Annotated in this window: 58 protein-coding genes, 1 tRNA gene, 1 pseudogene and 1 riboswitch (2 of these 61 running past the window's edge); of the genes and pseudogenes, 11 read left to right on the forward strand and 49 right to left on the reverse strand. The window is 55.4% G+C overall.

Going from position 1 to position 57671, the window contains the following annotated elements:
• Positions 1-211, forward strand: partial view of a glycerol-3-phosphate 1-O-acyltransferase PlsY gene (gene plsY, locus GYMC52_RS08740; protein ID WP_011231258.1) — the end only. It extends 383 nt beyond the left edge of the window; 211 of the gene's 594 nt are visible here — the last part of the coding sequence; its start codon lies off the left edge, out of view; it ends in the stop codon at positions 209-211.
• A 28-nt stretch (positions 212-239) separates the two neighbouring features.
• Positions 240-1604 (forward strand): RsmF rRNA methyltransferase first C-terminal domain-containing protein, encoded by a 1365-nt coding sequence (locus GYMC52_RS08745; RefSeq protein WP_013523790.1) that lies wholly within the window; start codon positions 240-242, stop codon positions 1602-1604.
• 90 nt (positions 1605-1694) lie between these two features.
• On the opposite strand, the gene GYMC52_RS08750 is transcribed toward GYMC52_RS08745, so the two are convergent.
• From GYMC52_RS08750 to GYMC52_RS08810, 14 genes are all read right to left on the reverse strand, one after another.
• Positions 1695-2270, reverse strand: a complete 576-nt coding sequence (locus tag GYMC52_RS08750; protein ID WP_013523791.1) for a YpmS family protein — start codon at positions 2268-2270, stop codon at positions 1695-1697.
• Entirely contained in the window at positions 2267-3049 is a 783-nt protein-coding gene (locus tag GYMC52_RS08755) for an SGNH/GDSL hydrolase family protein (RefSeq protein WP_015731708.1), read from the reverse strand. Before GYMC52_RS08755 ends, GYMC52_RS08750 begins: the two co-directional genes overlap by 4 nt.
• Positions 3050-3123: 74 nt before the next feature.
• Positions 3124-3696 (reverse strand): SCO family protein, encoded by a 573-nt coding sequence (locus GYMC52_RS08760; protein WP_013523793.1) that lies wholly within the window; start codon positions 3694-3696, stop codon positions 3124-3126.
• A gap of 54 nt (positions 3697-3750) precedes the next feature.
• Positions 3751-3960, reverse strand: a complete 210-nt coding sequence (locus GYMC52_RS08765; protein WP_013145300.1) for a DegV family protein — start codon at positions 3958-3960, stop codon at positions 3751-3753.
• A 179-nt stretch (positions 3961-4139) separates the two neighbouring features.
• Complete coding sequence (locus GYMC52_RS08770; RefSeq protein ID WP_011231264.1) at positions 4140-4391, reverse strand: YpmP family protein; 252 nt, start codon at positions 4389-4391, stop codon at positions 4140-4142.
• 96 nt (positions 4392-4487) lie between these two features.
• On the reverse strand, positions 4488-5759 hold the full coding sequence (ilvA, locus tag GYMC52_RS08775) for a threonine ammonia-lyase IlvA (RefSeq protein WP_013145299.1): 1272 nt from the start codon (positions 5757-5759) through the stop codon (positions 4488-4490).
• A gap of 565 nt (positions 5760-6324) precedes the next feature.
• Positions 6325-6768 (reverse strand): YndM family protein, encoded by a 444-nt coding sequence (locus GYMC52_RS08780; RefSeq protein ID WP_013523794.1) that lies wholly within the window; start codon positions 6766-6768, stop codon positions 6325-6327.
• A 180-nt stretch (positions 6769-6948) separates the two neighbouring features.
• A complete protein-coding gene (locus GYMC52_RS08785) occupies positions 6949-7443 on the reverse strand; it encodes a dihydrofolate reductase (RefSeq protein ID WP_013523796.1) in 495 nt (164 codons plus the stop codon).
• Between the two features lie 13 nt (positions 7444-7456).
• A complete protein-coding gene (thyA, locus tag GYMC52_RS08790) occupies positions 7457-8251 on the reverse strand; it encodes a thymidylate synthase (protein ID WP_011231268.1) in 795 nt (264 codons plus the stop codon).
• Between the two features lie 74 nt (positions 8252-8325).
• Complete coding sequence (locus GYMC52_RS08795; RefSeq protein WP_013145295.1) at positions 8326-9030, reverse strand: anthrax toxin lethal factor-related metalloendopeptidase; 705 nt, start codon at positions 9028-9030, stop codon at positions 8326-8328.
• Between the two features lie 91 nt (positions 9031-9121).
• Positions 9122-9700, reverse strand: coding sequence for a YpjP family protein (locus GYMC52_RS08800; RefSeq protein ID WP_173346448.1), 579 nt, complete (start codon positions 9698-9700; stop codon positions 9122-9124).
• A gap of 21 nt (positions 9701-9721) precedes the next feature.
• Positions 9722-10906 (reverse strand): LL-diaminopimelate aminotransferase, encoded by a 1185-nt coding sequence (locus tag GYMC52_RS08805; protein WP_013523797.1) that lies wholly within the window; start codon positions 10904-10906, stop codon positions 9722-9724.
• Between the two features lie 647 nt (positions 10907-11553).
• The gene (locus GYMC52_RS18630) at positions 11554-11685 is read right to left on the reverse strand and encodes a YuzL family protein (RefSeq protein ID WP_011231272.1); all 132 of its coding nucleotides are present in this window, start codon (positions 11683-11685) and stop codon (positions 11554-11556) included.
• Positions 11686-11769: 84 nt separating this feature from the next.
• Positions 11770-12207 (reverse strand): BrxA/BrxB family bacilliredoxin, encoded by a 438-nt coding sequence (locus GYMC52_RS08810; RefSeq protein ID WP_013523798.1) that lies wholly within the window; start codon positions 12205-12207, stop codon positions 11770-11772.
• A gap of 277 nt (positions 12208-12484) precedes the next feature.
• Between GYMC52_RS08810 and GYMC52_RS08815 the strand changes: the two genes are divergently transcribed.
• Positions 12485-12931 carry an NUDIX hydrolase gene (locus GYMC52_RS08815; RefSeq protein ID WP_013523799.1) on the forward strand — a complete coding sequence of 149 codons (447 nt, stop codon included), beginning with the start codon at positions 12485-12487 and terminating at the stop codon, positions 12929-12931.
• On the opposite strand, the gene GYMC52_RS08820 is transcribed toward GYMC52_RS08815, so the two are convergent.
• Genes GYMC52_RS08820 through GYMC52_RS08835 form a run of 4 tightly spaced genes read right to left on the reverse strand, consistent with a single transcriptional unit; the run spans position 12916 to position 15372 of the window.
• Positions 12916-13122 (reverse strand): hypothetical protein, encoded by a 207-nt coding sequence (locus GYMC52_RS08820; protein WP_041469460.1) that lies wholly within the window; start codon positions 13120-13122, stop codon positions 12916-12918. The genes GYMC52_RS08815 and GYMC52_RS08820 overlap by 16 nt on opposite strands.
• 33 nt (positions 13123-13155) lie before the next feature.
• Positions 13156-14301, reverse strand: a complete 1146-nt coding sequence (locus tag GYMC52_RS08825; RefSeq protein ID WP_013523800.1) for a conserved virulence factor C family protein — start codon at positions 14299-14301, stop codon at positions 13156-13158.
• 18 nt (positions 14302-14319) lie between these two features.
• Entirely contained in the window at positions 14320-14796 is a 477-nt protein-coding gene (locus tag GYMC52_RS08830; protein ID WP_013145288.1) for a glutathione peroxidase, read from the reverse strand.
• A 60-nt stretch (positions 14797-14856) separates the two neighbouring features.
• Complete coding sequence (locus GYMC52_RS08835; protein ID WP_013145287.1) at positions 14857-15372, reverse strand: hypothetical protein; 516 nt, start codon at positions 15370-15372, stop codon at positions 14857-14859.
• A 119-nt stretch (positions 15373-15491) separates the two neighbouring features.
• On the opposite strand from GYMC52_RS08835, the gene metA reads away from it, so the two are divergent.
• From metA to GYMC52_RS19760, 3 genes are all read left to right on the forward strand, one after another.
• Positions 15492-16400 (forward strand): homoserine O-acetyltransferase MetA, encoded by a 909-nt coding sequence (metA, locus tag GYMC52_RS08840; protein ID WP_013523801.1) that lies wholly within the window; start codon positions 15492-15494, stop codon positions 16398-16400.
• Between the two features lie 141 nt (positions 16401-16541).
• Positions 16542-16637, forward strand: a complete 96-nt coding sequence (locus GYMC52_RS18635) for a YjcZ family sporulation protein (RefSeq protein ID WP_013523802.1) — start codon at positions 16542-16544, stop codon at positions 16635-16637.
• A 184-nt stretch (positions 16638-16821) separates the two neighbouring features.
• A complete protein-coding gene (locus GYMC52_RS19760; RefSeq protein WP_013523803.1) occupies positions 16822-16971 on the forward strand; it encodes a hypothetical protein in 150 nt (49 codons plus the stop codon).
• A gap of 140 nt (positions 16972-17111) precedes the next feature.
• Here the strand turns inward: GYMC52_RS19760 and cobO are convergent, their stop codons facing one another.
• The 22 genes and pseudogenes from cobO to GYMC52_RS08950 all read right to left on the reverse strand — a co-directional run bounded on the left by cobO (position 17112) and on the right by GYMC52_RS08950 (position 36960).
• On the reverse strand, positions 17112-17657 hold the full coding sequence (gene cobO / locus GYMC52_RS08845; RefSeq protein WP_013523804.1) for a cob(I)yrinic acid a,c-diamide adenosyltransferase: 546 nt from the start codon (positions 17655-17657) through the stop codon (positions 17112-17114).
• Positions 17638-18408: a uroporphyrinogen-III C-methyltransferase gene (cobA, locus tag GYMC52_RS08850; RefSeq protein ID WP_013523805.1), complete on the reverse strand. Its 771-nt coding sequence runs from the start codon at positions 18406-18408 to the stop codon at positions 17638-17640. Before cobA ends, cobO begins: the two co-directional genes overlap by 20 nt.
• On the reverse strand, positions 18405-19463 hold the full coding sequence (gene cobT, locus GYMC52_RS08855; RefSeq protein ID WP_013523806.1) for a nicotinate-nucleotide--dimethylbenzimidazole phosphoribosyltransferase: 1059 nt from the start codon (positions 19461-19463) through the stop codon (positions 18405-18407). Before cobT ends, cobA begins: the two co-directional genes overlap by 4 nt.
• A 187-nt stretch (positions 19464-19650) precedes the next feature.
• Positions 19651-20408, reverse strand: a pseudogene (locus GYMC52_RS08860) (RNA-guided endonuclease TnpB family protein); the annotation flags it as partial.
• Complete coding sequence (locus tag GYMC52_RS08865; RefSeq protein WP_013523807.1) at positions 20386-21897, reverse strand: cobyric acid synthase; 1512 nt, start codon at positions 21895-21897, stop codon at positions 20386-20388. The pseudogene GYMC52_RS08860 and the gene GYMC52_RS08865, both read right to left, overlap by 23 nt.
• Positions 21890-23254, reverse strand: coding sequence for a cobyrinate a,c-diamide synthase (locus tag GYMC52_RS08870; RefSeq protein WP_013523808.1), 1365 nt, complete (start codon positions 23252-23254; stop codon positions 21890-21892). The genes GYMC52_RS08865 and GYMC52_RS08870 overlap by 8 nt, the downstream gene beginning before the upstream one ends.
• Positions 23200-24399, reverse strand: coding sequence for a cobalt-precorrin 5A hydrolase (locus GYMC52_RS08875; RefSeq protein ID WP_013523809.1), 1200 nt, complete (start codon positions 24397-24399; stop codon positions 23200-23202). The genes GYMC52_RS08870 and GYMC52_RS08875 overlap by 55 nt, the downstream gene beginning before the upstream one ends.
• A gap of 1 nt (position 24400) precedes the next feature.
• On the reverse strand, positions 24401-25174 hold the full coding sequence (cobM, locus tag GYMC52_RS08880; RefSeq protein ID WP_013523810.1) for a precorrin-4 C(11)-methyltransferase: 774 nt from the start codon (positions 25172-25174) through the stop codon (positions 24401-24403).
• Entirely contained in the window at positions 25171-25872 is a 702-nt protein-coding gene (gene cobI / locus GYMC52_RS08885; RefSeq protein ID WP_013523811.1) for a precorrin-2 C(20)-methyltransferase, read from the reverse strand. Before cobI ends, cobM begins: the two co-directional genes overlap by 4 nt.
• A complete protein-coding gene (locus GYMC52_RS08890; RefSeq protein WP_013523812.1) occupies positions 25869-27074 on the reverse strand; it encodes a bifunctional cobalt-precorrin-7 (C(5))-methyltransferase/cobalt-precorrin-6B (C(15))-methyltransferase in 1206 nt (401 codons plus the stop codon). The genes cobI and GYMC52_RS08890 overlap by 4 nt, the downstream gene beginning before the upstream one ends.
• A complete protein-coding gene (locus GYMC52_RS08895) occupies positions 27040-28158 on the reverse strand; it encodes a cobalt-precorrin-5B (C(1))-methyltransferase (protein ID WP_013523813.1) in 1119 nt (372 codons plus the stop codon). The genes GYMC52_RS08890 and GYMC52_RS08895 overlap by 35 nt, the downstream gene beginning before the upstream one ends.
• A 6-nt stretch (positions 28159-28164) precedes the next feature.
• Entirely contained in the window at positions 28165-28812 is a 648-nt protein-coding gene (locus GYMC52_RS08900; protein WP_013523814.1) for a precorrin-8X methylmutase, read from the reverse strand.
• Between the two features lie 162 nt (positions 28813-28974).
• On the reverse strand, positions 28975-29751 hold the full coding sequence (gene cobK, locus GYMC52_RS08905; RefSeq protein ID WP_013523815.1) for a precorrin-6A reductase: 777 nt from the start codon (positions 29749-29751) through the stop codon (positions 28975-28977).
• A gap of 15 nt (positions 29752-29766) precedes the next feature.
• Positions 29767-30594 carry a sirohydrochlorin chelatase gene (locus tag GYMC52_RS08910; RefSeq protein WP_013523816.1) on the reverse strand — a complete coding sequence of 276 codons (828 nt, stop codon included), beginning with the start codon at positions 30592-30594 and terminating at the stop codon, positions 29767-29769.
• 39 nt (positions 30595-30633) lie between these two features.
• Positions 30634-32421, reverse strand: coding sequence for a precorrin-3B C(17)-methyltransferase (cobJ, locus tag GYMC52_RS08915; RefSeq protein ID WP_230982755.1), 1788 nt, complete (start codon positions 32419-32421; stop codon positions 30634-30636).
• A gap of 106 nt (positions 32422-32527) precedes the next feature.
• On the reverse strand, positions 32528-33316 hold the full coding sequence (locus tag GYMC52_RS08920) for an energy-coupling factor ABC transporter ATP-binding protein (protein WP_013523818.1): 789 nt from the start codon (positions 33314-33316) through the stop codon (positions 32528-32530).
• A 7-nt stretch (positions 33317-33323) separates the two neighbouring features.
• Positions 33324-34052: an energy-coupling factor transporter transmembrane component T family protein gene (locus tag GYMC52_RS08925; RefSeq protein WP_013523819.1), complete on the reverse strand. Its 729-nt coding sequence runs from the start codon at positions 34050-34052 to the stop codon at positions 33324-33326.
• The gene (locus GYMC52_RS08930) at positions 34036-34329 is read right to left on the reverse strand and encodes an energy-coupling factor ABC transporter substrate-binding protein (protein ID WP_013523820.1); all 294 of its coding nucleotides are present in this window, start codon (positions 34327-34329) and stop codon (positions 34036-34038) included. The genes GYMC52_RS08925 and GYMC52_RS08930 overlap by 17 nt, the downstream gene beginning before the upstream one ends.
• A 4-nt stretch (positions 34330-34333) precedes the next feature.
• Positions 34334-35077 (reverse strand): energy-coupling factor ABC transporter permease, encoded by a 744-nt coding sequence (locus tag GYMC52_RS08935; RefSeq protein ID WP_013523821.1) that lies wholly within the window; start codon positions 35075-35077, stop codon positions 34334-34336.
• Positions 35078-35476 (reverse strand): (2Fe-2S) ferredoxin domain-containing protein, encoded by a 399-nt coding sequence (locus GYMC52_RS08940; RefSeq protein WP_013523822.1) that lies wholly within the window; start codon positions 35474-35476, stop codon positions 35078-35080.
• 181 nt (positions 35477-35657) lie between these two features.
• Positions 35658-35851: riboswitch (cobalamin riboswitch) on the reverse strand.
• Between the two features lie 58 nt (positions 35852-35909).
• The gene (rraA, locus tag GYMC52_RS08945) at positions 35910-36395 is read right to left on the reverse strand and encodes a ribonuclease E activity regulator RraA (RefSeq protein ID WP_013523823.1); all 486 of its coding nucleotides are present in this window, start codon (positions 36393-36395) and stop codon (positions 35910-35912) included.
• Positions 36396-36892: 497 nt separating this feature from the next.
• A tRNA-Gln gene (locus tag GYMC52_RS08950) sits at positions 36893-36960 on the reverse strand.
• Positions 36961-37140: 180 nt separating this feature from the next.
• On the opposite strand from GYMC52_RS08950, the gene GYMC52_RS08955 reads away from it, so the two are divergent.
• Positions 37141-38022, forward strand: coding sequence for a glycerophosphodiester phosphodiesterase family protein (locus GYMC52_RS08955; RefSeq protein WP_013523824.1), 882 nt, complete (start codon positions 37141-37143; stop codon positions 38020-38022).
• A 184-nt stretch (positions 38023-38206) separates the two neighbouring features.
• On the opposite strand, the gene GYMC52_RS08960 is transcribed toward GYMC52_RS08955, so the two are convergent.
• Both GYMC52_RS08960 and GYMC52_RS08965 read right to left on the reverse strand, forming a co-directional pair.
• On the reverse strand, positions 38207-40363 hold the full coding sequence (locus GYMC52_RS08960; protein ID WP_013523825.1) for a DNA topoisomerase III: 2157 nt from the start codon (positions 40361-40363) through the stop codon (positions 38207-38209).
• Positions 40364-40375: 12 nt separating this feature from the next.
• Positions 40376-41266: an aldo/keto reductase gene (locus GYMC52_RS08965; protein ID WP_013145262.1), complete on the reverse strand. Its 891-nt coding sequence runs from the start codon at positions 41264-41266 to the stop codon at positions 40376-40378.
• Between the two features lie 93 nt (positions 41267-41359).
• On the opposite strand from GYMC52_RS08965, the gene pepF reads away from it, so the two are divergent.
• Entirely contained in the window at positions 41360-43216 is a 1857-nt protein-coding gene (gene pepF / locus GYMC52_RS08970; RefSeq protein ID WP_013523826.1) for an oligoendopeptidase F, read from the forward strand.
• A 143-nt stretch (positions 43217-43359) separates the two neighbouring features.
• Here the strand turns inward: pepF and GYMC52_RS08975 are convergent, their stop codons facing one another.
• The 7 genes from GYMC52_RS08975 to GYMC52_RS09005 all read right to left on the reverse strand — a co-directional run bounded on the left by GYMC52_RS08975 (position 43360) and on the right by GYMC52_RS09005 (position 52434).
• Positions 43360-44829, reverse strand: coding sequence for a nicotinate phosphoribosyltransferase (locus GYMC52_RS08975; protein WP_013523827.1), 1470 nt, complete (start codon positions 44827-44829; stop codon positions 43360-43362).
• Positions 44830-44915: 86 nt separating this feature from the next.
• Positions 44916-45467 (reverse strand): cysteine hydrolase family protein, encoded by a 552-nt coding sequence (locus GYMC52_RS08980; protein WP_013145259.1) that lies wholly within the window; start codon positions 45465-45467, stop codon positions 44916-44918.
• 176 nt (positions 45468-45643) lie between these two features.
• Entirely contained in the window at positions 45644-46393 is a 750-nt protein-coding gene (gene yidC / locus GYMC52_RS08985) for a membrane protein insertase YidC (RefSeq protein ID WP_013145258.1), read from the reverse strand.
• A 45-nt stretch (positions 46394-46438) separates the two neighbouring features.
• Positions 46439-46705, reverse strand: coding sequence for a hypothetical protein (locus GYMC52_RS08990; protein WP_011231313.1), 267 nt, complete (start codon positions 46703-46705; stop codon positions 46439-46441).
• An 84-nt stretch (positions 46706-46789) separates the two neighbouring features.
• On the reverse strand, positions 46790-50947 hold the full coding sequence (locus GYMC52_RS08995; RefSeq protein WP_013523828.1) for a bacteriocin-processing peptidase family protein: 4158 nt from the start codon (positions 50945-50947) through the stop codon (positions 46790-46792).
• A gap of 144 nt (positions 50948-51091) precedes the next feature.
• Positions 51092-51844, reverse strand: coding sequence for an alpha/beta hydrolase (locus GYMC52_RS09000; RefSeq protein ID WP_013523829.1), 753 nt, complete (start codon positions 51842-51844; stop codon positions 51092-51094).
• A gap of 86 nt (positions 51845-51930) precedes the next feature.
• Complete coding sequence (locus GYMC52_RS09005; protein ID WP_013145254.1) at positions 51931-52434, reverse strand: metal-dependent hydrolase; 504 nt, start codon at positions 52432-52434, stop codon at positions 51931-51933.
• Positions 52435-52605: 171 nt separating this feature from the next.
• Here GYMC52_RS09005 and GYMC52_RS09010 point away from each other — a divergent pair, with 171 nt between their 5' ends.
• The 3 genes in view from GYMC52_RS09010 to narJ are tightly spaced (at most 52 nt apart) and all read left to right on the forward strand, a layout consistent with a single transcriptional unit that may run on beyond the window.
• Positions 52606-55854, forward strand: coding sequence for a nitrate reductase subunit alpha (locus GYMC52_RS09010; RefSeq protein WP_013523830.1), 3249 nt, complete (start codon positions 52606-52608; stop codon positions 55852-55854).
• The gene (gene narH / locus GYMC52_RS09015; RefSeq protein ID WP_013523831.1) at positions 55844-57313 is read left to right on the forward strand and encodes a nitrate reductase subunit beta; all 1470 of its coding nucleotides are present in this window, start codon (positions 55844-55846) and stop codon (positions 57311-57313) included. Before GYMC52_RS09010 ends, narH begins: the two co-directional genes overlap by 11 nt.
• Positions 57314-57365: 52 nt before the next feature.
• Positions 57366-57671: the 5' portion of a nitrate reductase molybdenum cofactor assembly chaperone gene (gene narJ, locus GYMC52_RS09020; RefSeq protein WP_013523832.1), read on the forward strand. Its footprint extends 270 nt past the window's final position; the window shows 306 of its 576 coding nt (coding positions 1-306); the start codon lies at positions 57366-57368; the stop codon falls past the right edge of the window.

The following is a 57671-nucleotide window of genomic DNA, read 5'->3' on the forward strand; positions in this document are numbered from 1 at the left end:
CGTCTTGGCTGTTTCACGCTACGTCTCCCTGTCATCGATGGCCGCGGCGCTGTATGCGGTCGTGTACACCGTCTTTTTCACTGACGACATTCCATTGACGGTGGCAGTGTTGTTGCTGGCTTCGTTTATCTTTTATCGTCATCGCGCCAACATTCAACGCATCTTGAACAAAACGGAGCCAAAAGTGAAATGGCCAGGCAAACGCTCATGACGACGGACGGAGAAAGGAGTTTGTTGCGTTGAGATTGCCGGAAGCATTTGTCGCGAAAATGAAGAAGCTGCTTGATGAAGAAGCAGACGAGTTTTTCGCTGTTTATGAAAACGAAAAAATCAACGGCTTGCGCGTCAATCCGTTGAAAACCGACCCGGGCGCATGGGCAAAAACGGCGCCCTTTTCCCTTTCCCCGGTGCCGTTTTGCCCGACCGGGTTTTATTATGAGCCGGACGAACAGCCGGGAAAGCATCCGTACCATGCGGCCGGCCTGTATTACATTCAAGAACCGAGCGCGATGGCGGTCGCCGAAGCGCTGCGTCCCGCCCCTGGGGAGACAGTGCTCGACTTGTGCGCCGCCCCTGGCGGGAAAACGACCCAGCTTGGAGCGATGATGGAAAACAAAGGGCTGCTTGTCGCCAACGAAATCCACCCGAAACGGGTCAAAGCGCTCGCAGAGAACGTCGAACGGTTCGGCTTGACGAACACCGTTGTCGTCAATGAAACTCCCGAGGCGCTTGCCGAGCGGTTTCCGGGCTTTTTTGACAAAATTTTAGTCGACGCCCCCTGTTCCGGCGAAGGCATGTTTCGCAAGGATGAAGAGGCCGCTTCGTTTTGGAGCCCGGCTTATGTGGAAGAATGTGCGGCCAGACAGCGGCGCATTTTGGAAAGCGCCTATGCGATGCTGAAAGAAGGCGGCATTCTCGTCTATTCCACGTGCACGTTCTCTCCGGAGGAAAACGAGCAAACGATTGAATGGCTGCTTGAGGCGCACGATGACTTGCGGCTGTTGCCGATCGCCAAAGCGGGAGGGCTTGAGCCAGGGCAGCCGGAATGGACGAAAACCAATCGATCCGATCTCATACACGCCGCCCGCCTTTGGCCGCACCGTCTGAAAGGGGAAGGGCATTTTGTCGCCAAACTGCAAAAACAGCGGCCCACCTCACCTTGGCGGGGGCGGTGGGCGAAATCGAGCGCGCCAAAAGCCGCTATCCGCCTGTATCGCCGGTTTGAACAAGAGGCATTGTGGACAGAGCGAGACGGCACGTTCGTGTCATTTGGAGCCCATTTGACTGTGTTGCCCGAGCGTTGCCCGGATTTGTCCGGTTTGAAAATCGTCCGCGCCGGGTTGCACTTAGGGGATGTGAAAAAAGAGCGGTTTGAGCCGAACCATGCCCTTGCCTTGGCGCTGCGGACAGAGGAAGCGAAACATGTGCTTGACCTATCGAGCGCGAGCCGCGAAATCGTCCAATATTGGCGCGGCGAGACGCTTTCCACCGGCGGCGACCGCGGTTGGCTGCTTGTGGCCGTGGATGGATTTCCGTTCGCCTGGGGGAAAGAAGTGAAAGGAACGGTGAAAAACTTTTATCCAAAAGGGCTGCGCCTCGTCTAAAACGTCGGAAAAGCAGATGGCAAAGGAGCTCCCAATCGCAAAAAAAGGGGCTGACCCAAAACGCGGGTGCGTTTTAGGTCAGCCCTTTTTTTACTGGTGCTGCTTCGTCGGAATTGTTAAGGTAAACACGATCTCATCGGCGGCCAAATCGATTTTTTTTGCCGCCACTTGATAGCCGTTGCCAAAGCGAATGTCCGTGAGCGCGACGTAGACGCGGGTGTGCTCCGGGTCAATCGCCACTTCATCCGGCAGCGGGGCGTGCTTTTGCAAGTAGCGAAGCACATACGTCACCGGCAGCTTCCAGTCGCCGAGCGAAATCGTCGGCTCCGTGAGCTCGACATTCCCTCCTTTGACTACTTTTGGCACAAACGAGACGACGAGTTCGACCGGACGGCCTAAAATAGGGATTTCGCTTGAAACATAAACGCGATCAGCGAGCCAAACGCGGTATTGCAGCGGATGGCCTTTCGTTTTTTTCACCAAATAATCGTTAATGACGGCGTTCAAATGCGCTTTCTTCGAGTAAACAGTAAATGAGGCTCCTTCGACATCCGGGTGCGCCGGCCGTTTCACCGGCGGAGACGGCTTAAGCAGCCAGGCGGCGGCTAAAACAATGACCGCCGCGTTGACAGCCGCCAACATCCAAAACGCTCGTTTCCAATTCATTGCAGCAAGCTCCCTATCCACCATTCTTTTCGTTCCTTTAACGCTTCATACACCCGCATGGCCATCTGTTCGTATCCTGCGGCATTCGGATGAAATTCGTCGCGATGAAGCAATTCGTCGCGGTCGATGAAGATGTCTTGAATATCAACGAAGATCGTCCGATCATACCGTGAAAGCACTGCCCGGCTGGCGCTGTTCCACTCAGCGATGACATCATCGATTTCCGGAATGTTCGGCAACGTGCTGGAAAACGGATTGTATAGACCCACAAGCACAATGACCGCATCCGGATTGATCGTGCGCAGCGAGATCAATAGATGATCCAGTCGGTCGGCAAATATTTCCGTGGCTTGCTGAAACCGCTGGCGCGACAAGTCTAAAAAGTGCGAGCGGACGACATTCATCACATCGTTGCCGCCAATGGTGATCAAGATCATATCAGCCCGCCCGAGCTCCGCTTGATGGGCGTGAATGACCGGTTCCAATTCAGCGATGCGCCGGCCGCGTTTTCCTAAATTCGTCACGGTGACCGTCCGCACTCCGTCTTCTGCCGAAAGGAGCGGGACAAGGCGGCCAACATAGCCTCCTTTCCCTTCGCCGTCCCCGACTCCTTCCGTCAACGAATCGCCTAAAGCGACCAAATGTATATCTTTCGGAAGCGGCTTTGCTTCCGTCTGCTTGACGGCGGCTTCATGCGGGCGCTCCGGCTTTCCGCCCGCCGAAAGCGACACGCATCCGGCGAGCAGCCAGCAGCACAACAACCATCCCCACCGTCTCATTGTTTGACACCTGCCTTTTGCCGCAACAAGGGGAAAGACGAAAAGAAGGCAAAAAGGCGGTAGCCGTTTTTGCCTCATTGCGACGACTGCACGATTTTGATATGCTCTAAAATTGTTTCGTATGGCACATCTTGCACGCCGCTGTACGTCTGAACCACTTTTCCGTCTGGCCCGACCAAATAAAAACTGGTGCCATGCACGACTTGGTCGTCATTGGCCGGCTTTTGCACGATCGTTTTAAAGCTTTTTTGCGCCAGCTCGCTGATCTCGGCCGGGCTGTATCCGGTAAGCAAATGCCAGTTTGATAGGTCATCTGTAAATTGTTTCGCATACGCCGCCAGTTTTTCCGGCGTGTCGACTTCCGGATCAACGCTGAAGGAGACAAACTCGACATCCAGTCCTTCTTTCTTTGCCATTTGCTTTAGCTTGGCCATATGGGCCGTCATCGGCGGACAAACCGTTTCGCAATTTGTAAAAATAAAATCGGCGACCCACACTTTTCCTTTTAAGTCGCGAAGTCCAAACGACTGACCAGACTGATCGACAAACGTAAAGTCCTCAACCGGCCAGTTTTTGGCGTCCGGAATCGTTTTTCCGCACGCCGCCAGCAAAAGAACAACGAGAAAAAGCGCGATTCGTTTCCACATCGATGGATCCATCCTTTTCGACCAAAATATGTTGATGCCGCACAACAACGGCGTTTATTCATCAAGCGCCGCTTCCTCCATTTTCGGCAGTTCGCGCGCCGCTTTCATTTTCGCCATAAATTGTTCCGGGGTGATCGTCACCCGGTCGATAAACGCCTCCCCATCCACTGTCAAATGAAGCGGAACGACTTCAACGCCGTGCTCGGCAAGCACCGAAAACGGCACATCGACCGTTGAGTCGGTTACAATTTTGATTGGTTTCATTCGTTCACTCCTAATACTGATGATCTCGTTTCCATTATATAATGAAACCGGCGAAAATCCTACCTAAAAACGTCCATGAGCAAGCTCGGCTCATCCCCAAGCAGGAACATCGCCCATTATGAACGGACTATACCGGCAGAAAAAAAGTTGTTTTGCCGCCAAGGGCAAAACAACAACAGTCATGCATTATGCTTTAACGCCGTTTCTTTAAAGATCTGCTCATATACCGGCCATTTCAGCACTTTCTTCAAATGTTCGCGGAACGAGTAAACGGAACGGTTTGTTCTCGACCGATACACTTTTGCAATAAACGCCTCCAAGCGCAGTTGGACCATGAATCGGTACGTATTCTCTTCCTCCAATACTGGAATTTCGATAATCTTGACCTTCTGCCCATACGCGTTTTGAAACTCGAGGCTTTTGAATAGCAAAATATCAATCCTCTTTTTCACCGATTTACTTTTATTATACACCAATCCGGTGAAAAAGTATGTCGGAATGCGGCGAATTTGTTCCGACTTTTTTCGTCAAATCAATAGATGGAACAAGTTCGGGTCTTTGTTGACCTCTTGGAACGGGAAGCCTTTTTTCTTCATCCGCTCGATGAGCGGCGCGTAGTCTTCGCGCCGTTTCAGCTCGATGCCCACAAGCGCCGGTCCGCTTTCTTTGTTGTTTTTCTTCGTGTATTCAAACCGGGTAATGTCATCGGTCGGCCCAAGCACTTCATCCAAAAACTCACGCAACGCCCCAGCCCGCTGCGGGAAGTTGACGATGAAATAGTGCTGCAGTCCTTCGTAAATCATCGAGCGCTCTTTGATTTCCTGCATCCGGTCGATGTCGTTGTTGCCGCCGCTTATGACACAGACGACTGTTTTGCCTCGGATTTGTTCCTTGTAAAAATCAAGTGCGGCGATCGGCAGCGCCCCTGCCGGTTCAGCGACAATGGCGTTTTCGTTGTACAGCTCCAAAATCGTCGTGCATACTTTTCCTTCCGGAACGACGACGATGTCATCAAGCACCCCGCGGCATAAGGCGAATGTCTTTTCCCCGACCGTCTTGACGGCAGCGCCGTCAACGAACTTGTCGATTTCATCGAGCGTCACCACATGTCCGTGCTCGAGCGCCGCTTTCATCGATGGGGCGCCAGCCGGCTCGACCCCGATGACTTTGGTGGACGGAGAAATGCTTTTCACATACGTCCCTAGTCCGGCCATCAATCCCCCGCCGCCGATGCTGGCGAACAAAAAGTCGATCGGTTCATCGCAGTCGTTGAGCACCTCGACGCCAATCGTCCCCTGTCCGGCGATGACGTATTCATCATCAAACGGATGGATGAACGTCCGCCCTTCCGCCTCGGCGCACTTCACCGCTTCGTTGTATGAATCGTCAAACGTGTCGCCGACAAGGACGATCTCGACCATGTCTTTGCCAAACAGCTGCACTTGCGACACTTTTTGCCGAGGCGTGGTCGCGGGCATGTAAATTTTCCCATGCACGCCAAGCGCCCGGCATGAATAGGCCACCCCTTGGGCATGGTTGCCGGCGCTGGCGCATACCACCCCGTTTCTCCGCTCCTCATCGGTTAAATGCTTCATCCGGTTGTACGCCCCGCGCAGCTTAAACGAACGCACGACTTGCAAATCCTCGCGCTTTAAGTAGACATTGCACTCGTAGCGCTCGGATAACAGCGGATTTTTTTGCAGCGGCGTATGGAAAACAACATCCTTCAGCGTATGATACGCGATCAAAATGTCCTCGACGTATACTGCCCCTTGCTTCCGTTTCAGCTGTTGTTCCATGTTCTCGTTCCCTTTCTTTTCTAAGTTGTCTTTGATTTGTAGATTATATCACAAATTCGCAAAAAGAAAAGGGAATTTTCGAAAAGTTTTATGAGGATGAAGGGAAGCGGGCTCGTGAACATCGCGATGGCCCCGCTTTACCGGATACTGGACGCTTCCGCCGGCCAGATTCGCGCTTTTGGCCTGACGCCATCCGATGAGCGCCATCCTTCCTGCTCGAAACCTCTCCCTAGCCGTCCTGCCAGACGGCAACACGGCGAATTGTGCAGCATATGTACGGCGAACGATATAGATGCAACGAAGAAGTTTCACATATTCTTGACGGAAAAGCGGTTTATCCACTTGCGACTGTCGAAGGCAAGCCTGTGGCTTGCCTCCGTCACGCCAAGGCGTGACAGAAGACCGAACAAACGCCTGCTTCACAGACCCATATATGGGTCTGGAAGCGGCGTTGTTCGGTCGCCCGACAGTCGATCCAATACTCGGTAAAAGCCGCAAATGGTAAATCTTCAAATTGCATCTATATACTTCTTCATGCGCAAGCGGCCAGAAAAAACGACCGGCGCTACGCCCGGTCGTCCTCTTTTTTGAACTCTTCTTCCTCGGCAAATTCCATCGCCCATCTTCCTTCATCATACCAGCGGTGCGCTTCTTCCCGTCTTGCTTCTTCGTGCACATGGTTTTCCATATACAAATGGAAAAACGCTTCAACCGCCCCGATCGCCAAGGCGCTGAAAAACGCGCCGTATGCCATGTTGACGGACGGGGCAATGAGGGCAAAGCTGACCGGCCAAATAAGCAAAAAGGAAAGCGGCACGTCAAGAGCGGCAGCGACAAAATGGCCGACGCGCGGCAACACGAACAGATCGCCGATCATATAAGAAACAAGCGCCGTCACGATCGTCATGAGTGAAATCAAGGAAAGCGGGGCATCGAAGATCGTAAACATCGAAAACAAGACGACGCTCCAAGCAGCGAGCTTGACGACAAACGGAACGATATGTTTCATCGTCTTCCTCCATTTCCATTGTGGTTCTATTGATTATCGTTCCTTTTTCGCCCCGCTTCTATGCAGAAACACGTTTTCAAAATGTTCGGATCTCAAACAAAAAGACGCCCCGTTTTTGGGGTCGTCTTCGCAAACGTTTCGTACGCCAACGACAAACGCATGTCCATGCCCGTGTCCCATCTATTTCGCCTTTTTCCGCTCATAAATGATAAAGGCGTGTTCATACGGATTCTTTTCATCTTTCCCTCCTGGCGTATAGGAAACGATTTCCCATTCATCGTCAGAAATGGGCGGATAAAACGTATCGCCGGGGAAGGAAGCAAAAATTTTTGTCACATACAGCCGGTCGACAATCGGCATCGTCGCCCGAAACAGTTCGGCCCCGCCGATGATAAACACTTCATCAGCGCGCGATGCGATCCATTGCTTGACTTCCTCGAGCGAATGAAGCACAAGGCAGCCTTCCGGGCGAAACGAGCGGTTGCCCGTGACAACGACGTTATCGCGGCCGGGAAGCGGCCGGCCGATCGCTTCAAACGTTTTGCGCCCCATCACGATGGCATGGCCCATTGTCACCCGTTTAAAATACGCCAAATCGGCCGGCAAATGCCAAGGCAAGCGGTTGTCTTTGCCGATCACCCGGTTTTCATCCATTGCCACAATGTGCGAAATCATCGCGTCCTCTCCTTTACACAGCCACCGGTGCTTTAATCGTCGGATGCGGGTTGTAGCCGACAATTTCAAAATCGTCGTATTCGTAATCGAAAATGGACGGCGGCTTCCGTTTGATCACGAGCTTCGGCAGCGGGCGCGGCTCGCGCGTCAGCTGCAGTTTCGCCTGTTCGAGATGGTTTTTGTACAAATGGACATCACCGCCGGTGAAAATGAGTTCGCCGACATCGAGGTCGCATTGCTGGGCGATCATATGCGTCAACAGCGCGTAGCTGGCAATGTTAAACGGCAGCCCTAAAAACGTATCAACGGAGCGCTGCTGCCACATGCACGACAACCGACCGTTCGCAACATAAAACTGAAAGGCATAATGGCACGGCGGCAGCTTCATCTCGTCCAATTCCGCTACGTTCCAAGCGCTCACAAGCAGCCGGCGTGAATTCGGATTTCGTTTGATCTCCTCGACGACCCACGCGATCTGGTCGATTGTTTTCCCGTCCGCCCCTTTCCATGAGCGCCATTGCGCGCCGTAAATCGGGCCGAGATCGCCGTTTTCGTCCGCCCACTCGTCCCAAATCGTCACGCCATTCTCCTGCAAATAGCGGACGTTCGTATCGCCTTTTAAAAACCAAAGCAGTTCATAAATGATGGAGCGGATATGCAATTTTTTCGTTGTCACGAGCGGAAATCCATCTTGCAAGTTGAAGCGGAGCTGGCGGCCGAACACCGACAGCGTGCCGACGCCCGTGCGGTCTTCTTTTTCGACGCCGTTTTCCAAAATATCCTCCAAAAGCTGCAAATATTGCCGCAATGTTCTCACCTCACGCTCTATCATACCATAAAGCAACGCATGGTGAACCACTTGTCCATAAAAAAACGAGCCTTTTACGAGGCCCGTTCCGCCAATCCGCGGATCAACGCATATGTTCTCGGCGCTGCCGCCCGCAACGTTTGCCGCGTCTTGTCGCTTGCATAATAATAGGCAAACGACTCGGCAAAATACTCTTCCGGATAAGTCAAAAAATAATATTCGCCAGGAAAGAGCCGCGGCGCCTCCTCCCGCCAAATCGCTTGAAATTCGTCCGTTTCATGAATGCGGTCAAATACGATGTAATCGAGCGAATGAGCAAACTCATGCAGCTCCAAATTGACCGAGCCATGCCCTTTTCCTTTTTCGCTATGGCCGAGGCGGACAAGCACTAAATGCGACCCACCGATGCCCGGCACGTCATCCCATGTTTTCGAACCCGGCATATAACCGCGCGGCGTTTTTCCCCGCAAATGGCGGGCCGTCGGCTCATCGGTGATCGGGCCGGTCAACAGTTGGATGTAAATATGGTGGTCCGCCGCCTGCTCTAAAATCGTGCGATCAATGCGGGCGAGCGTCCGGATCATTTCATTCGCTTCAGAGGCGGAAAACTCCGTCTCCGGCACGATGATGATGCGGCCAAGCACATCATGAGACGGAACACCCCTAAGGCCAAGGCTGCTTTCTTCAAGCAGCACGCCATGGGCAGCCGGATACGGCGAGAACGACAGAAGCGGAATGGCGAACAGCGCCGCCAACAAACTAGTGAACAGCCGTTTCATCGTGGTTCCCCCGCTTCTTTCAATCTATGAAAATCATATCATAGAACGAAGCGGGAAAAAACGCGCAAAATCAGGAAAGAACCGTAGGCGATTATGTACGCCAGTTCGGCGGCGTATTTTTTGACCAGTAGATTTTCCCGAGTTCATGATGGGCTTGAAACCCATCATCGCATGTATGATAGTGAAACTGAAACCAATATCCGTCTTGCGGCGGATGCTCGCGGCGGACGTGAAAGCGGATCAAATCCTCTCCCGTATCCGCCCGATACAAATGAAAAATGCGCTCCCCTTGCCCGCCGGACGGATTTTCCGAAACAGCCAAATAGCGGAGCTCCTCTTCCGGATAACGATCGGCAAGCTCGGCGATCACTTCTTCCATGCGCGGCAAAATGACGGCGCGAAACTCATCTTCAATGACCGGAGCGATTTTGCGGCCGAATTTTTCATGGGACTGGGCAACGGCCTTTTCCATCGTCCGCTCAATGAATTGAGCTCGCGTCAACGAAACCGCTTCCTCGGCACGACTTGTTGGACTGTGCTGCCAGTCGGAAGACGATGCATCATCTGACGGCGGCTCTTTGGCCGCGAGCAGCGAAGCGGGCGGTGTGACGAGTCCAAACGTGCAGACGGTAATGGCGGCAACAAGCGTTTTTCGAAGCCAAGACGGCAGCTTCATCGCCTTCACCTCCCGCTACCGCCGATCAGCGGCCAAAGACGCGAACAAGCCGGTCGCTTTTAATTTGGCGACCGCCCGGCGCAACACTTCTTCCGGCTGGACAAGGGCGATGCGCACATACCCTTCGCCGCTCGGCCCAAACGCGTGCCCAGGCGTCACAACGACGCCGGCTTGGTCGATGAGCGCCTTCGCGAACGAAAGCGATGTAAAGCCGTCCGGAATTTTCGCCCACACGAACATGCCGGCTTGCGGACGGTCAACCGTCCAACCGATGTCAGCGAGTCCATCCACGAGCACATCGCGGCGCGCTTGATACATCATGCGGCTCTGGGCACAAAAGCCGGCGCCATGGCGGAGCACTTCCGCGGCCGCTTTTTGCAGCGGCCAAAAAATTCCGTAATCCAAATTGGACTTGAACTCGGCAAACGCACGAATCACCTCGGCATTTCCGCACAAGTAGCCGACCCGGCAGCCGGCCATGTTGTAGCTTTTTGACAACGAATTGATCTCCACGCCAACGTCCTTTGCGCCTGGAACAGAAAGAAAACTCACCGGTTTGTTTCCGTCATAATACAGCTCGCCGTAAGCAAAATCGGAAACAACGAGGATATCGTACCGCTTCGCAAACTCGACCACTTCGCGATAAAATGATTCTGTCGCTACGGCTGGAACCGGATTTCCAGGAAAGTTGATAAACATGATCGTCGTCCGTTTGGCGATGTCCTCCGGGATCGCACGCAAATCCGGCAAAAAGCTGTTTTCCTCCCTCAGCGGCAGAAAATACGGCATCGCTTCCGCCATCGCCACTCCCGCCGCATACGCCGGATACCCGGGATCCGGCAATAAAATGACATCCCCCGGGTCGGCGAACACCATCGGCAAATGCACGAGCCCGTCCTGTGATCCGATGACGTACGTCACTTCCGTCTCCGGATCGAGCACGACGCCATGCGCCGTCCGATAATAATCGGCGACCGCTTCATGAAACTCGCGAATGCCCCTTAATGTGTAGCCGTACGCATTCGGCTCGTTGGCGTAGCGGGCGATCGCCTCACGCACAAACGGCGCCGGCGGCAAATCCGGGCTGCCAACGCTCAAGTCGATCCACTCATCATGAAGGTGGCGCTGCTTTTGACGATACGCCGTCAACTCGGCGAAAATCGATGCCGAAAACGCGTTCATTCGTTTCGCTTTTTTCATTTCGTCTTCCTCTCCCTTGACAAGACAAAAACTGCATTTTCTTTTTGCTTCTGTTGGTATATACTTTTATCATAGTTCCGAAAGAAGACACCCGCTTCAACCGCGTGAAGGTCGCAGCCCAGCGATCAGCGGCAAATGGATGTCGGTTGGCGTCAGCCAAAACACATGATAAAATCAAGGTATATCATGTTCTTTGTGAACTGGATATAGGGGGTTGCATGGAGAATATCCAATGCGAAAACCAAGCAAAGCCTTCCATGCGTAAAATATCCAAGGCGCGAAAGAACTCCGAATCGTCGGATGCCTAGGGTTGGGACGACCCGAAGTCACGCTCAGGGAGACGAAAGAATGCTTTCGTCGTGGAACTGAGAAGCTCCCACTTCAAGCAAAGCGAAGTGGGGGTAGTTCACATGAATAGTGTATCATAGATTCTCAGCGAAAATATAGACAGAAAGGCGGGAAAAATGAAACATGAACACGATCTTTTTTGCGGCCAGCCTCATTACATTGCTTTACTTTATTTATAGTTGTATCGCCAACGCCTAAACGCTCTTGGCGATCCATCCAGCTCCCTTGGCATTCTGTTGGATGCGAAGGGAGTTTGCGCATGAAAACGACAAAAGGAGCCCCGCATCGGGAGCTCCTTTTTAATCGATTTTTGTTTTTTTGCGGGCAGAGTCAAGCTCGAAGGCGCCTGTCTCCGTCTCCGTCGTGCCTTGCCCTCGAACATCTGGGGCGCTGACGCCCGTTTTCGAACGATCTTTTTTCCGCTTCGGCACGCCCGATCACCTCCGCCCTTATCGTTCCCGCCAACGCGCCGTTGTATGCGGAACAAAAGCAGTTTGCTCCTCGCTCGCACCGCATCAGCCGCAATATTGGTCAAACGCAGCCAAAATATTTTCCATCACGTCCTCCATCGAGTGAAACTCGATGTCTTCGCGCGGAATGAAGTGAACGACTTCTTTCCCCTTTAAGAGTGCCATCGACGGCGAAGACGGCGGATAACCGACAAAGTACTCGCGCATTTTCGCTGTCGCTTCCTTATCCTGGCCAGCGAATACCGTCACCAAATGGTCCGGCTTTTTCTCGCTCCGCAGCACCGCCTGCGTCGCCGCCGGGCGCGCCAATCCAGCGGCGCAGCCGCACACTGAGTTGACAAAGACAAACGTCGTTCCTTCCACTTGTTCCATAAACTGCTCGACTTCTTCGCTCGTGCGCAATTCGCGGAAGCCGGCGCGGACGAGTTCATCCCGCATCGGCTGCACGAGCTGGCGCATATAGTCTTCGTAAGCCATTGACATTGCCCTCATTCCTCCATATGATCATCGTTGTGCTATCAGCATACTATACTTCGAACAAAAAAATCAACGAAGACGCTGCCGGCGGCAAGTGAAGAGCGATGGATGGGGGAAGACGCCCCTCCAAAGCAGCATCGGCTGGAAAGCAGCCGCAAACCGCGAAATTCCTTGCCAACGTCGCCCTTTTCTTTTCCATTTCTAGTAACTGCCGCGGCCATCGGCTGCCATTCGACATATACTGAATCGTGAATGGCACGAGGAAGCGAAAGGAGCGCAGTCGATGGGGTACATTGAAGAGTTGCGTAAAATCGTCGGAACCCGGCCGCTCATTTTAGCCGGTGTCGGCGTCGCCGTCATCGATGACTATGGGCGGATTTTGCTGCAAAAGCGCCGCGACGGGCTGTGGGGAGTCCCCGGCGGCTTGCTGGAGCTCGGCGAGTCAACCGAAGAAGCGGCGCGGCGGGAAGTGTTGGAAGAAACGGGGCTGGAGATCGGTGAACTTGAACTCATCGATGTGTTTTCCGGCCAAAAATACTTTGTTCGGCTGCCAAACGGCGACCAATACTACCCGGTCACGATCGTCTACCGCACCCGCGATATTCGCGGCGGGGAACTGGGAGAGGACGGGAAAGAATCGCTCGAGGTAAAATTTTTCTTTCTTCATGAATTGCCAAACGAGCTTTCTCCACTCTTTCAAGATCTTGTTGAGCATTATTTTGGCAGCTGACGGACAAAGCCTTGGAGAATCAACCCCAAGGCTTTGTTGCGGTCAGTGACTGCTGCGCAGAACATTTCGAAGTCGATTTTCATTGTAATAAATTGGAGAATAATCGGCGCTCCGTTCGGCGGCGGTTCGGCTGCTTTCAATGTCAGCTTCCCCTTTTCCACCTCGTACAGCTTCGCTCCGACCTCGAGCACAACCGTGACGACTTAACAAGAATCGCTTTTTTTTTATTTCTCCGGCTTGTTCTCTTTTTTTCGGCTCTCCGTCATTTGCTTCCACACAGACCCTTTCGCTTCTTCGCCGCCTTCGATCCGTTCAATGGCCATTTTCACTTGCAAGCTCACTTCAAACTCCGGATCGTTTTCCGCCGCTTTTAACGCCGGCAGCGCCGATTCGTCGCCGACTTCGTACAAAAACATGGCCGCGCGCCAACGGACGAGCTTGCTTTCGTCCTTTAGCGCTTCGATCATGGCCGGAATGGCCTCCGGATCGCCGATGTCGGACAAACAGTCGCCGGCGGTGCGGCGGACAGCGACAGCAGGATCTTTTAACGCTTCATACAAATACGGAAGCACCTTTTTGCCGCCGATCATGCCGAGATACGCTGTTGCCAGGCGGCGGATGGCCATTTTTTCATCCTTGAGCGCCTTGGCCAACACCGGGATATCGTCCTCGGTCGGCTCGGCCATCTGCTCGAGCGCGGCATACCGTTTGCGCCAATCCGGGTCATCGAGCATCTCGCTCGTCACTTTGAGGCTTGGACGCTTTTGCACCGTTTTTTCCTGCTCACCGCGGCGGAACATGTTGACGATCCGCTCCAGCCGCTCGGGCGGATAGGCTGCCGACAGCTCATCGACCATTTCGCGGCCGATTTCCTCAAACGTGCCGTAGCGCACTCCTTTTTCGACCCATTTGCGCTCAAGCACAACATTTCCTGCGTATTTTTGCGCCTCAATGACCGCGTCCATAAACGGTTTCGGCAGCCCGACGCGGTGTTCGCGCTCCCCATCGACAAGCTTCACTTGCATCGGCAGACCGTACAGCATTTGCACGAACACTTTCACTTCGCCGAAATGTTCGTTTCCTTTCGGCTTTGCCTCGGCGCCGTCATCCGCTTTCTCGCCGAACACTTCGCGCACTTTCGCCAAAATGTCGCGCCAGTCGTATTTCGGATGGCGTTCAATAGCCAAAAAATCAGCGACATGGTAAATGCCTTTCACTCCGTCAATGCGCATCAATGCTTGAATAAGCGGCGGCGCTTCGCCAATGTTGTCCGGTTTGTAGTTATGGCGCGTGCCGGAAGGCAATTCTTCATCAAGCAATATTTTCATCGTGTTCGGGCTTGGCGTCGGCTCAATCGCTTGAATGCGCAAGCGTTACCCCTCCTTGCCTTACAGCAGCTTTTCAATTTCCTTTCTCAGCTCGCTTGGCTTTGTTTGCGGTGCGAAACGAGCGACAACCTTGCCGTTGCGGTCGACCAAAAACTTCGTGAAATTCCATTTGATCGCCTTTGTTCCCAATGCCCCCGGCGCCTCTTCTTTCAAATATTGAAACAGCGGATGGGCGTTATCGCCATTCACATCCACTTTCGCAAACAGCGGGAACGTCACACCGTAATTCAACTGGCAAAATTGCTCAATTTCCTCTTCCGTCCCCGGCTCTTGGCCGCCGAACTGGTTGCACGGAAAGCCGAGCACAACAAACCCGCGATCGCGATATTCGTCATACAGCTCCTGCAGTTCTTTATACTGCGGGGTGAAGCCGCAACGGCTCGCCGTGTTGACAATCAACAGCACGTTGCCTCGATAGACGGAAAGCGGTTGTTCCTCTCCGCGAATGGTTTTGGCGCTGAATTCATATACACTCATGATTTTTCACCTCATCCCTATCATAGCGGATTTCACCGTTTGTTTCCACTTTTTGCGCCACTACTGCCCGGCGAACAGCTGCAATTGCTCAAGTGATGAAACCATATACGGCACCATCTCCGGCAAATCGGCGGCGTTTTCCTCATAAATGAGGCGTGCAAATTCGACCACGGCTTCATTTTCATACGGGCCGCGTTCATGCGGAAACGTAAAGCGGAGCGTTTGCCGGATGATTCGCTCCTCCCCCCAAATCGTCCGCAGCGTTCCTTCAATGAGCGCACAAACGGACGAGCGGCGAACCGGAAGGGTAAACAGAAGAGCGAGCCGGCAGCCGGCCCGGCCGTGATAGAGCCGCTCGTTGACCAGCTCAGCAAAATCAAGCGAAAGCCGCGCGGTGCAGACGACGAGCGGATCGGGCGCATCATTCAGCCGAAATGAAATGGCGTACTCCCGGAACAAACGAGCCAAATCGACAAGGTCGCGGCGATCGACCACGGCAATGCGCCCTTGCAAGTCCGCGTCATATATCGCTCCTTCCAACACCGTTTTTAAATTGTCAAAGGCGGTCGGATCCAATCGGGATTCCCCCTTTTTGTTCACAAGCTGTTTTAAGGTCAAAAAATAAATTGAAGAATGTTGACAAAGTTTTTATAATTAAGGTATTTAGTAACGAGACAGAAACGGAGGGGACACCATTGCCAATCAACATTCCAAAAGACTTGCCGGCGAAAGAAATACTCGAACAAGAAAACATTTTCGTGATGGACGAAGAACGGGCTTACTCCCAAGACATCCGTCCGCTCAACATCATCATTTTAAACTTGATGCCCGAAAAAGAAAAAGCAGAGACACAGTTGCTGCGGCTGCTCGGCAACTCGCCGCTGCAAGTGAACGTCACCTTTTTGCGCCCGGCGACCCATGAGCCGAAAACGACAAGCAAACATCATTTAGAACAATTTTACACGATTTTCCCGCACATTCGCCATCGCAAGTTCGACGGGATGATCATCACCGGAGCGCCGGTCGAGCAAATGCCGTTTGAAGAGGTCAACTATTGGGGAGAATTGACGGAAATTATGGAATGGACGAAAACGAACGTCACGTCAACGTTGCACATTTGTTGGGGGGCACAAGCTGGCTTATACTATCACTACGGCATTCCGAAATACCCATTGCCGGAAAAATGCTTCGGTGTGTTCAACCATACGGTGGAAGTGAAAAACGTAAAACTATTGCGCGGTTTTGACGATGTGTTCCGCATGCCGCACTCCCGCCATACAGACGTCAAGCGCGAAGACATCGAAAAAGTGCCGGATCTCACCATTTTGTCCATGTCTGACAAAGCCGGCGTTTGCCTCGTCGCATCGAACGACGGGCGCCGCATTTTCTTAACGGGCCATCCAGAATATGATGCGACAACGCTCAAAGAAGAATATGAACGCGACTTGGCGAAAGGGCTGCCGATTCGCATCCCGGAATCATACTTTCCCAATGATGACCCAAGCCAGCCACCGCTGAACACATGGCGCTCGCATGCCAATTTACTGTTTGTCAACTGGCTGAACTATTACGTGTATCAAGAAACACCTTACGTTTGGGAGTGAAGAGGAATCCTTTCGGGCAAAACCGCCTTGCCAAAACGGCAAAGGCGGTTTTCTTAATTTTTACATATTTCGACAATTGTCCTATTCCTCTCTCTCCCTAACCGCATACTCTATAGTAGATTTAGCAGGGAGGTGAACGGGATGGGCGCTTGGCATGGCCATGGCTTTGCGTTGCTCGTTGTCTTGTTTATTTTGCTCATTATTGTCGGAGCTGCGTTCGGCGGCTACGTTTACTAAACAGTAATCCCTTTCTTCGGCCGCCGTGTTTGCCAGCATCCGGCCGGCTTGCGTGTGGGAGGGCGCCGTAAAAGCGCTCCCCATTTTTTGTTGCATTCGCTTGAACGCTCTCCCACTTATGATAAAGATATGTGAACAGCCTATACTAATGATGTGGTGATAGTGCCTAAAGGAGGTGGAAATCGTGACGAAGCAGCCAAATAAAGGAAGCCGGAATCAAAACGAGCCGACGCAGGATACAATGGCATTGCTCGACGGTCCAGTTTCCGGCGACAACAGCAAAGGGCGGCGGCAAAACAAAACCCAAAATGACAAAACCGATGAAAATGCCTAACCCACAAAAAGAAGGTGTCCCAAAAGGATCGGGACACCTTTGCTTATTACTGTATATATACGCGCAAAATGCTGTCCGAAAACCATATATTGTACTTTATCGAAAGAAAACCAACCTTTTGAGACAGCCTCTTTTTGCTTCTAAAATTCAATCCCTTTCATCGCGGTTCTTCCTTGTTCATAGTCATGCTTGATGAGCTTCATTTCCGTCACGATATCGGCAGCCGCCATCAGCTCCGGGCGCGCCGCGCGCCCCGTGATGACAAGATGGAGCGACGGCGGGCGCGTGCGGATCAGCTCGAGCACCTCGCTGACTGATACGATATCTTCAACGGGAAAGCGGTCAATGGCCAACACATTGTTCAGTTCATCGAGCACAATCATATCATACCGTCCGGAATACACATATTCTTTGGCCACCGCCCAGGCACGCTTCAATGCTTCCCGGTGGATGTCCGGCGTTTTCGTCCATGTGAAGCCGGCGCCGAGCTGACGGACGTCGACGCCAAGACGCTCTAGGGCCAACTGCTCGCCGTATGTCCGTTCCGGCGATTTCACAAACTGCAAAACCGCGACGTTCATTCCCCGGCCGACGGCACGCAGGGCAAGCCCCAATGCGGCCGTCGTTTTTCCTTTTCCGTCGCCCGTATAAACGATGACACGCCCGCTATGACGAGGCGTCGGCATCGACCACGCCCCCTTGCCGCTCCGGAAACCATTGGAGCGTCTCACGCAGACGAACGACATCGCCGATGATGATGATGGCCGGATGGGAAATGCCCGCCTGTTCCGCCTCGTCTGACAGCGTCGAAAGCGTCGCCGCCACCGTGCGCTGCCGCTCGGTCGTCCCCCATTCAATGATGGCCGCTGGCGTATCCGACGGCTTTCCGGCCGCCATCAACCGGCCGCAAATATCCGGCAAATTGGCCGCTCCCATGTAGACAATGATCGTATCGCATCCTCGAGTCAGCGCCTCCCAATCGATCCGCTCACTCCGATGCCCGCTGACCATCGCCACCGAGGCGGCGTAATCACGGTGGGTGACCGGAATGCCGGCGTACGCCGGCACAGCAATGCCGGATGTCACCCCTGGAACGATTTCAAACGGAATTCCGGCTTTCACCAACACTTCCGCCTCTTCACCAACGCGGCCAAAAATGCACGGATCGCCGCCTTTTAAGCGGACGACCGTTTTTCCTTGTTGCGCATGCCAAACGAGCAGCTCATGAATTTGTTCTTGAACCGTGTCATGTTTTCCCGGCTCTTTGCCGCAGTAAAGAAGCTCAGCGTCCGGCTTCGCGTAGCGCAGCAGCTTACGGTTGATGAGCCGGTCGTAAATAATGACATCCGCCCGTTCTAGGCATTCGCGGCCGTAAACCGTGATGAGCTTTTCATCACCCGGCCCAGCGCCGACTAAATACACTTTGCCGACGGTCATCGCCCCTTCTCCCCTTTCGCATTGGCCGTGGAAATGCCCGCCGAGGCGAACGTCGCCATTTCGTTCACCATCGCCGTTGCTGAAATCAAGAGCGGAAACGCTACCGCCGCGCCGCTTCCTTCGCCAAGGCGCATGCCGAGATCCAAAAGCGGCTCCTTCTCCAGCAAACGAAGGGCTATACTGTGCCCCGGCTCTTGCGAACGATGGCCGGCAATCATATAGTCTGTGACGTTCACGGCAAACTGGCGGGCCACAAGGGCAGCCACCGTGCAAATAAAACCGTCAAGCAAAATCGGGATGCGCCGTTCGGCGGCTGCCAGCATCGCCCCGGCCATAGCAGCGATCTCCAACCCGCCGATTTTCGAAAGCCATTCAAGCGGCTTCGCCGGATCCGGTCGATGAAGCAAGAGCGCCCGTCGGATCACGTCCTGTTTATGGGCAAGCATTTCCTCCTTAATGCCGCTTCCTTTGCCAACGATGCGCTCAAGCGGCTCATCGGTCAACGTGGCCAATAAGGCGCTCGCGGCGGTCGTATTGCCGATGCCCATTTCGCCGACAATGAGCGTGCGGGCGCCTTGTTCAATGATGGACGCCGCCTGTTCGTAACCGACATGAAGCGCCTGTTCAGCCTCGGACGGCGTCATCGCTTCCGTTTCCGCGAAATTGTTCGTTCCCGGGCGCACCTTTTTCTGAATGACGCGCTCATCAGCAATCGGCACGGCGACACCGACATCAATCACCTGAAGCAACGCGCCGATTTGCCGGCTGAAGGCGTTGATCGCCGCTCCGCCGTTGGCAAAGTTGTACACCATTTGCGCCGTCACTTCGGCCGGATAGGCAGACACCCCTTCTTCCGTGACGCCATGGTCGGCCGCAAACACGAGCACTCCGGGCGGAGTGACGCGTGGAAGCAGCTCCCCGGTCATGCCGGCAAGCGTTGCCGCCACTTCTTCAAGACGGCCGAGGCTGCCGGGCGGTTTGGTCAATTGATCGATATAGGCACGCGCTTGTTCAACCATTTCACGGTGGATCAGTGGGATGGAAACATTCATCATGGGCGCACAATATCCCCCATCAAGCGGGAATATGCGCTTCCTCCTTTCTCGTCTATGATTGAGGGAACGAAAAAGCAGCTTTCCTTCGCCACGCCTTAGCGCGACGGGAGGCCGAACACCACCTGCTTTACACTTTGGGATTCACAACCCAACAACCGAGCCAATCATTCGTTGACACTCCACACGCCTAAAGGGCGTGGGATTCTTGGGTCGTTTGCGCCCTCATCCATTTCTGGTTCAGACAACGCAAAAGCTTCAGGGGTGTGTCATCACCCCGTCCCATCGGGTTAGGATGTACCCCAATGGGCGGCGCACCTGTGACCAGTGCGCTAGGTTCGGCGGCGAAGCCCGAAATCGCTTTGGCGATGTTGATCGCGCCATTCAGATCGGCATGAATCGCATATCCGCACTTTTGGCATCGGAAGCGGATGCCGTTTCGGTTCGCTTTCTCTCGATGCCCGCATCGGCATGTTTGGCTCGTGTAGGTCGGCTTCACCCACTCCACCCGAATGCCCGCCATTTCCGCTTTATAGGCAATCATCGTTTGCAGTTGGTGGAACGCCCAAGCATGAAGGCTTCGCCCCGCTTCTTTGGCCGATGTTGCCCGCTTGCGAATCCCCGTCAACGCTTCCATCCGAATCACGCCAACACCGTTGGCGAGGGCAAAACGGACGAGTTGACGGCTCGGCTGATTTTATGGTTTCGATCCTTCATCCAGCGGGACTCTTTACGGCCGATTTTGCGAATCATATGGAGTTTCTTGGCTTTGCCCAACGTTCGCCGCAAAGCCGCATATCGTCGGCGAATGAAAGCGCATTGGCTGCCCTTGAAAAACAACGATTTCGTTCCAATGCTGACAACGGCGATATAACGAAGTCCCAAATCAACGCCCATTGCCTTGGTGTCTTCCCGTTGTTGGACTTCAACTGTGATCGCGACAGCCAAATTGACGCATCATCTGTTCGATCCGCTCGACCGCCACGTGCTGGCGGACATGAGCGGCAAGCCGGTCGAACGCCTTTTCTTTGAGCGAGCGAAAGGGTCGGACGCCAGAAGGGGCGATTCCTTTTTGGCGGCGAATGCTGTTGAAAAACGCGGTGCGGAACGCATCGTTATGAAACAAATCGTGCATGTACGTGCCCAGCACCCGCTCATCACTGTGCTTCGCCCCTTCATGGCGGCCGTCCGCCTCAATAAGCGGCGCATAGCCAGGAAGCGGCGCCGAGCGGCCCATATGAATCTCGTATCCTTGCACCGAAAACCGCTCGCCCGCCCACGTAAGCATCCCTTCCGTACGGATCGTGATTTTCGTCCGCTCAAGCGTCGTTTCAATCGGCAGCAAACCAAGCCCTTTTACTTCCGGGAGCGGCGTCTCGACTCCATACGGATCGCGGATGACGGCGCCAAGCATTTGGTAGCCGCCGCATAAGCCGACGACTCTCGCTTTTCCTTTATTGACAAGCGACACAATGCGGGAAGCGAGTCCTCTTTTCTTCATATAAATCAAGTCTTCGATCGTGTTTTTGCTGCCGGGAAGCACGATCACATCCGGCGCGCCAAGCTCATCGGCGTGCGTGACCAACCGGACGCGGCAGTCCGGTTCGGCCAAAAGCGGGTCGATGTCGGTGAAATTGGCGATTTTCGGACAGCGGATGACCGCGACATCAATCGCTTCCTCTCCCCCGACAGATGAAGCAAACCGCTCAAGCGACAGCGAATCTTCAGCATCGATCGCCAAATCAGGCAAATAGGGAACGACGCCAAGCACCGGCACGCCGGTGTGCTGCTCAAACCAATCAAGCCCCGGCTTAAGCAGCGCCACATCGCCGCGAAACTTGTTAATGATGACCCCAATGACCCGCTTTCGGTCCTCAGGCTCAAGCAACGACAGCGTTCCAACGAGGCTCGCGAACACCCCGCCCCGCTCAATATCGCCGATCAACACGACCGGGGCGTTGGCGAGACGGGCGATGCGCATGTTGACGAGCTCGCGGTCGTTTAAGTTTACTTCCGCCGGGCTTCCCGCTCCTTCAATGACAATCCGGTCATACTCGTTCATCAACGTTTCGAGCGACTGACGGATGACGGCCAGCCCTTGGTGGAAAAACTCGTTCCGGTAAGCGAACGCCTGCATATTGCCGTACGGTTTGCCAAGCACAACGATTTGCGATTCATGCTCGCGGCTTGGCTTAATCAAAATCGGATTCATCTCGGCGCGCGCCGCCACTCCGGCCGCTTCGGCCTGAATTCCTTGCGCCCGCCCGATTTCGTTTCCGTCCGGCGTCACGTAGGAGTTTAACGACATGTTTTGCGACTTGAACGGCGCCGTCTTCCAGCCGTCCTGGGCGAACATGCGGCAAAACGCGGTGGCGATGACGCTTTTGCCGGCATCAGAATGGGTGCCTTGAAACATAATCGGCAGCGCCTTAGCCATTGATGGTCACCTTCTCGCATTCGGCGAGCCACCGCTCAACCATCGCCGGGGCGGACGCGAAATGAAAATGGACATAGCCGGCGACAAGCCGGTGCGCCAAATAACCGTCAGGCTTCGTTCCTTTCCGGCCGCTCGTTTCGTAGGCAAACGGCGCCTCGCCCCGCGGTTCGTACACGGAATAGTGAAATTCATGCCCGCGCGCTGTTTCTCCTTCCGGCAATAGAAAATTTCCATTTCGACCGCGCACTTCGCGGTAGCCAAGCGCCGCGAGCTTCGTCTTCATCACGACCTTCCCCGGGATGACGCCCGCCATCTCATAGGCCGCACCGTCCGTCGCAACAAGCTGTTCGGTGAGAAACATAAACCCGCCGCATTCGGCCAACGTCGGCAACCCGTGTTCGATGGCGGCGCGGATCGACTGTTTGACCGCGGCTTGCCTGGCGAGCTCGGCGGCAAACTCTTCCGGAAACCCGCCGCCGATATACAATCCGTTCACCCCATCCGGAAGCGGCTCGCCGGCGAGCGGAGAAAAGTAGACAAGCTCCGCGCCGCAGGCAGCAAGCATCTCCAGATTCTCCGGATAGTAAAAATGAAAGGCGGCATCTTTGGCAACCGCCACGCGCACGCGATACGGCCGCGAAGGGCGAATGAGCGGCGCCGGAGAACAAAGGGCTGGCGCTTCTGCAATCGAAAGGAGCGTCTCCCAATCGATCGTGCGCGCCACCTTTCTCCCCAGTTCGGCAAAAAACGAATCCAGCTCGCCGCGCTCCACCGACGGCACAAGTCCTAAATGGCGCTCCGGCAGCGCCAACGCGTCGTCTTGTGTAAGAAACCCGATGACCGGCACCCCGCACGTTTGCTCGACCGCCGCTTTGACAAGCCGAAAATGCCCCTCGCTGCCGACGCGGTTGGCAAATACGCCGGCGAGGCGCACATCGGGGCGAAACGTTTGAAACCCATGGACGATGGCGGCGGCGCTGCGGGCCATGCCGGAACAATCGACGACAAGCAGCACCGGGCTTTCGGTCAACACGGCGATTTCAGCCGTCGACCCCTCGTCAGAAAGCGGCTGTTTCCCGTCAAACAGCCCCATCACCCCCTCGATGATGGCGATATCAGCCCCTTGACAACCGTTGGCGAGCACCGTTTTGACCGCTTCGCTTCCCATCATCCAACTGTCCAAGTTGCGCGCCGGCCGGCCGGTCACAGCCGTATGGTAAGTCGGGTCGATGTAGTCCGGACCGCATTTAAACCCTTGCACCGTATATCCTTGCTGCCTCATGGCCGCCATCAACCCAAGCGTCACGGTCGTTTTGCCGGCGCCGCTTCCCGGTGCGGCGATGACAAGCCGTCGCATGCCTCTTTCCCCTTTCCCTGCATGGTCGCTTTCTTTTGATGATCGATGAGCGCCACGGAAATCGTCACATTGCCGGACTTCTTTTTCACCAGCGCCAGCCGATCGGCCCCGCTGTACAATTTCGCCGCGGGCTCGCTCACCCCATACGCGCCGGTGTAGCGGTACACCGTTTCCGACGGCGCTTCGATCGGCACCGTGTTCAGCTCTTCTGGCGTATACGCAACCAATTCCCATCTATATTTGTTGACTACCTCCAAAAGTCCTTGTTCATCCTTTTTCAAATCAATGGTGCACACCGCTTTGACACTTTTCATCGAAAAGCGCAGCTCATTGAGCGTCTCATGGATGACCGCTTCGATTTCGTCAGCCGATGTGCCGCGGTTGCAGCCGATGCCAAGCGCGATTACTTTCGGGCGATACAAAACGCCGTTTTGCAAAATGGCCTCTTCTTCCGGTGCAAGCAGGCGATGAGTGACCACAAGCGCGGCCGCCGGGCGGGCAGCGAGCGCTTCCGCGATCGAGTCGTACACAGCAATGTTTTTGGGCAACGGCCGCCCTTCCGGCCACCAGCCGGTTTCCCCCGACTCTTGCACGATCGCGACCGGCTCTTCGTTCACGACCGCGGCGCTCACCGGTGTCAGCTTGTCAGCTGATTCCCATTCCCAGCCGAACTGGCGACCGAACAGATCGACGGCGATTGTCTGCTGCACGTCAGAAGCGGTCGTAATGACCGGGCGGGCGCTTAAAATGGCTGCAACGCGCCGCGTCAGTTCGTTCGCTCCGCCCAAATGGCCGGAAAGAACACTGATCACATGTTCAGCCTTATCATCGATCACCACGACCGCAGGATCGGTCTTTTTGTCTTTTAACAGCGGAGCGATCATCCGCACGACAGCGCCGAGCGAAATGATGCAAATGAGTCCGTCATAGCGGGCGAACAACTCCGGCAACAGCGCTCTGACGTTGCCGGAAAACAAGCGGATCCCGTGCTTGGCTTCATCGCCGCGGGCGAATTTATCCGTATAATAAACGTCCGCTCCCGCAAGAGCGCCTCCAAGGCGTCGGGCGATCTCGACCCCGTGTTTCGTAATGGCCACGACAGCATAGGCGCCATGTCTTTCGTTGTTCGCGGCAGCAGCCCCCACCTTACTTCTCCCCCTTTCGATATCCGTGCGTAAACGTGCGGTCGTACAGCTTCGAACGGTAGCCGCGCTCATGAATATGGGGATCGAGCGCCCAACCGGCCAACATGATCGCGTGTTTCGTCACACCATGGCGCCGCATATCGTCAGCCATTGTGGCAACGGTGGAACGAATCACGACTTCATCCGGCCATGTCGCCTTATAGACGATCGCGACAGGCGTATCACCGCTCCAGCCCGCTTCAAGGAGCGCCGCGCTTACTTTTTTGGCAAGCGTCGCGCTTAAAAAAAGAACGAGCGTGCAATGATGCTGCGCCAGCTCCTGCAATTTCTCAAGCGGCGGCATCGGCGTCCGCCCCTCGGCGCGGGTGAAAATGACCGTCTGCGTCAATTCCGGAACGGTGAGCTCCGCCTGCACGGCGGCCGCGGCGGCAAACGCCGAACTGACGCCGGGGACGATTTCCACTTCAATTCCTTCTTCTTTCAACAAGGCGATTTGCTCAAGCGTCGCCCCGTAAATCGATGGATCACCGGTATGGACGCGCACGACAAGCCGTCCTTGTTTCACTTGCTCCGCCATTGCCGCGACCATTTCTTCTAAATGCATGCCGGCAGTATGGAAAACGTCAGCATCCGGCTTCCGGTAGCGCTCGATCAATTCCGCGCTCACTAGCGAGTCTGTGTAAAAAATGGCGTCGGCAGCAGCGAGAAGCTCGGCGCCGCGAACCGTGATCAAATCCGGCGCTCCCGGCCCCGCTCCTACGATATACAGCTTCACTTTCTCACCACCATCAATGTCAAATATTCGAGCTCCGCTCCGTCGAGCTCCTCGACCTTCCACACGACTTCCTCGCCGGACGTCACTTTCGTCACAACAGCGGCGCGATGAAGCAAATCGAGTTCCCGCAACAGACGAACCAGCAAATCGATCACTTTCGCCACTTTAAAAAAGACAACGCAATCGTGACGAAGAAGCACTGCTTTCATCGCCTCAACATCGTCGCGGGCGGGCACGATCGCCACAGTTTCATCACCATCCGCCAGCGGCAGACGGAGCCTAGCGGCAGCAGCGTTGGCCGAACTGACGCCGGGGACGACTTCAATCGGCGCTTCCGGATAGCGGTTCTCCATCACGTGCATCAAATGAATGAACGTGCTGTACAACAGCGGATCGCCTTCGGTCACAAACGCGACATCGCGCCCGGCCGACAGCTCCGCCCAAATGGCGTCCGCCGCCTCGTTCCACTTCGGCTCAAGCACGGCTCGGTCTTTTGTCATCGGAAAATGCAGGCCGAGCCGCCGTTTTTCCTCTGGCGCAAAATACGCATCAATAATTTGTTCCGCATAGCTTTTGCTTTGCCGCCCTTTTTTTGGATAGGCGATGACATCCGCTTCTTTTAGGCGGCGGTATGCTTTCACCGTCATGAGCTCCGGATCGCCCGGGCCAACACCGATGCCGTACAACGTGCCGGTCATTCGTCTCCCTCCCGCTTGGCTGTCATGATATACACCGGATTGAGCGCCTCAAAGCGCGTCAACTCTAAAATGGGCTTGCTTCGCGACACTTGCGCGAGCGTGATGTCCACATGAAACCCGCGTTCGCCGAGCTCGCGGCCCGCTTCAGCAAGCGTCTCAACCGTTGCCGCGTTGATCACGATGCGTCCATTTTTCTTCAGCCGTTTCGCACAGACGTCCAACAACGGCGACATCGCGCCTGACGTGCCGCCGATAAAGATGGCATCCGGGTCGGCAAACTCATCGAGACGATCGGGCGCCCTGCCGTGCACAAGCGTGATGTCAACGCGGAATTTGCGCAAGTTTTGCCGGCAAATCTCAAGGTCGCATTCATTTTTTTCAATCGCAAACACCGCCCCGTCGCGGGCGATTTTCGCCGCTTCAATCGCGACCGAACCGGTGCACGTCCCAATGTCCCAGACGACGCTGTCCGGGCGCAAGCGCAAGGCGCTTACGCTTAAGACGCGAATTTCTTTCTTTGTAATCAGCCCTTTGTCCGGCTTGCGTTGGAAAAATTCATCATCGTCAATGCCGAGCGGCCAAACCGGACCGGGAGCGGTTTGCCGCAAAATGACTATATTTAATGGAAGAAACTCGGTTTCTGCCATTTCTTCTAGCTTGAAAAACCGGCATCGCTCGTTCGGCCCGCCGAGCTCCTCGCCGACAAACGCCTCATATTCCGTCATGCCGTACTCGAGCAAATAGCGGGCGATGGCGGCCGGCGAGTTCGTCTCATCGGTTAAGATGGCGACTTTGCGCCGCCCGTCGATCCGCTGAGCCAAGCCGGTGAGCGGCCGGCCATGGACGCTGACAAACGCCGCGTCTTGCCAGGACTCGCCCATTTTCGCAAACGCCCATTGCACCGAGCTGACGGCGGGATACACGTCGATCGGCAATTTGCCGGCCAAATAGCTGCCGATGCCGTAAAAGAGCGGATCGCCGGAAGCAAGCACGACCGTGTTGCGCGTCTCATGGCGGAGCCGCTCCACCAGCTCCGCCAGTCCGCGGCGGATGACCATCGTTTCTCCTTTGTATTCAGGAAACATCGCCAGCTGCCGTTCGCCGCCGACAAGCAGCTCGCTTTCATCAATCCAGCGTCGATACAGCTCCGGAAGACTTGCTTGCCCATCAGCACCGACACCGATCAACTTCATCGTCCCCATCGGTCTGCACCGCCTTTCCTAATCGTTGTCCGTTCATTGTGTAAATGGACGTCGCCACCGTCAGACCGCCTCCCACTTCGTGAAGCGCCGCCTGGCAGCACGCTTCGCACAACAGCTCGAAAAACTTCGTGCAACCAGCCTCTTGCATCATGTCGCCCACTTGCGCCGCCGTATTCGCGCCGCGCACCGCAGCCACCAGTTCTGGACAAGCACCTGCCTGCTCGGCGATGGCAGCCAAAAAGCCAAAGTCGACCGGGGCGCTTTTCGAGTGCACCATCATCACTCCTTGAGCGACTTTCGAAAATTTCCCCATCATCCCGACCATCGACACCATCTTGATGCCAAGCCGTTTGCATTGTTTCAGCGTAAAGCCGACAAAATCGCCCATTTCGATAAACGCTTCTTCCGGCAAATGCGGATATTCTTGCATGGCGTATTTCTCGCTCCGCCCCCCGGTCGTGATGACAACATGGCGGCAGCCGTTCGCTTTCGCCACTTGAAGCGCCTGCACGATGCTCGCCCGGTAGGCGGCGGTGGAGAACGGAACGACGATACCGCGCGTCCCCAAAATCGAAATGCCGCCAATGATGCCTAGTCTCGGGTTCAACGTTTTTTTGGCGATTTCCTCGCCGCCGGGCACAGAAATGACGACCTTCACCCCGCGATGTAGACCGTATTGCGCCAGCACTTCGTTGACTGCTTCGCGGATCATTTGCCGCGGCACTGGATTGATCGCCGCTTCCCCGACCGGCACCGGCAGCCCCGGTTTCGTGACGCGTCCGACCCCTTCACCGCCGTCGATATGAACGCCCGGCGACGAGGCCCACGAGACAGTGGAAACGATGAGCGCGCCGTGCGTCGCATCTGGGTCATCGCCGCCATCCTTCACGACCGAGGCCGTCGCCGTTTCGCCATCGAACGAACAAGAGGCGAGCGAAAATGTCACCACCCGCCCGATCGGAAGCCGGATCGTCGCCTCCGCCTGCACTTGTCCAGTGATGAGCGCCGTGAGCGCGGCTTTCGTGGCCGCTGTCGCGCACGATCCGGTCGTATACCCTTCACGCAGCGTTTTTTTCGTTTCCATCGTTCGTCACGCTCGCTCGGCGAGCAGCGATAAAGCATTCAAGGCGGCGACAGTCACGGTGCTTCCTCCTTTGCGGCCGCGGTTGGTGATGAACGGCACATCGAGCTTCGCCAATTCTTCTTTCGATTCCGCCGCCGAGACGAATCCGACCGGCAAGCCGATCACCAATCCCGGCCGCGCCTCTCCTTCTTTGATGAGGCGAATGAGCTCCAATAACGCTGTCGGAGCGTTGCCGATGGCAAAAATGCCGCCTTCCGCTTCTTTCACCGCTTTGCGCATCGCCACAATCGCCCTCGTCGTATTCAACCGTTTCGCTTCAGCGATCACGTCTTCATCAGAAATATAGACCCGCACCGCGCTGCCGAACTTCGCAAGCCGCGCTTGATTGACGCCGGCTTGCACCATTTGCACATCGACGACGACGAGCTTGCCGCTGCGAATGGCGTCAATGCCTGAGCGGATCGCATCCGGGTGGAAAATGAGGCTTTTGCCCAGCTCAAAATCAGCCGATGCATGGATGACGCGCTGAACAATTCGATATTGTTCTTCCGTAAATGAATGTTCCCCAATTTCCTCATCAATGATTTGAAAGCTGCGCGCTTCAATTTGTTCCGGCTGCACCGTCGCCGGACGAAATGTTGTATGGAAGTCCATTCCAATTCTCTCCTTTCTTCCTTTGATCGCTTGCATGAGCGGCCGCTAGAAGCCCATTCCTTCCATCCGTGCGCTTCGCTTCCCGCATGAAGGCAACAAGCTCAGACGCATGGGACGCCATTGGCGCGAAAAACGTTTTGCTGTTTTTTCTGAAAACACGTTTTACACGGTTGGAAGTGGCGCATGTTGCTTCAACGCATCGAGCACGCCGGCAAAATCGTGATGCACGATGCCGTATGACAACCGTGGGCGGCGGATGACGATGACATCGATGCCGAGCTCCTCGGCGGCAGCGATTTTCTCATCGACAAACCCGACCTTGCCGCTTTCTTTCGTGACGACGACCGTGACGCCGAAATGGCGGTATAGCGCCCGATCGAGCTCTTTCGTAAACGGCCCTTGCATCATGACGATCTGCTCTTGGGAAAACCCAAGCCGCTCGCATTTGTCGAGATTGTCTTTCCGCGGCAGCATCCGCGCAATCACCTTGACGTCCGGGCGCCCGAGCAGCTTGGCGGCGAAAATGTCGATCGTTTTGCTGCCGGTCGTCAGCATCACGACGCCGCCTTTTTCCGCCGCCAAGTCAGCCGCTTCTTCATAGCTGTCGACAAATGTCACCTTCTCGGATGAAAACGAAGACGCCTGCCGCTCGTAGCGAATGTAGGGCAACCCGGCGTCTGCTGCCGCTTGCATGGCGTTTTTTGACGCCTCTTCAGCAAATGGATGGCTCGCGTCCACAATCGCTTTGGCCCCCTCGGCTTTGGCCAGATCGGCAAGCTGGGACGCATCCAAGCGGCCGACATAGGCGCGAATGCCGGCCGATCGGAGCTGTTCGGCCGCGTGATCGGTGACGACCGTCGCGGTTACGTTATAGCCGGCTTGTTGGATCATCACCGCCAATTCGCGGGCATCGCTTGTTCCAGCTAACAATAAAATCATCGGACGCTTCCTCCTTCAATGATGGTGATGATGATGGTGATGATGGGCGGCGTGCAGCCGATATTGACAGATGTCGCAATTCATCGCCACCGTTTGGCCGAGCACCTCGTTGAGGCGGTCAAGCACGATCTCCTCAAGCTTCGGATGAAATCCAAAATAGCCGGCAAGCGCAAACGAGATATGCGAGTGCTCAGCTTGGTATTGCGCCACTTGCTGCTCAAGCCGCTTAATCAGGATGCCGGTGAATAAAAAATACGGAAGAACAACGATCCTCCTAGCTCCGAGCATGAGACAGCGGCGGACAGCGTCATCAAGCGACGGCGTCGTCACGCCCATAAACGCCGGCTCGATGAGCGCATAGCCGGTCTGTTCCCAAAAGAGACGGGCGATTTTATACAAGTCGCTGTTCGCATCCGGATCGCTCCCGCCACGGCCAAGCAAAATGACCGCTGTTCCGTCGTCGGGCTGCTCCGGCCGCTCGCCGATTTCTTGCAATCGTTCGCGCAAAATAGCAAATGTCTGCTCATGGACGCCGATGGGGCGGCCGTAGCGGAACACCATATGCGGATAGCGCGCTTTGGCCTCATCGATTTCCGCCGGGATATGCAGCTTCGAATGCCCGGCCGGCAATAAAATAAGCGGAATGACCGCCACTTCCATTGCCCCGGCTTCGGCGCAGCGTTCGATTCCTTCGCTGATCGACGGACGGCCAAATTCTAAAAAACTTGTTTCAATATGAAACGAATCGCGCAAACGCGGCCGCAGGCGGTCGACAAACTGCCGCACTTGCTCGTTCCCTTCCGGGTCGCGGCTGCCATGGCCGACAAACAAAATGGATCTCATGTTCGTTCTCCCTCTCTTTCGTGTCGCTCAATCTGACGGTTACTCGCCGCATGCCGGCGTTTCGATCATCGCCGCCGTCTTGGCTTCTTCATGCGAAAAACGGCCGATTTGTTTCACGCGGGCAAAAAATTTATGAAACCGTTCGTTCGGATGAGCGTGTTCTTTGTACTGCGCGATGATGTCCGCCACAACCGCCACAATCTCTTCCGGCGGAATGCCTTCCGCTACGAGCCGGCCGGGATGGGCGTTGCGGCCGACCGTTTTCCCGCCCAAAAACAAGTCAAACTTCCCTTTCCGGTACACAAGCCCAATGTCTTCGCGCACCGCGCCGTAGCACGCCATCCCGCAGCCGTTGATGCCAAGCTTCAACTTTTTTGGCAGCGCCATGCCCCCAAATCGCCGCGCCAATTCCTCTGCATATGGAATAGCGTCTTTTTTCTCCCCATCGCAAAAATCACATGCCTTCACCGTCAGCACATCACCGACCGGCATCACGATCAGCCCGGCGTCAACGAGACGCGCCACAAGCCCATCTGGGTCCTCTGTCAACCGTTCGATTTTCATATAATGATCCGGTGTGTAGGTCATTTTTCCATCCATCCCTACCACTTCCGCAAGCACGATGAGCTGTTCCGGGGTGAACTGTTTATTGGCCACGCCCGGGCTCACCGCCGCTTCCAACAACACGGCCGCCGTCTTTCTTGTTTTCCGTCTCTCTAAAGCGGCCAGCGCGTCTTCAGCTGTTTCTTTCACCCGTTTTGGCGCGGCGGTCGGCTGCCGTTCCGCTGTTTTTGCCAGCGGCGCGGCAAGCGTCGGCAAAACGGCAGCCGGCGGCGTTGGCTCGGCCTCCTTCGTGGCCGCGGCAACAGACGACGGTCGAACCGCGGTGGCCAAGGCGGTGAAAGCACGATCCTTCTGGTTGTCCCCGGCGAGGACAGCCGCTTCGGACGTCCCTGATGCCCCCGTGCTTCCTTCGTCCTCATCTTCCAGCGGTTTCGTCTGGTCAAGCGCCCACGGCTCCGCTTCTTTGCGCAGCCGTTCATGCGGTTTAAGCGGCTGGACGGCGGCTGCTAGTTGATACTTGCGCTGGTAGCCTCGCGGCGTGATCATCACGCCGTCATGGACGAATGTCGTTGAGTTGCCGATAATCACCGTCGTCAACATGCCGATCTCATGGTCAAGCATATGCGCCAAGTCGGTGAGAACGATATGCTGCCGCTCGCGGTACGCGCTTTTTACCAGACCGACCGGGGTTTCCGGAGACCGATGGCGGAGCAGGATGCGCTGTGCTTCCACAATCTGTCTAGTGCGCCGTCCGCTTTTCGGGTTGTAAAGCGCGATGACAAAATCGGCCGCGGCGGCGGCGTCAATCCGCTTTTCAATCAGCTCCCACGGCGTCAAATGGTCGCTCAAGCTGATCGTACACGCATCGTGCATAATCGGTGCGCCAAGCAGCGCGGCGCACGAATGGATCGCGGAAATGCCGGGGATGACTTCGACTTCAATCGAGCTGTCTTTCGTCCACCCTTTTTCGATCAGCACTTCATACACGAGCCCGGCCATGCCGTACAACCCGGCGTCACCGCTTGAAATGACGGCGACCGTTTTGCCGCGCTCCGCCCATTTCACCGCCGCTTGGGCGCGGCTCACTTCTTCCGTCATGCCAGTGCTGATGATTTCCTTTCCGACAATCAGATCGCGCACAAGTTCGATGTACGTTTTGTAGCCAATGATGACGTCGCTTTCTTCAATCGCTTCCCGAGCCCGTTTCGTCATATGGTCGACGCTTCCCGGGCCAAAGCCGACAATGAGCAGTTTGCCGTTCATCATCATTCCCTCCTTTGCTGATTGAGGAAAAAAGTTCACTTTTCACCAATTAATCCCCTAGAGCCCCAAACCTTCTGCAACGGTTTCGGCGCGGATCCCTCCCCATTTATTGGGCAAGGCATCGGGGCACGGTCTTTTCCTCCGGCCGCCACGCTTGCCAAAGCCGCACAAACAGCGGAACATCCAAACGAACATCCAAAAGCCGTTGGCGATCGGCGAACACGTCCTCCGGCGCCCCTTGCATCACGATGCGCCCTTCGTGCATGACGGCGACGACATCCGCCCACTGCCAGACAAAATCCATATCATGCGTGGCAATTAACACGGTCGTCCCCGCTCGATGAATCGCCTCGATTTGCTCAAGAAACTGCTTTGTCTGGTGCTGATCCAAGTAGGCGGTCGGCTCGTCAAGCACGAGCAAATCCGGCTTCGTCGCCATGGCGCAGCAAAGCGTCAGCCATTTTTTCTGCCCGAGGCTGAGTTGGTGGGTCGGACGGTCCAACCAGGAATGGAGCTTGTATTCTTCTACAATCGAGGCGAGCGCTTCTCCCATTTTGTCCATATCCATTCCAGCATGGGCGAGGCTGATCGCCAATTCATCGCGCACGAGCGGCGCAAGAATTTGATGCTCCGGATTTTGAAAGACGATGCCGACTTCACGCCTCCATTGCGCCCAATCGGCGCCGCGTTCATACATGTTGCGCCCTTTCCAATACACCGTTCCTTCTTGCGCCCGCAATAGCCCATTCAAATGAAGAAACAGCGTCGTTTTGCCGCATCCGTTTGGCCCAATGAGCACACATTTTTTTCGCTCCACAATCTCCCAATCAACCCCATTGAGCACATCGCGTGTCGAATCATATGCATACCGCACTTGTTCCATCCGCAACAGCAAATCTCTCTCATCCTTTCCACCATTCCAAACCGAGCAACAGCATCACCATCACGACGCCGGCTGTGATGTCGGCAAGGTGCATATTCGTTTTCAGCGGTTGATGTGTATACACAACCGAAGTCATTCCCCCACGGGCAGCAAGCGAACGGCTGAACGCTTCATACGATTGCCACGCTTTTATCCATAATTGATACATGAGCATCCCCCCGTGCCGCCAATGCGTTCCCCCATTGCGGGCACGCAACGCCAACATCAGCTCAGCCGCCGCCTGCTCCAATAAAAAGATGAAGCGATACATGAGAAAACAAAGTTCAACCAACGCTGCCGGGAGACGCATCCTCCGCAGCACGGCAAACAACTCCGGCGCCGGGGTCGTAATGAGCACAAAAAACAGACAAGACCATGCGGCCAGTGAACGAATGGCCAGCTGAGCAGCTGGTTGCAGCTGACTGTCAACGATCGAGAACTGAAAGGGAAAGGACACAGACACGACCAACGTCAACAGGCTAAGCCCTAAAAAGATGCAGGCGGCCAACATCGCTTTTCCATACAAGGAAAACGGCACCCCCGCACGGCCGATAATCCAGTACGCCATCCCGCCAAGCACGAGCCATTGCTCGCGCCAGCCGCCGATCATGACGACAAAAAGCATGGCGAGAGCCATCAGTAATTTCCATTCCGCCCGCCATGTGCGAAGCCGGTTGTCATACGCCCAACGATCAAACTCGCGAATCATGGCTGTTCTCCCGCTCCGACCGCCCTTTGTACAACCCAACGACATAGCCAATCACGCCAGCGCCAAGCGCGGCTTGCAACGAGAACAACAGCGTTTCGACTTCGCCGCCCGGCAGGGTAAAAATCGATTCAAACCACGGACGATAATGCGGGTTGATCGCTTGAATGGCTTTTTCGGCTTGGTCGTCCGTTCCGCCGAACGCTGACCCGCGCGCCCACCAAAGCGGCACTACGATCGACAAAGCGGCAAGCAATAACAACAAACGATTTTTCTTCATGTCCTCATGCCCCCTTTTCCTTTTGGAACAACGGAGAGGCTTGATACGAAGCAAGCCAGTTCCAGACGATCACCGTTAAAATGCCCTCGGTTACCGCCAGCGGCACTTGAGTGATAGCAAAAATGCCAGCAAATTTCCCAAACGAAGCCATCACCCCGCCATCAGGCGCCGGAAACGCCAAAGCAAGCTGCAGCGAGGTCGTGACATACGTTACCAAGTCAGATAAGCAAGCAGCAAGAAACAACGAGACTCGCTGGGACAACAAGCTTTTCCGTCCCAACCGATAAATGATATAAGCGACAAACGGTCCAACGACCGCCATTGACATGGCATTGGCTCCTAATGTCGTCAATCCTCCATGAGCGAGCAGTAGCGCTTGAAAAAGAAGGACAATCGTGCCGATTACCACCATCACCCACGGTCCAAACAAAACGGAGCCAAATCCGATCCCAGTCGGATGAGAGCTGCTGCCGGTGACCGATGGGATTTTGAGCGCCGATAGCACAAATGTAAACGCACCAGCCAGCGCCATAAGAAGCTTTTGTTCCGGATGTTGTTTCAAGGTGCGGACAAGCCGGCGCAAGCCAAGCACGAAAAACGGCAAAAACAACAGCCACCAAAAGAGCGCCCATCTGACTGGCAGAAAGCCTTCCATAATGTGCATGGCATATGCTTCCTGTTCACTGGTCATCCAAAAATACGCGACGAATAAAGCGACGATGCTGCTCCACCGGATGATCTTTTTCATTTATCCGCTCGCTCCTTTCTCGACATGTTCGGTTTTTCGTTTTCCGCTTGGCGCCTCTCGTTCACCGTCTGGCGTCAACACCAACGCGTCTTCGTATTCATACGTCGCCCACGCGCGAAGCGGCTCGCCGTTTTGCAAATGGCGTTGGACGACCTCTTTTGCCTTCTCCGGTGTCATCAACCGGTACCAGACGCCATCCGGGTAGACGATCATCACACACGCATCTTGACAGCGTCCGTTGCAGCGCGTCCTTGTTGTATGGACAGCGTCGTCAAGCCCAAGGCGGGCGATCTCCTCACGCACCGCGGTTGTCACGTCATCCCCTCCATGGCGAAGGCACGTCCCTCCGTTGCAAATGAGCACATGATGCTTCATTCCCCGCAAATCCCACGTCGCCACCAAATCCCCCCTTTTGCTAGAATGGTAGAATGAAATGCGGCAGACGGACGGTTTTTCGACAAAAGAAAAAGCACCTCTACAGCAGAGGTGCAGAAAAATGTATACGAAAGGCGTAAACGGCCCAAACAGGGCCCCTGAAGCCGTCATTCTCCCGCACGTCTGCCTATAGTCCCGTAGGCATCCGTCCGATCCAAACAAGGCAGGTCTCCTGACTTAGGATCATCGCTTGGCGGCGTCTTCCCGAAGCATCCTTCAGTGACTTGTTGCCGCAAAGCTCCCCATCACAGTGGCGGGCACCGTGCCGGATTTTCACCGGGCTTCCCTTTTCACCCAAGCCCTTAAGCAGGCTTAGGCACCTTGTTTGTTTCTCGCCTATTGATCTTGTCATGGAACAAGCATCCGTTTTCATCGTAGTACAACTTGATGGCGGCCGTCAACCGTTTTTTGCCGACAAATCTTTGTTGGCGACGACAACGCCGTCCGCATCGGCGTACACGTACGCCCCTGGCTCCCAGCGGACGCCGCCAAACTCGAGCGCAACGTCGCGAGAGCCTTTTCCCTCTTTTTTGCTTTTCACCGGGCATGTGCCGATCGCCATCACTCCAATCGGCATGGCGCCAATTTCCGCTGAATCGCGGATGCAGCCGTGGATGATGACGCCAGCAAGCCCCCTCTCGCAGGCGATTTGCGCCAACCGGTCGCCTAATAACGCCACGCGGCGCGAGCCTTTTCCATCAACCACGAGCACCGTACCCGGCGGCACCGTCTCGAGCGCTTCACGGACAAGGACGTTGTCTTCAAACACATCGACCGTCGCGATCGGCCCGGAAAACATCCGTTTTCCGCCGTACGATTGGAACGGCAACTCGCATACTTGCAACTCGTCTAAAAATTGATCGCATAAATCGGCTGTTTTCATTGTCGCTCTCCCCTTTCATGTTTTGCATTCGCCGTCATTCGCCAAAATCCTTCTGCCTCAGCAGTTTTTTGTCGACGATCTTTCATTCGAACGACTGACACGAACGCGGCGATGTGAACCAAACCATTGTGTGGCCGTCAATCGCTTCGATGTATTCCACCGCTCGCATTGAAACTATAAAAAACGGCCCCGCGCCGATATATGGCGGAGACCGTTTTCACCGGCCCAAAGCCCCTCCGGTTTGACCAGACGTTCAGCTGGGCTATATAGATGCAACGAAATCGTTTAACATATCCTTGACGGAAAAGTGGCTCATCCATTTTTGACTGTCGAAGGCAAGCCACAGGCTTGCCTCCGTCACGCTAAGGCGTGACGGAAGACCGAACAACGACTCGCTTCACAGACCCATTCATGGGTCTGGAAGCGGTGTTGTTCGGTCACTCGACAGTCGGATGAAATGACCGGTAAAAACGAAAAATGTTAAAGCTTTAAATTGCATCTATATAGCTGGATTCGAACCAGCGCATCACGGAGTCAAAGTCCGTTGCCTTACCGCTTGGCTATAGCCCAACGTTTTGTTGTCGTTTACAGTATGCGGCATGATAACGCACTTTATGCATCAAACTGAATATCCCTTTGCTTGATGTGCGAAACTATCGGTACAAGCATCCTTTCCCCACTATATCACCTCGTTTTTCCCTCGCACTTGTTTTCCCGATATGATACTGGAAGGGGAGAGATGTATATGCGCCGGATCACGGTTTTTCGCTTCTATCTTTGCACATTGTTTTTGTTATCGTCGCCGATCGTCTTAGCGGCCGCGGCTGCCTGGCAGCCATCCAGCCAGCCGAAAACCGCCGTCATCGCCCACCGCGGCGCGTCCGGATACGCGCCGGAGCATACGCTCTCATCCTACCGCCTTGCCGCCCGCATGCAGGCGGACTATATCGAAGTCGATGTGCGCGCAGCCAAAGACGGGAAGCTCGTTGCTCTGCATGATGCGACGCTCGCCCGGACGACAAATGCCGAAACGGTCTACCCGCGCCGTGCTCCGTGGCGGGTAAATGATTTTTCGTTCGCTGAACTGAGGCGGCTGGATGCCGGTTCGTGGTTTCATCCACGCTTTGCCGGCCAGCGCATCCCGACGCTTGATGAGGTGATTCAGATGCTGAAAGCGGAGCGTGTGGAAGCCCCGTTGTACATCGAAACGAAACAGCCCGGCATCGAAGAGGCGGTCGTCCATCTATTGAAAAAACACGGTTTCCTGCAACAGCGCCGCGTCATGTTTCAATCGTTCCACCCGGAAAGCTTGCAAGCGCTCCGGCCGCTCATCCCGCACGGCATTCAGCTCATTCAATTGGTCGGCGAAAAGGAAGCGCACAGCGGCGGCGACGAGCTGCTGCAACAAATCGCCGTCTATGCCGATGGCATCGGCTTGCCGCTTTCGGCCGTCACCGAAGAGTGGGTGCGCGCCGCCCATCGCCGCGGGCTCATGGTCCACGTCTATACCGCCAACGCTCGGCACGATCTGGAGCGCCTATGCGCCATGGGCGTTGACGGCCTGTTCACCGATTATCCAGACCGCCCTGGCCGCATTGCCGCCTGCCGTCGTCTGCCCCGCCATTGACCGGCCTTCAGGGAGCCAGGGGGAGCTTATTGTTCACATAATGTTATTATGGTTAATAAAAACGAAAATCGTTCCCATTTGACCCGATTCGGTGTATCATTTGAGAAAAAGGAGGCCAGATCGGCGGGCCGCCATCGGTCCGCCTTTTCGCCAAGCCTCCCGTCCCCAACGCCTGTTGCCTTCGTCACGGCTTCGGAAACTGAAACGACAATTTCTTCTCGTTTTCATCCCAAACGAGTATGGCGTCAAACGTTTTCCCGCCTTTTTTAAACCCTTTTATGACATTTGTTTTCCCTTGCGCCAGCAGCTTTTTCACATTCGCCGCCGAAATCGACTTGCCGAGAATGCGTTTGGAGATCGTAAACGAGCATTTTGTTTTCACGTACTGGTCGCAGCCGTACAACGTTCCTTTGTCGATGACGGTCCCGCGGCAAAGCGGGCACGGCCCAAGCTTCTCGCCCATCGTTTTTTTCTTCCTTGTCCGCTGGATCGAGGCGGTGTCAACCCCTCTGAAATTCCAATTCGGCGCGGCGGCGATGGCGTCAACGACCACTTTTTGCGCCAACTTTTTCACCTGTTCCATAAAGGCGGCGGGCGAGGCGCTCCCTTCGCCGATTTCGCTTAAGCGCTGCTCCCATTTCGCCGTCATTTCCGGCGAGGCGAGGATCGTGCCGCCAAGCGCCTCGATCAACACTTTCGCCTTGTCGGTCGCGTACACGAGGTTCTTTTTCACTTCAATATACTTCCGCTCTTTCAGCATGGTAATGATCGCCGCCCTTGTTGCTTCCGTGCCCAGCCCTTCCGTTTTGGCGAGCACTTTTTCCAGTTCCTCATCTTCCAAAAATTTTCCCGCCGTTTTCATCAAGGTGATGAGTTCGCCTTCTGTATACCGTTTCGGCGGCTCGGTCTTCCCTTCTTTCACCTTTACAGCGGCCGCTTTCCCCGCCTCCCCTCGCTCAAGGGGAGGAAGCGCAGCATCTTTCTCCTCCTCATGCGGGCGGATGACCGCGCGCCATCCTTCCTCGACGACCTGCCTTCCTTTCGAAACGAAGCGAGCCCGACCGTCAACGAGCGTCGTGACGGTCGTATAATCGATGACCGCCGCCCGGTGGTGGGCGGCAATCAAGCGGCGGACGACCAAATCATACACCTTCCGCTCGTCGTCCGACAGCTTCTCCGGGGCAACAACTTGTTCAGTCGGGATGATCGCGTAGTGGTCGGTGACTTTTTTCTCGTTTACATAACGTTTATTCTGTAAAATCGACGGCTGCGGCAGCGGAAAATAAGAAGCGTACGCTGGAAACGATGACAATTTTTGAAAAATGGCAGGGAACGTTTCCGCTTCCCCTTTCGTCACATGCATCGAATCGGAACGAGGATACGAAACGATCCCTTTTTGGTAGAGCGATTGCAGCACATCAAGCGTCTTTTTCGGCGAGAAGCGGTACAGCTTGTTCGCTGTCGCCTGCAGCGTCGATAAGTTGAACAACAGGGGCGGCTGATACGTTTTCCGCTCCGTGCGGACGTCGGCGACTTCCGCTCGTTTTCCTTGGCAAAAGGCAGCGATCTTTTTCGCCATCTCCTCGTCCTTGAGACGTGTTTGGCCGTTTTCATCCGTCCATTTTCCTTCATAGCGCTTATCGCCGATGACAAACGAAGCGACGACTTCCCAAAACGGTTCAGGGCGGAACTGCTCAATTTCCCGCTCACGCCGGACGATCAGCGCCAATGTCGGCGTCTGCACGCGTCCGACGGAAAACACATCATTCATCCCGCGCTCTTTCAGCAAGAGGCTGTACACGCGCGAGGCGTTCATGCCGACGAGCCAATCAGCGCAGGCGCGGGCGTACGCTTCCTCATAGAGCGGGCGCGTCGTCTGCTCATCAAGCAAACGGCAAAACCCTTCCTCAATCGCCTTCGGGGTCAATGATGACAGCCAAAGCCGCTTGATCGGCTTGTTGACGCCGCTCATGCGGATCACGTTGCGCACAATGAGCTCCCCTTCGCGCCCCGCGTCGCCGGCATGGATGATTTCCGTCACTTCCGGCTTTCGCAACAGTTCCTTGACCACTTGAAACTGTTTCGCCTTCGCTTTTTCGATCTCATACTCGAACCGTTCCGGGATGATCGGCAACGTGTTGAGCGTCCACCGTTTCCACTCGGGGCGGTACCGCTCAGGAGCTGCGAGCTGGAACAAATGCCCGATCGCCCATGTCATATACGCCCCGTCGGGAAACAAGTCATTGGGCAAAATTTCGATATAGCCTTGCCGTTTTTTCGTCCGAAAAATCGAGGCGAGCGTCGCCCCTTGGTCCGGCTTTTCCGCGATAATGACTTTCATCGTCCTTTCCCCTTACGGCACATCATGCCCCATGGAGCTTTGCAAAATGGCGAACCATTGCTCGCGGGAAAGCGACAAAGACAGCGCCCGCACCGCCCGCTCGATGCGTTCTTGTTTCCCCGAGCCGACAATCGGCATCATCCGCGCTGGATGAACGAGGAGCCACGCGTACAACACTTCGTCGATCGTCTCAGCGCCCACCTCACCCCGCACTTGTTCAAGCGTCCCGCGCAGCCGCACCGCCCGGTCATCGTCAGCGGAAAAAATCGCTCCACCGGCGAGCGGCGACCATACCATTGGCGGAATGCGCTTCTCAAGGCAAAGGTCAACTGTGCCGTCTTCAAGATTTTCCAACCGATACGCCGATACTTCGATTTGGTTGGTCACGAGCGGAAACGGCAAATACGACTGAAGCATTTCCCACTGCGAACGTTTAAAGTTCGAGACGCCGAAATAGCGCACTTTTCCGTCCTGTTTCAGCTTCAAAAACGCCTCGGCCACCTCTTCTGGATTCATGAACGGATCCGGACGATGGATGAGCAAGACATCGATATAATCCGTGCGGAAATTGGCGAGCGACTGCTCGACCGAGGCGATGATATGGGTTTTGCTTGTATCATATAATTTCATCCCGTATTTTGACGGCAACTTGATGCCGCATTTCGTCACGATCTCGATCTGACCGCGCAAGCTTGGCTTTAACGCCAGCGCTTCGCCAAAGCGCGATTCACACGTGTAGTCGCCGTAAATATCAGCATGGTCAAACGTCGTAATGCCGCGCTCAAGACAAAATTCAATGAGCGACAGCAGCTGCTCGGGCGAATAGCCCCAGTCCGCAAGCCGCCAACAGCCGTGAATGAGGCGGGAAAAAGTCAAATCGTCCGCTAAACGGATTCGTTCCATTGATCGTCTCCCTTTCTTTTTTTGGTTTTGGCTAAAATCGTTCCGCTTGCGCATACTACCAACAAGAGGAAAAAACGGAAAGGACGTGATGATATGAAGCGCTGGCTTCTTGGGCTCGCCGCCGTGCTTCTTTTGGCCTTCCCATGGCCGACATCAGCCGCCGAAACTGCATACGAATGGAATGTAACCGACATTTACCCATCCGAACACGAATGGATGCGCGACTACAAGGCGGTGAAAAACGCCTTGCCGAAACTGGCGGCGTTTGAAGGGAAGCTTGACGATGCGAAGACGATCGCCAAACTGTTCGCCCTAAACGAACAAACGGCCCGCAAGCTCGAAAAACTGTCGCTTTACGCCCATTTAAAACGCGATATCAACATTGAAGATGAAACGGCGGCCCGGCTCGGGGCAAAAGTGGAAGCGCTCACCGCCCAATATGCGGCGAAAACAGCGTTTATCGAGCCGGAACTGCTCGCCCTCCCAAAGCGGACGCTCAGGAAGCTCCAAAAAAGCAAACCGCTGAAAGCGTACCGCTATTACTTCCATGAGTTGCGCGAGCAAAAGCCGCATACGCTCACGAAACGCGAAGAACAGCTGCTCGCGAAACTATCGCCGGCGCTCGGCGAAGCGGAGAACATTTATGACCACGCCGCCCGCGGCGATTACGAGCCGCCATCTGTCAAGATGCCGAACGGAAAGACGGTGACATTGACCGACGACCAATACGCCGCCATGCTCGAGCACCCGGACCGCCGCTATCGAAAGGCGGCGTTTGAAGCGAAAGCCAAAAGTTATGAAGCCATGGAACAAACCGCAGCCGCGACGCTGTATGCCTCGGTCAAAGCGGATGAATTGTATGCGAACGTGCGCCGCTATCCATCCGGCCTTGCCGCCGCGCTGGCCGCCGATGACGTACCAAAGGAAGTGTTCGATCACTTGATCGCCGCCACTCGCCGCCACTTGCCGGCGCTTCACCGCTATGTCGAACTGCGGCGGCGCGCGCTCGGGCTTGACCGCGTCCATAGCTATGACTTGTACGTGCCGCTCGTCGGCGAAACAATGAAACCGATTCCGGTCGAAACGGCGAAGACGCTCATAGTGGAAGGACTCAAGCCGCTCGGCGCCGACTATATCAAACAGGTGCACCGAGCGTTTCAAGAACGATGGCTTGATGTCTTCCCGCGCCCGAAAAAATATACCGGCGGCTACAACACGGGAGCGTATGACACCCATCCGTTCATCTTGCTCAATTACAACGGTTCGCTCGACAGCGTATTGACGATGGCCCACGAGCTTGGGCACGCCATGCATTCCGTATACACGAACCGCGCGCAGCCGTACCATTATTCCGGCCATTCGATTTTCACCGCCGAAGTCGCCTCGACCGCGAACGAATGGCTCATGCTCGATTATTTGTACAAACAGGCGAAAACAAAAGAAGAAAAACTCCGCCTGCTCATCGAACAAATCGAGCAAATCCGCGGCACGTTGTACACGCAAGTGATGTATTCCGAATTTGAACGGATGATTCATGACAAAGTGCGCCAAGGCGGCAGTCTGACAGCGGACGAACTGAACCATCTTTGGCTTGGCCTGCTGAAAACGTATTACGGCCCGGCGTACGCCGCCGAACCCGGCGCCGCGCACGGCTGGCTGCGCATCCCGCATTTTTATGACGCCTTTTATGTATACAAATATGCCACTTCGCTCGCGGCGTCGTACACCATTGTGAGCGACATCCAAACCGATACAAGCGGCAAGGCGGTGAAGCGGTACAAACAATTTTTGCGCTCCGGCGCATCCGATGATCCGATCCGTCTGCTCAAGCGAGCCGGAGTGGATATGACAAGCCCCGAACCGATCGAGCGGGTCTTAGGTCATTTCGCCGAACTCGTTGACGAACTCGATCGACAGCTGCCAAGCCAAAACCGTCAGCGGTCTACATGAAAGAGGTGTCCCGCGCCGTTCGGGACACCTTTGTTATTGCGGCGGAAAAAAGAATATCGCTTTGCGCTGCAACGCGCCGGACCGGTTAAGGCGGTCGATCGCGCGCAAAGCGACACCATGCGCTTGCCCCGCAGCCAAGGCGGTTATTCACTTAAAGATGCGCCTGCAATTTTTTCTTTCACCTTGCGGATGTTTTCCATCTTATTGTCCCAGCACGCTTGGCTCAAATCGACGGGATATTGCTCGGGATTGAGCGTCCGTTTGTACTCCTCCCAAAACAAGCGCAAGCTTTCTTTCGCATACGCTTGAATGTCCGGAAGCGGGGGCGACGTATACACCAGCCGGCCGTTGTCGAAGATCGTCACATGCAAATCACGCGCTTCGAAATTGGTGACGAATTTGCTGATGAACGTGTACACCGGATGGAACATTTTCAGCCGCTCTTCTTGCTGCGGTTTTTCGCTCTCTAAGGCGATGTAGTCGCCTTCCGCTTTATGGTTGATTTTGTTGACGATGCGGTACACCCGCTTCAGCCCCGGCGTCGTCACTTTTTCCGGATTGCCGCTGATTTTGATCGTATCGACCATCTCACCGCGTTCGTTTTCGATCGCCACCATTTTGTACACGGCGCCGAGCGCCGGCTGATCGTACGCCGTAATGAGCTTTGTGCCGATCCCCCACACATCGATTTTCGCCCCTTGCGACTTCAAGTTTAAAATCGTATCTTCATCCAAATCGTTCGAGGCGAAAATTTTCGCGTTCGGAAATCCGGCTTCATCGAGCATTTTCCGCGCTTCCTTCGACAAATAGGCGAGATCGCCGCTGTCGATGCGGATGCCGATAAAGTTGATTTGGTCGCCCAGCTCCTTCGCGACGCGAATGGCGTTTGGCACCCCGGACTTCAACGTATCGTACGTATCGACGAGAAATACGCAGTCTTTATGACGGCGTGCATACTTCAAAAAGGCGGTGTATTCATCCTGATACGCTTGAATCATCGAATGGGCGTGTGTTCCGGCGACCGGAATGCCAAACAGCTTCCCGGCGCGCACGTTCGATGTCGCCTCAATCCCGCCGATATACGCTGCGCGCGCCCCCCAAAGCGCCGCATCCATCTCCTGCGCCCGCCGGCTGCCGAACTCCAAAGCCGGTTCGTCCCCGAGAATATGCTTAATGCGCGACGCTTTCGTGGCGATGAGCGTCTGGAAATTGATAATGTTTAAAATAGCCGTTTCGATGAGCTGCGCCTCGGCGAGCGGCGCCTCGATGCGCATAATCGGTTCGTTGGCAAACACCACTTCCCCTTCGCGCATCGAACGGACCGTGCCGGTGAAGCGAAGCGTCCGCAAATAGTCTAAAAAGTCGTCGCGGTAACCAAGTTCTTGGCGCAAATAGTCGATGTCGCTGTCAGAAAATCGGAACTGTTGCAAAAACTGAATGACGCGCTCCAACCCAGCGAACACCGCATAGCCGTTGCCAAACGGCAGCTTGCGGAAAAACACTTCAAACACAGCGCGGCGCTCATGCATACGATCTTCCCAATACGTCTCGACCATGTTGATTTGATATAAGTCCGTATGAAGCATCAAACTGTCATCGGCATATTTTTTCATGAATGTGCAACCTCCAACATACGAATGACTGCGCCGCCGAATGGAGAAAAAGAACGTTCATCGTCTATTCTATCATGTTTTCTCCATTATTCCACTATTTCTGCGCCTAGCGTATGGCGAAAATGGCGGAGCGCCCATTCGTGTCCCGCCGCGTCGAAGCTCGCGACCGCCCGCCGGTGGACGACGATGCGAAAGCCTTTGTTGTACGCATCAACCGCCGTATGGAGGACGCAAATATCGGTGCAGCAGCCGACCAAATGCACTTCCGTGATGCCTCTCTCACGCAATTTCAGCTCCAAATCGGTCCCGGCGAACGCGCTGTAGCGCGTTTTGTCCATCCAATAGACGTTGTCTTTATGCTTATTTGCTTGATACACCTCTTCGAGCTCCCCGTACAGCTTTCGTCCCTCCGTCCCTTCAATGTTATGCGGCGGAAACAGCTTCGTTTCCGGATGGTAGTGATCTCCCGCCACATGTTTGTCAATGGCGAAGACAACAAAATCTCCACGATCGATAAACTGTTTCGTCACCCGTACAAGTTCTTCTTCAATCGCCTGCCCCGGCTTCCCGCATGTGAGCGCGCCATCATCGGCGATAAAATCGACGGTGTAGTCGATGTTAATGAGCGCCTTGTTCATTCCCATTCACTCCCTTTTTCTCTTTTCCTCTATTTCTAAATTGGCCAGGTTGCTGTTTTTCCATCTCGCCACATCTTTTTGGGCTCTTCTACCATTATACCATAGCAATATGGACAGCAGACAAGACAACAAATCCCCTGCCTGCTGGAAGCGGACAGGGGATTGTCGATGTGGTTTTAGCTGTTTTCCGCCGTTTTCGCCGCTTTCAGCTGACTGCGCAAAATGAGCGACTGGATGATCGAGAAGCAGCCGCCAACCACCCAGTAAAGCGACAGCGCCGATGGGACGGAGCTGGCGCCGATAAAGATCATGACCGGCATGATGTACGACATCATCGCCATTTGCGGCATTTGTTCTTCGGCCATCGACGGCGAGAGGCGGAGCGAGATGAACGTTGTCAACGCCGCCAAAACGGGCAAAATGAAATACGGATCGCGGTGGCCAAGCTCGACCCATAGGAACGAGTGGGTTTTAATTTCTTGCGTCCGCGAAATCGCGTAATAAAGCGCCATAAAAATCGGCATTTGAATTAACACCGGCAGGCAGCCGCTCGCCGGATTGACGCCGTGCTTTTGGTACAGCTGCATCATTTCTTGCTGGAGCTTGCGCTGCGTTTCCGGGTCTTTGCTTTTATATTTTTCTTGCAGCTTCAACAATTCCGGGCGCAGCTTTTGCATGGCGAGTGATGCGCGGAACTGCTTCAAAATGAGCGGCAGCAAGCAAAAACGGACGATGAGCGTCAGCACGATAATGGCGATGCCGTAGTTGTCGCCAAACCAGTGCCCAAGCGTCAAAAGGAGCTTCGACATCGGGTAGACAAAATAATGGTTCCAAATGCCTTGGCTATGTTCATTGATCGGTTCGTTGCGGTTGCAGCCGGAAAGAAGCAAAACGGCGCCAAGCAGCACCAATACCCATTTTTTCATGAAAAGCCCTCCTTAAATATCATGTTGCAAAATCATGCCGTTTCATCATAAAGGAAAGGGCCTTCCATCCTCATCCGTTCGGCTTGTCCGTTCCCGAACGGGAATTTTCCGCCGCTGCGGCAAAAACAGCGGGCGCCATGGAAGCGCCGCTCGTTCGGCGCCTCCTCCCGCCTCCCGCTCGCGAACCGAGGCCAACGCCGGCTCGTAAAACAATGATTTCGCTGTCCGATGTGCGCCCATATACCCTTTCATGATGATCCATAACGCGCCGACAAGCGACATATACACAAGCAAATCAATAGGCGCTTCCATGCGTCCCGTCCACCCCCTTTTGCCCCGTCCATCTTCTCTTCTCATACAATAGCAAACTTTCCATCAAAAGAAAAGCAACATTGATCACATCTGCTCCAAGCGGTGAAATGCCGGCTCGTCAGCTGCCAACAGGGAGAGCTCTCCGCTTTCATCAGCCGAAAATGCCGCCTCAAGCTCTTGCTTCGCCTCATCGAAGCGCCCAAGCAAAGCGAGATAGCGGGCTCGTTCGTAGCGAAGTCGGGCATCTTTGGCCATATGGGCGCACCGTTCAATGGCAGCCAACGCCCGCTCAATGTGCCCTGCCGCTTCATAAGCAGCCGCGAGCTGCATATTCAGCTCTTCATCCTCAGGATACCAATCGGTGTAGCGCTCCCAAAGCGCCGCCGCTTCCTGATAGCGGCCCGTTTCCATATACTGTTCGCCAAGCAACATGAGCGCCTCACGGGCGAGCGGTTCTTCCGCCACGATCGCCTCCAGCTGCCGCTCGGCTTTCTCGTGCTGCCCTTCTTGAAGCCAAACGACCGCCTGCAACACGCGCAGTTCGACATCGTCCGGGCGCTCCGCCAGCAGCCGCTCCAGCCAGCGCTTCGCTTCCTCGCGTTTTCTTTCCTCATCGGCGGCCAATAAATATTCCACAAATTCCTGCGCCAAAGACGGATCCCAAACGCGGGCGAGCGCTTTGCGCCACGTTTTCACGGCGTCGCTGTCCAATTCCAGCGCGGCATATAAGCGGGCGAGCCGCCCATAGGCTTCCGCATCGCTGCGGTTGAGGCGAATCGCTTCGTCGTATAAATCGGTCACAATCGAAAACAAGACAACGGTGCCGACCCATTCTTTCGCTTTTATCCACCATCGCACCGGTGCGTCATGCTCCCCCTGCTCCTCGCCAAAATACGGGAGAAGAGCCGAGGCTGTGTTCCGATACATGACGCTTTTCGCCTCGCGGCTTGCCTTCAGCCGCTCGAGTCGATGGCGCAGCTTCCCTAAGCCGCGCATCGTTTTCGGAAAGAGAGCAACATACAACGGGTACAACGGTTCATCGTCAGGATGGCGCACCATCAACTGTTCGAGCAGTTTGACCGCCTCTTTTTGGCGTCCTTCCCCCATGAGCACCATCGCCCAATGGCGGAGCACTTCATGATGGTCCGGGTCAAGAGCAAGCGCCTTCTCGACCGCCGCCTTTTCTTGATCGCGGCGTCCGAGCGCTCCATAGACATATCCAAGGCTGTCGTAATACCACGCCTCCCCTGCATGCGGACGGGCGTCAGCCAAAGCCCGAAGAAGCGCTGAAGGCTCCGCGATCGCGGCAAGCTGCTCCATATCGACACGCTTCGGGGCAAGGCGGACCGCCTGAAGCAAATGCGTATGCTGCCGCTCTTCGTTTCCTTCTGCCTCATAGAGCGCAGCTAAGCGAAAATGGCAGAGGACAAACGATGGATCGACTTTGAGACACGCCTCATAATGTTGTTTCGCCTCTTCGTAGCGTCCAAGCGAGGCGCACAGCTCCGCCAGCCGGAAGAGTGAAAGCGGGTGGCCCATGGCGGCGGCTTCTCGGTAAAACGCCATGGCCTTGGACGGCCGGCCTTGCCGCTCATAAAGGACGCCGAGAGCGGAATGGGCCGAAGCGAGTTTCGGGCGAGCCGAGACAAGCTGTTTCAAAAACGCCCGGCCGCGTTCGAAAAGAGTCGGCGTTGTCAACAGCTCAAGATAAAACTCATACGCTTCTTCCGCATCAAACTCAGCAAGGCGCAGCCCTTCCTCCAACCACGACAGCGCCGTCTCGCGTCCTTCCTCCTCATCGGCGAAACCGTGGGCGATGAGCCATTTGCCTGCATTGAGCCAATATTCGCTGTTGTTGGCAAAACGGGTGTGCTGCTTGATTACATACCGGCGCGCCGCTTCCACATCCCCGCGCTCCGCGAGGGCGGCCGCCAAGCCTAGATGGGCAAACACGTCATCGCCGTCATGACGGATCGCCTCTTCGTAGCACGAAACCGCTTGTTCCGCCTCTCCTTCATCCATATATAGATCGCCAAGGCGGACGTAAAGCGGCGCCAAACGCCAAGCAACAGCCAGCCCCTCTTCCAGCACCGCTTTCGCTTTTTCCCGATCGCCGTCGTCATCATACAAGTCAGCCAACATCAAATACGGGTACGGTTCCTGCGGGTCGAGCGCTTTGGCGACGCAAAAGCCGCGTTCCGCCTTGCGCCGGCGGCCGAGCTCCCGATCGCAGCGGGCCCGCTCATACCAAAGCTGGGCATCCCGCCGTTCGCGGCGCACAAGACGATCAAACCAGGCGCGCGCTTCGGCGAACCGCTTCGCGTGGAACAAAAGCACACCGTGGTTCGTTTCGATAAACAAATCGCCCGGATACAGGCTGACCGCCACACGCGAAGAGATGAGCCCTTTTTCGATATGACCGGCGTACGCCGAGGCGAGTCCGAAATAGCTCCACACTTCCGGCTGGTCTGGGTCCAACTGGAGCGAGGTGCGAAAATAGCGTGCCGCCTCTTCGTAGCGGCTGGCAAAAAAGGCAATGCGGCCGCGCAAATAATGGTAAAGCGGGCTTTGCGCCTTTCCTTTCACCCGTTTGAGCACGTCTTCGGCCTTCTCCATTTCTTGCGTGTAGACGTACGCTTTCGCCGCCATCAGCAGCAAGTCGTTATGTTCGGGATACTCGCTCAAGACGCGCCCGGTGTAATCCAACACAAGCGGCTTCGCCTCATCGCTGCTAAAATGCTTCATGACATACAGCCATGTGTACGGGATGTGCTCATGCTTGCGCAAAAAGGCGACAAACACGGCGAAATGCGCCTGCTCGTCCTCATCCATCTTTTCGGCCAACGCATGCAATTCGCGGAAATAGCGGTCTTCCTCTTCGGGGAGCTCAGCGGCGAGCGCCGCTTTTTCCCGGGGAAGCGCCACAATCGACAAATAATGCGTCCCTGCATACCATTTGGCAAGCTCGTCCTCGGAAACAACAAACGGATCAAATAGATTCGGGTCTTGCACGTACAACGCCCCAAGCCGCTCGTCATAACCAAACAACACCTGCACGTGCGATGACTGTTCATAATCGACGCTTAACAGCACCGGAACGCCCTCATCAATCAGCCGCTTCCAACGAAGCGGCGAGCCGACGAAAAAGCGGCAAACAAAGCCAAGCTCTTCCAAATAATGAACCGTCGTCGACAATTTCGATCCGCGCACATCAAAAATATGTTGGGCCACTTCATCCTGCGTGCGGGGGGAGCCAAGCAATCGAAGCATCATTTCCAAACTCGCCGGCACGCAATAGTTATGCTTTTGCACGACCGGCACAAGCGGCAGCACCACCGACCGTTTCCTTTGCCGCCCAAGCGCTCGGGCGTACGGCGTTTTTTCAAGCTGCGGCTCCGCTTTCACAAGCGATTCAAGCTTCTCCCATTCGTCAAGCTGGTAATACAGTTCGGCGCGCAAATGGGCGAAATAACGGCGATGCATATGAAGCGGATTCAGGCGGTCAAGTTCATCCATCGCCGCGAGCGCCTCGCGGTAGGCGCGCACATCGCGCAAGCGGCGCACGCGCTCAGCGTAAAACGCCAGCACTTGCGGAAAACGCTGCCCTCCTTCCTCCAGAACGGCAAGCGCCTCGTGGTGGCGGCCATCGAGCGCACACAAATCGGCAAGAAGCAAATAGCACATGTCGCCGCGCTCCGGGTCGTCCAACCCAGCCCGGATCGCTTGTTCCGCTCGCTTCCGGTCGCCGGTTTCGATATAAAAATAGCCCCACTTGTCATGCATCGGCACCGTCTCATAGCGGGCAACCACATCCATCCATTCCCGCGCCTCATCGATCCGCTGCATATCCAATAAAGCGCGCACCAACGCAAACGCCGCCCGGGCGATCGATTCCCTCGGCTCCTCCACCCGGCCTTCGAGCGCTTCTGTAAGACGCGGGGTGAGCGCCTCTTCCACATCGAGCGGCCGGCGGTTCTCGAGCCACTCATCGCACACCCAAGCGAGCGTCTGCAGCGTGTTGAACTTCCGGTGGGCGTACCGCGCGACAAGCCCGCTATGCCGGTACATGAGCGCATAATCGAACAGGCGGATGAGCGCCTGAAACGGTCCCACGTTGTCCCATGCCCCGAGCAGCGGCCGCCACTGAAACGGGCCGGTCTTCTCAAGGTATGGCCGCACCTCGGCGAGGGCGTCGACGATTCGTTTTTCTTTCACAAGCGATGCGATCGTTGCTATTTTCATATAACGAAACTCCTTCATTTCATCTTGCTATCTAATAAGTTTAGAACAATCCTTCGGAAACAGCCATCTATTTTTTAAGAAAAATAACGACAAAAGAAATGACCCATCCCGTTCCGGCCGGAATGGGCAAAACGTCGGGTCCGGCTATTTCGAATGCTTGGCGAAAAAACGAAGCGACCGTTCAATCACGAGCGGCTGGTCATGATCAAGTGTCGCGACATGATAGCTGTTTTTCAGCCGAACGATCTCTTTGTCTGACGAGTGGACGCCGCGAAAAATGATGTCCGCGTTCTCAGGCGGCACGACATGGTCTTCGTTCGAGACGAAAATTAAAATCGGGCATGTCACACGTTCCAGCTCGCCTTTCACTTGCTCCATCAGCCTAGCCAGCTGAAGAAGCGAAGCGGTCGGCGTTTTCTCGTATGCCAGCTCTTTCACATCCGGATTTTTCAAGTCCGAACCGATCGAATCCAGATACCTCGGCAGCTCGCCGCCACCCGCTAGACCAGCGCGGATGGCCGGGATGTCAATCGCCGCATTGATAAGGACGATGCCGCGGATGGACGGGTAACGTTCCGCCATATAAAGCGTCAGCGTCCCACCCATGGAAAGACCGGTGACAAAAATGGTTTGGCATCGTTTTTTCAGCCATTCATATCCTTCTTCGACCGAGGCGATCCAGTCGTGGAACGTCGTCCGCTCCATGTCTTCATAATGCGTTCCGTGCCCTTTTAAGCGCGGCAGGCAGACCGTGTAGCCGGCTTTCGCATACGCCTCAGCGAGCGGGCGCATGCTGTGGGGCGTGCCCGTGAATCCGTGCACGAGCAGCACCCCGACCGGCCCGTTTTCGGCGTAAAACGGCTCGGCGCCCGGAAGCACCGGATATTGTTCGCTCATCTTCCTCTCCCCCTTATCTAGTCAAACCCGTTCCTCTCACCATATTCGCCGCCGCACCTCTTTTTTCCTTTTTTCATCGGGCGCCGTTACCACATCGACAACCATGACCGCCACCATTCGTGAAACAAGCCGTTGAATCCAAAATAGACGAACGCGATCCAAGCGATGCCAACCAATGCTTTTTCCATCCCCTTTCCCGTCCGATAGAGCGGCACTTTCCACCGCTTGGACGAAAACGGCCAAAACAGCGGCACTCCCTGGACGGAAAAAAAGTCTTCCACAATGTGAAACAAGTAGCCGAGCACGAGCCCCGCGGTAAACGGCGACGCCGAATCTCGCCAGACGAGGGCGGCAAGCACCCCCCAGACGATGAGCGAATGCGTCATGCCGCGATGGCCGAACGCTTCTTTCACTTTGCCGGCGACGCCGAACGAACGGCGGCCGACGTATGACGACGGCTCATCAATATCAGGAAGAAGGCTGCCGATGACAAGCCCCGCCGTATAGGCGGCGGTAAACGGCAGCTTTGTATGCGCGGCCGCCGCCGCGCCGAGGCATAATGTGGCAATGACATGGCTGGAGTATCGCAACGAAATCCCCTCAAACTTTTATCGTTTTCCCCATTATACCACAGAAAAGAATATTTGTTCGTTTCTTTGACGAATTTGTGACAATGCCGCGAAGTGTGACAAAGTTAACATCGCGTTATTGGCATCATGGTTATCGTTAAAAGTACAGAACGCGTAAAGGAGTTGAACAAAATGAAACGAAAACGCTCCCCGCTTGCCAACCGTTTCAAATATATTCGGCCGATTGAGCGCCAAGCCGACGGCCACAGTGAAACAACTTACGGCGACCGCGCCTGGGAAGACGCCTACCGCCGCCGCTGGCAGCACGACAAAGTCGTCCGCTCGACTCACGGCGTCAACTGCACAGGATCGTGCAGCTGGAACATTTATGTCAAAAACGGCATCGTCACGTGGGAAGGGCAGCAGCTTGACTACCCGTCAACCGGGCCGGATATGCCGGATTTTGAACCGCGCGGCTGTCCGCGCGGCGCGAGCTTCTCATGGTACATGTACAGCCCGTTGCGCGTCAAATACCCGTACGTGCGCGGCGTTTTGCTTGACATGTGGCGCGAGGCGCTCGCGGCTCATCCGAACAATCCGCTTGAAGCGTGGAAAAGCATCGTCGAAGACCGCGAAAAAGCAAAACGCTACAAACAGGCGCGCGGAAAAGGCGGGTTTGTCCGCGTCAGCTGGGACGAAGCGTTGACGCTTGTCGCCGCTTCCTTATTGTATACGGTTGTGAAATACGGACCGGACCGCAACATCGGCTTCTCGCCGATTCCGGCGATGTCGATGGTCAGCCATGCCGCCGGGTCGCGGTTTATGCAGCTGATGGGCGGGCCGATGTTAAGCTTCTATGATTGGTACGCCGACTTGCCGCCGGCGTCGCCGCAAATTTGGGGCGACCAAACGGACGTGCCGGAGTCAAGCGACTGGTACAACGCCGGCTACATCATCACCTGGGGCTCGAACGTCCCGCTCACCCGGACTCCGGACGCTCACTTTTTAGCCGAAGTGCGCTACCGCGGCACGAAAGTCGTCTCCGTCAGCCCAGATTACGCCGAGTCGACAAAATTCGCCGACGACTGGCTGTCGGTGAAGCAAGGGACGGACGGCGCCTTGGCGATGGCGATGGGGCATGTTATTTTAAACGAATATTACGTCAAACGGACCGTTCCATATTTTGAACGATATGCCAAAACGTACACCGATTTTCCGTTTGTCGTCACCTTAAAACAAAACGGCGGCGCATGGACGGCCGGCCGCTTCTTGTTGGCGAAAGACCTTGGCAAACAAACGAACAATGCCGAATGGAAGCCGGTCATCTATGATGAAAACACCGACTCGTTTGTCGTGCCGAATGGAACGATCGGCGCCCGCTGGGAGGATAAGGGGAAATGGAACTTGCGCCTCGTCGACGAGGAAACGGGGCAGCCCATTGAACCGCGCCTGTCGTTTTTAGGCAGCGAAGATGGAATCTTCCCGATTCAGTTGCCATATTTCACGGATGACGGTGGAAAAACAATCGAGCGTGCTGTGCCGGTGAAAAAAGTGCGCACCGAAACAGGCGACGTGTATGTGACAACCGTCTATGATTTGATTTTGGCCAACTACGGCATTGACCGCGGCATCGGCGGTGTCGTTGCCCGTTCGTACGATGACAACGTTCCGTTCACCCCGGCGTGGCAAGAGGCGATCACCGGCGTCAAGCGGAATCTCGTCGTCAAAATCGCCCGCGAGTTTGCCGACAACGCGATCGACACAAACGGCCGGTCCATGATCATCGTCGGCGCAGGAATCAACCATTGGTATAACTCCGATACGATTTACCGCGCTGTGTTGAACTTGGTGTTGTTCGTCGGCGCTCAAGGGGTGAATGGCGGCGGCTGGGCGCATTACGTCGGGCAAGAAAAACTGCGCCCAGCGGAAGGATGGCAGACAATCGCCATGGCGCGCGACTGGGTCGGACCGGCGAAATTGCAAAACGGCACGTCGTTCTTTTACTTTGCAACCGACCAATGGCGCTACGAAGAGCGGCCGGTCGACGAACTCGTCTCGCCGCTGGCCAAAAAAGCGCGCTACTTGCATCCTGGCGATTACAACGTCTTGGCCGCGCGGCTCGGCTGGCTGCCGTCGTACCCGACATTTAACAAAAACGGCATCGAGCTGTACAACGAAGCCGTTCACGCCGGCGCCCGCACACCGGAAGAAATCGGCGCCTATGTCGCGAAACAGCTGAAAGAGAAAAAGCTGCAGAAGCCAATGAAAGAAGTCGTCGCCACTCCGCTGTTGCACGATACGGCGCAAGAGCTGGCGCAGCCGTTCGGTGAAGTGAAAGACTGGAGCAAAGGCGAAACCGAACCGATTCCGGGCAAAACGATGCCGAACATTCATGTCATCGAGCGCGACTATACGCTCATTTACGATCAAATGACCGCCCTGGGTCCGAACGTCGCCCGCCAGCCGATCGGCACAAAAGGGATTGCCTGGTCGGCGAAAGACGAGTACGAACAGCTGAAACGCCGGCTCGGCACTGTCCGGCGCGCCTCGGTCGCCGATGGCTGCCCGGATATCAGCGAAGCGAAAAAAGCGGCTGAAGCGATTTTGACGCTGTCATCAACTACAAACGGCAAAATGGCGGTGAAAGCGTGGGAGGCGCTTGAGAAAAAGACGGATTTGAAATTGGCCGATTTAGCGAAAGAACGCGAGGAAGAATGCTTTACGTTTGCACAAATCACCGCCCAGCCGAAAACGGTCATCACCTCGCCGGCGTTCAGCGGCTCGGAAAAAGGCGGGCGGCGCTACTCGCCGTTTACGACGAACGTCGAACGGCTCATCCCGTGGCGGACGTTGACCGGCCGGCAGTCGTTTTACATCGATCATGAACTGATGCACGAGTTCGGCGAAACGATGGCGACGTTCAAGCCGGTGTTGCCGCACCGTCCGTTTTCAAACAAACGCCCGAAAGAAAACGGAAAGGAAGTCATCTTGAACTATTTGACGCCGCATAACAAATGGTCGATCCACAGCATGTATTTCGACTCCTTGCCGATGTTGACGCTTTTCCGCGGCGGGCCGACCGTGTGGATGAACAAAGATGATGCGGCCGAAGCCGGCATCAACGACAACGACTGGATCGAATGTTTCAACGAAAACGGCGTCGTCGTCGCCCGCGCCGTCGTCTCCCACCGGCTGCCGCGCGGCATGGCGTTTATGCACCACGCGCAAGACCGCCATATTAACGTGCCGGGCACGAAGCTGACAAACAACCGCGGCGGCACGCACAACAGCCCGACGCGCATCCACGTAAAGCCGACGCATATGATCGGCGGATATGCACAGTTAAGCTACGGATTCAACTATTACGGACCGACGGGCAACCAACGCGACCTGTACGTCGTCATCCGCAAACTCGAGGAGGTTGATTGGCTTGAAGATTAAAGCGCAAGTCGGCATGGTGATGAATTTGGACAAATGCATCGGCTGCCATACGTGCAGCGTCACGTGCAAAAACACATGGACGAACCGCCCCGGCGCTGAATACATGTACTTTAACAACGTTGAAACGAAACCCGGAATCGGCTATCCGAAACAATGGGAAAACCAAGAGAAGTATAGAGGCGGCTGGGAGTTGAAAAACGGCGAACTGCAGCTCAAATCCGGCTCGAAAGCGATGCGGCTCGTCAACTTGTTCTACAATCCGTACCAGCCGACGATCGACGATTACTACGAACCGTGGAATTACGACTATGAAACGTTGACGAACAGCCCGCCAAAACAATACCAGCCAGTGGCGCGGCCGAAATCAAGCATCACCGGCGAATGGATGGAGCTGTCATGGGGGCCGAACTGGGAAGACGACCTGGCCGGCGCCCATGTCACGGGCTTAGTCGACCCGAACGTCATCAAAATGGAGCAATCGATCCAAGCGGAATTTGAGAACGTCTTTATGATGTACTTGCCGCGCATTTGCGAGCATTGCCTCAATCCGTCATGCGTATCGAGCTGCCCGTCAGGCGCCATGTACAAACGCGACGAGGACGGCATCGTCCTCGTCGACCAAAACGCCTGCCGCGCTTGGCGGTATTGCGTCACAAGCTGCCCGTACAAAAAAGTGTATTTCAACTGGCAGACGAACAAAGCGGAAAAATGCACGCTCTGCTTCCCGCGCATCGAAGCCGGCATGCCGACGATTTGTTCGGAAACGTGCGTCGGCCGCATTCGCTACATCGGCGTGATGCTGTATGACGCTGACAAAGTGAAAGAAGCGGCGAGCGTCGAAGATGAGAAACAGCTGTACCATGCCCAGCTCGATATTTTCCTTGATCCGAACGATCCGGCCGTCGCCGCCGCCGCGAAAGAAGCCGGCATTCCGGACGAATGGATCGCCGCCGCGCAGCGCTCGCCGATTTACAAAATGATCGTCGACTGGAAAATCGCCTTGCCGCTCCATCCGGAATACCGGACACTGCCGATGGTATGGTACATTCCGCCGCTTAGCCCAATCATCAATACAATCGAAGGAAAAGGAAGCAGCGCCAGCGCCAATGACATTTTCCCGGCGATTGACAACATGCGCATTCCGATCGAGTATTTGGCGAATTTGCTGACGGCGGGCGATACGGCGCACATCCGTACGACGTTGAAAAAAATGGCAGCCATGCGCTCATACATGCGGGCGAAACAAACGAACAAACAGCCGGACATCCGCCTCGTCGAATCGCTCGGCCTAAGCCGCGAAGACATCGAAGAGATGTACCGCCTGCTCGCGATCGCCAAATACGAAGACCGGTTCGTCATTCCAGCATCGCACCGCGAAGAAGTCGCTGACTTGTACGCGGAACAAGGCAGCTGCGGGCTGGCGTTCGCCGGCGGCCCGGGCGCCTGCGGCACGCTGTAAAGGGAGAAGGCGGGGCTCCCGCCCCCTTCAACAATGAAATGGAGGATTTACGATGAACAGCGAACAACAACAAACGGTCTTTCTATGTGTATCGTATTTGTTGTCTTACCCGGACGAACAGTGGGCCCAATCGCTTCCTGACTGCCTAGACGCCATCCGCTCGCTTGACGATGAAACCGTCCGCGCGCCGCTTTTGGCGTTTGCCGAACAAATCAACTCCATCCCAGCCCGTCAGCGGATGGAGCAGTATGTCGAAACATTCGATTTTGGCAAAAAAACGAATTTGTACTTGACGTATATGACAAACGGCGAGCAGCGGGAGCGCGGAATCGAACTCGTCGCCTTAAAAGCGCGCTAC

This window comes from Geobacillus sp. Y412MC52 (assembly GCF_000174795.2).
Classification (GTDB): domain Bacteria; phylum Bacillota; class Bacilli; order Bacillales; family Anoxybacillaceae; genus Geobacillus; species Geobacillus thermoleovorans.

Coding starts and splice junctions, on each gene's coding strand:
- GYMC52_RS08750 (WP_013523791.1), bottom strand. CDS start 2,270: ATGAATTGGAAACGAGCGTTTTGGATGTTGGCGGCTGTCAACGCGGCG.
- GYMC52_RS08755 (WP_015731708.1), bottom strand. CDS start 3,049: ATGAGACGGTGGGGATGGTTGTTGTGCTGCTGGCTGCTCGCCGGATGC.
- GYMC52_RS08760 (WP_013523793.1), bottom strand. CDS start 3,696: ATGTGGAAACGAATCGCGCTTTTTCTCGTTGTTCTTTTGCTGGCGGCG.
- GYMC52_RS08765 (WP_013145300.1), bottom strand. CDS start 3,960: ATGAAACCAATCAAAATTGTAACCGACTCAACGGTCGATGTGCCGTTT.
- ilvA (WP_013145299.1), bottom strand. CDS start 5,759: ATGGAACAACAGCTGAAACGGAAGCAAGGGGCAGTATACGTCGAGGAC.
- GYMC52_RS08780 (WP_013523794.1), bottom strand. CDS start 6,768: ATGAAACATATCGTTCCGTTTGTCGTCAAGCTCGCTGCTTGGAGCGTC.
- GYMC52_RS08785 (WP_013523796.1), bottom strand. CDS start 7,443: ATGATTTCGCACATTGTGGCAATGGATGAAAACCGGGTGATCGGCAAA.
- GYMC52_RS08795 (WP_013145295.1), bottom strand. CDS start 9,030: ATGAAACGGCTGTTCACTAGTTTGTTGGCGGCGCTGTTCGCCATTCCG.
- GYMC52_RS08805 (WP_013523797.1), bottom strand. CDS start 10,906: ATGAAAAAAGCGAAACGAATGAACGCGTTTTCGGCATCGATTTTCGCC.
- GYMC52_RS08810 (WP_013523798.1), bottom strand. CDS start 12,207: ATGTCAATGGCTTACGAAGACTATATGCGCCAGCTCGTGCAGCCGATG.
- GYMC52_RS08815 (WP_013523799.1), top strand. CDS start 12,485: ATGGGGTACATTGAAGAGTTGCGTAAAATCGTCGGAACCCGGCCGCTC.
- GYMC52_RS08830 (WP_013145288.1), bottom strand. CDS start 14,796: ATGAGTGTATATGAATTCAGCGCCAAAACCATTCGCGGAGAGGAACAA.
- GYMC52_RS18635 (WP_013523802.1), top strand. CDS start 16,542: ATGGGCGCTTGGCATGGCCATGGCTTTGCGTTGCTCGTTGTCTTGTTT.
- cobO (WP_013523804.1), bottom strand. CDS start 17,657: ATGCCGACGCCTCGTCATAGCGGGCGTGTCATCGTTTATACGGGCGAC.
- cobA (WP_013523805.1), bottom strand. CDS start 18,408: ATGACCGTCGGCAAAGTGTATTTAGTCGGCGCTGGGCCGGGTGATGAA.
- cobT (WP_013523806.1), bottom strand. CDS start 19,463: ATGATGAATGTTTCCATCCCACTGATCCACCGTGAAATGGTTGAACAA.
- GYMC52_RS08865 (WP_013523807.1), bottom strand. CDS start 21,897: ATGGCTAAGGCGCTGCCGATTATGTTTCAAGGCACCCATTCTGATGCC.
- GYMC52_RS08870 (WP_013523808.1), bottom strand. CDS start 23,254: ATGCGACGGCTTGTCATCGCCGCACCGGGAAGCGGCGCCGGCAAAACG.
- cobI (WP_013523811.1), bottom strand. CDS start 25,872: ATGACCGGCACGTTGTACGGCATCGGTGTTGGCCCGGGCGATCCGGAG.
- GYMC52_RS08890 (WP_013523812.1), bottom strand. CDS start 27,074: ATGGGGACGATGAAGTTGATCGGTGTCGGTGCTGATGGGCAAGCAAGT.
- GYMC52_RS08895 (WP_013523813.1), bottom strand. CDS start 28,158: ATGGAAACGAAAAAAACGCTGCGTGAAGGGTATACGACCGGATCGTGC.
- GYMC52_RS08900 (WP_013523814.1), bottom strand. CDS start 28,812: ATGGACTTCCATACAACATTTCGTCCGGCGACGGTGCAGCCGGAACAA.
- cobK (WP_013523815.1), bottom strand. CDS start 29,751: ATGATTTTATTGTTAGCTGGAACAAGCGATGCCCGCGAATTGGCGGTG.
- GYMC52_RS08910 (WP_013523816.1), bottom strand. CDS start 30,594: ATGAGATCCATTTTGTTTGTCGGCCATGGCAGCCGCGACCCGGAAGGG.
- cobJ (WP_230982755.1), bottom strand. CDS start 32,421: ATGAACGGCAAACTGCTCATTGTCGGCTTTGGCCCGGGAAGCGTCGAC.
- GYMC52_RS08925 (WP_013523819.1), bottom strand. CDS start 34,052: ATGATTCGCGAGTTTGATCGTTGGGCGTATGACAACCGGCTTCGCACA.
- GYMC52_RS08930 (WP_013523820.1), bottom strand. CDS start 34,329: ATGAAGAAAAATCGTTTGTTGTTATTGCTTGCCGCTTTGTCGATCGTA.
- GYMC52_RS08935 (WP_013523821.1), bottom strand. CDS start 35,077: ATGAAAAAGATCATCCGGTGGAGCAGCATCGTCGCTTTATTCGTCGCG.
- rraA (WP_013523823.1), bottom strand. CDS start 36,395: ATGAAAACAGCCGATTTATGCGATCAATTTTTAGACGAGTTGCAAGTA.
- GYMC52_RS08955 (WP_013523824.1), top strand. CDS start 37,141: ATGCGCCGGATCACGGTTTTTCGCTTCTATCTTTGCACATTGTTTTTG.
- GYMC52_RS08960 (WP_013523825.1), bottom strand. CDS start 40,363: ATGAAAGTCATTATCGCGGAAAAGCCGGACCAAGGGGCGACGCTCGCC.
- GYMC52_RS08965 (WP_013145262.1), bottom strand. CDS start 41,266: ATGGAACGAATCCGTTTAGCGGACGATTTGACTTTTTCCCGCCTCATT.
- pepF (WP_013523826.1), top strand. CDS start 41,360: ATGAAGCGCTGGCTTCTTGGGCTCGCCGCCGTGCTTCTTTTGGCCTTC.
- GYMC52_RS08975 (WP_013523827.1), bottom strand. CDS start 44,829: ATGAAAAAATATGCCGATGACAGTTTGATGCTTCATACGGACTTATAT.
- GYMC52_RS08980 (WP_013145259.1), bottom strand. CDS start 45,467: ATGAACAAGGCGCTCATTAACATCGACTACACCGTCGATTTTATCGCC.
- yidC (WP_013145258.1), bottom strand. CDS start 46,393: ATGAAAAAATGGGTATTGGTGCTGCTTGGCGCCGTTTTGCTTCTTTCC.
- GYMC52_RS08990 (WP_011231313.1), bottom strand. CDS start 46,705: ATGGAAGCGCCTATTGATTTGCTTGTGTATATGTCGCTTGTCGGCGCG.
- GYMC52_RS08995 (WP_013523828.1), bottom strand. CDS start 50,947: ATGAAAATAGCAACGATCGCATCGCTTGTGAAAGAAAAACGAATCGTC.
- GYMC52_RS09000 (WP_013523829.1), bottom strand. CDS start 51,844: ATGAGCGAACAATATCCGGTGCTTCCGGGCGCCGAGCCGTTTTACGCC.
- GYMC52_RS09010 (WP_013523830.1), top strand. CDS start 52,606: ATGAAACGAAAACGCTCCCCGCTTGCCAACCGTTTCAAATATATTCGG.